The following is a 57,671-nucleotide window of genomic DNA, read 5'->3' on the forward strand; positions in this document are numbered from 1 at the left end:
AGCGCGATCTCCAGCGCGAACAACGCCGGCTGCGCCCACCCGGTCTGATCCAACGCCGCCGCTTCCGCCGTACCCGGCTCCGCGAACAGCACCTCACGCAGCGGCCCGTCCAGCAACGGGTCAAGCCCGGCGATCACCTCATCCAACGCCCGCGCGAACACCGGGAAACGGTCATACAGCTCCCGGCCCATCCCCGCCCGCTGACTGCCCTGACCCGTGAACAACACCGCCAGCTGCGGCTCCGCCCCGGCCACCCCGCGCACCACACCGGCAGCCGGACGGTCCTCGGCAACGGCCCGCAACCCGGCCAGCGCACCCTCACGGTCACCGGCTACCACCACCGCCCGGTGCTCGAAAACCGACCGCGTCGCAGCCAGCGAGAACGCCGTGTCGGCCAGCCCGGCCTCAGGCGCACCGCCCAGGTACGACACCAGCCGCCCGGCTTGCGCGCGCAACGCCTGATCGGTCCGGCCCGAGATCAGCAGCGGCACCGACGACCCACCGACCACCACGGGCGCCGGGTGCTCGTACGCGGTCTCCGCACTCTGCTCGATTGGACTCTGCTCGATGATCACGTGGGCGTTGGTGCCGCTGATCCCGAACGACGACACCGCGGCCCTGCGCGGGTGGCCGGTCCCCGGCCACCCAACCGGCTCGGTCACCAGCTCGACCGCGCCGGAGGCCCAGTCCACATGCGAAGACGGCGCATCCACATGCAACGTGCGCGGCACCACACCCTCGCGCATCGCCATAACCATCTTGATCACACCCGCCACGCCCGCCGCGGCCTGCGTGTGACCGATGTTCGACTTGATCGAACCCAGCAGCACGGGCCGATCCCGCGGCCGGTCCTGCCCGTAGGTGGCCAGCAGGGCCTGCGCCTCGATCGGGTCGCCCAGCGACGTCCCGGTACCGTGCGCCTCGACCACGTCGACATCCGCGTAGGACAACCCCGCCCCGGCCAGCGCCTGCCGGATCACCCGCTCCTGTGAAGGTCCGTTGGGCGCCGACAGGCCGTTGGAAGCGCCGTCCTGGTTGACCGCGCTGCCCCGCAGCACCGCGAGCACCCGGTGACCCAGCCGCCGCGCGTCCGACAGCCGCTCCACCACCAGGACGCCGGCGCCCTCCGCCCAGACGGTGCCGTCGGCCGCCGCCGCGAACGACTTGCACCGGCCGTCCGACGCCAGGCCCCGCTGCCTGCTGAACTCCACGAACATGCCGGGGTTGGCCATCACCGTGACGCCGCCGGCCAGGGCCAGGGAGCACTCCCCCGCCAGCAGGGCACGGGCCGCCTGGTGCAATGCGACCAGGGACGAGGAACAGGCGGTGTCCACGGTGACCGCGGGCCCCTCCAGGCCCAGCGCGTAAGCCACGCGCCCGGACACGACGCTGGCGGTGGTGCCGGTCAGCAGGTGCCCCTCGAATCCCTCGGGGGCGGCGTGCAGCGGCGCGGCGTAGTCCTGCGCGATCGCTCCGACGAACACACCGGTACGGCTGCCGCGCAGCGAGCGCGGGTCGATCCCGGCCCGCTCCACCGCCTCCCACGACGTCTCCAGCAGCAACCGCTGCTGCGGATCCATCGCCAGCGCCTCACGCGGCGAAATCCCGAAGAACTCCGCGTCGAACCCCGCCGCGTCCGCCAGGAACCCGCCCACCCGCAGGTAGCTCTTCCCGACCTGATCCGGGTCGGGGTCGTACAGGCTGTCCACGTTCCAGCCCCGATCGGCCGGGAAGTCGCCGATCGCGTCGCGCTCGCCAGCCACCAGTTCCCACAGGTCCTCCGGCGAGGTCACCCCGCCGGGGTACCGGCAGGCCATGCCGACGACGGCGATGGGCTCCCTGTCGCGTTCCTCCAGGTCGCGCAGGCGCTTGCGCGTCTCGTGCAGCTCGACGGTCACCCGCCTCAGGTATTCGACGAGCTGCTCGTTGTCCGTCATCCGCGCGTCCTCAGTCATCCGAGTTCCTCGTCGATAAAGCTGAGCAGTTCGGCCACCGAGGCCGTCTGGAGCCGTCCGGTGACCTCGCCGTCGCCGTTGGCCGGCGGTGGCGGCACGGTCCAGGCCGCCACCTGGTCGGACAGGAGCTTGAGGCGGGCGGTGACGTCGACGCGAAGTCCGTCGTCGGCGGGCGCGGCGGCCAGGGCGGCGGCGAGGCGGTCCAGGGCGGCCAGGACGCTCCCGCCGGGCTCGGGCGCGGCGGGCGCCAGTTCGGCGATCAGGTGCCGGGTCAGGGCCGCGGGCGTGGGGTGGTTGAACAGCAGGGCGGCGGGCAGGCGCAGGCCGGTGGCGGCGCAGAGCTGGTTGCGCAGCTCGACCGAGGTGAGCGAGTCGAAGCCCAGGTCCTTGAACGACGCGTCCACCTCGACGGCGCCCGCGGCGCCGTGCCCGAGCACGGCGGCCGACCGGGCGCTGATCAGTTCCAGCACCGTGCGGGTGCGGGCGCCGGGGTCGAGTGTGGCCAGCCGCTCGGCGAGCGGCATCCCGGCGGCGCGGCCGGGCGACGGCCGGGCGTGGACCTGGTGGATCGGGGGAACCAGGGCGCGCAGGACGGGCGCCGTGTCCGGCCCCGCGGCGCGTACGGCGGCGAGGTCGAGGCGGGCGGGCACGATCACCGGCTCATCCAGGGCCAGGATCCGGTCGAACAGGGCGAGCCCGTCGGGGACGGACAGCGGCGCCAGGCCCGCGCGGGCCATCCGGGAGCGGTCGGCGTCGCCGAGCGTGGTGGTCATGCCCTCGGTCCACGGTCCCCAGGCCAGGGCGGTCGTGGGGAGCCCGTGCGCGCGCCGGTGCCGGGCCAGGGCTTCCAGGAAGGCGTTGGCCGCCGCGTACGAGGCCTGGCCCGCGCCGCCGAGCGTGGCCATCACCGAGGAGTACAGCACGAGGGCGGGCGCGTCCGCGTCGCGCGTGGCGCGGTGCAGGTTGAGCGCGCCGTCCACCTTGGGGCGGAGCACGGCGTCCAGGCGCTCGGCGGTGAGCCCGGTGACGGTGGCGTCGTCCAGCACGGCGGCGGCGTGGACGACGACGGCGGGCCGGTGCTCGGCCAGGAGCGCCCCGACGGCGCCGGCGTCGGTGACGTCGCAGGCCGCGACGGTGATCCTCGGGCCGAGGCCGGGTATCTCCTGGCCGCCGCGCCCGGCCAGCACCACCCGGCCCACGTCGTGGCGGTCGATCAGGTGCCGGGCGAGCGCGCGGCCGAGCGCGCCGGTGCCGCCGGTGATCAGGACCGTGTCGCGGGGTCCTGGCCGGACGGGCATGGTGAGCGCGACCTTGCCCACGTGCCGGGCCTGGCTCAGGTGCCGGAACGCGTCGGGGGCGCGGCGCAGGTCCCAGGTGGCCACGGGCAGCGGGGCCAGCTCGCCACGCTCGAACAACGCCAGCACCTCGCGCAGCAGGCGGCCGAGGTGGCCGGGGTCCAGGTCCAGCAGGTCGAACGCCTGGTAGCGCAGGTGCGGGTACCGGTGGGGGTCGCGGATGTCGGTCTTGCCCATCTCCACGAACCGGCCGCCGGGGCGCAGCAGCCGCAGCGAGGCGTCCACCAGTTCACCGGCGAGGGAGTTGAGCACCACGTCCACGTCCCGGCCGCCGAAGTGGCGCTCGAACTCGGCGGTGCGCGAGGAGGCCAGGTTCGAGCCGGGCACGCCCAGGGCACGCACCTGGTCCCACTTGCCGGGGCTCGCGGTGGCGAGCACATTCGCGCCGAGGCGCCGGGCGATCTGGACCGCGGCCATGCCGACGCCGCCCGCCGCCGAGTGGATCAGCACGGTCTCCCCCGCGCGCAGCCCGGCCAGTTCCACCAGCGCGTGGTAGGCGGTGAGGAAGACGATGGGCGTGGTGGCGGCCAAGGCGTAGGACCATCCGTCCGGGATGGGGGCGAGCGCGCGCTCGTCAGCCACCGCGGTGGTGGCGAAGGCGTGGGAGAACACACCCATCACCCGGTCGCCGGGCGCGTACTCGGTCACCCCGGGACCGGTCTCGGCGACCACGCCCGCCGCTTCCAGGCCCAGGGCGCCTCCGCCACCGCCGGGGTAGAGGCCGAGCGTGATCATCACGTCGCGAAAGTTGACCCCGGCCGCGCGAACGTCCACGCGCACCTGGCCGGGGGCGAGCGGCGCGCCGGGATCCGCGACGAGGGACAGGCCGTCCAGGGTGCCGCCCCCGTCCTGGGAGAGCCGCCAGTGGGCGGCCCCGCCGGGCGGGAGCAGGTGGCGGGAGGCACGGGCGAGCCTGGGCACACGGGCCGTCCCCGCGCGCAGCGCGAGCTGGGGCTCCCCGGTCGCCACGGCGGCGGCGAGCGCGTGCTCGGACGCCTCGTGGCCGTCGCTGTCCACCAGGACGATCCTGCCAGGGTGCTCGGTCTGGGCCGAGCGCGCCAGGCCCCACACGGCCGCCGCCGCGGGATCGGCCGGGTGCTCGCGGTCATCCACGGCGACGGCGCCGCCGGTCACCAGCACCAGGGGCCGCTCATCAGCGCCCGCCACGGCGTCGCGGACGAGAGCCAGGCCCCGGTGCACGATCTCGCGCACGGAAGCGGCCGTCGGCTCGTCCTCGCCAGTGGAATCGCTGGTGGACAGACGCACGATCCGGGGCGCGGGCGCTTCGCCGGGGGTCAACGGCAGTTCAGGCCACTCCACGGTGAACATCGAGTCGGCGAACCTCGAGTCGGCGCGCACGCCGGACGGCGCGACGGGGCGCAGCACCAGCGAGCCGATCACCGCGACCGGGTGTCCCTGCCCGTCGGCCAGCGTGACCGAGAAGGATCCCGCTCCCGAGGACGTGACCTCGACGCGCGCTTCGCGCGCGTCGACGCGGTGCAGCGACACGTCCTCGAAGACGAAGGGCACCACGGGCTCCCCCGAATCGCCGGCGGCCAGGACCGCCGCGTGCAGCGCGGCGTCCAGCAGGGCCGGGTGCAGGCCGAACCCGGACCCGCCCAGACCGGAAGGCAGCGCCACCTCGGCGTGCGCGGTCCCGCCGTCGAGGGTGACGGCGCGCAGGCCGCGAAAGGCCGGGCCGTAGTCGTAGCCGCGCGCGGCGAGCCGGCGGTACGCCTCCGCCGCGTCGATCCCTGACACCCCCTCGGGCGGGACCCGCCGCTCCTGAGCGGAGGGCTCATCCGGGGCGAGCGTCCCGGTGGCGTGCCTGGTCCACGGGTCGTCCTGGCCGTGCCGGGCATACCAGGCGATGCGACGCCTGCCGTCGGCGTCGGCCGCGCCCACCGCGAGCTGGATCGCCGATTCGCCGTCGCCGGGCAGCGGAAGGGGCGCCTCCAGGGTGAGCTCGGCCACCCGGGGGCAGCCGAGCCTGGCGCCCGCGTACAGGGCCGACTCCAACATCGCGGCGCCCGGCAGCAGCGCCACGCCGCCCACCACGTGGTCGGCCAGCCAGGGGTGGGCCCGGCGCGAGAGCGTGCCGGTGAACAGGGTCTCGCCGGTGGCGGCGGACGGCACGGGATCGCCGAGGAAGGGGTGCGCGTCCGTCGCGCCGCCGGGCGCCAGCCAGTAGCGCCGCCGCTGGAACGCGTAGGTCGGCAGGTCCACGCGGCGAGCGGCCGGAAACAGACTCCGCCATCGCACCGGCGTGCCGTGCACGTAGAGCCGGGCGGCGGCGGTGAGCGCCGTGGCTTCCTCGCCGCGGTCCTTGCGCAGGATGGGGAAGGCGGCCGGACCCGGCGGCTCACCGGAATCCTGGTCAACCGAGAGGTTCTGGTGGACGAGTGCCGACAGCCCGCCGTCCGGGCCGAGTTCCAGGAACGTCCTGGCCCCCGCCGAGGCGGCGGCGCGCACCGCGGCGGCGAAACGCACCGGGCGCACGACGTGGTCCACCCAGTACTCAGGCGAGCACAGGTACGCGGCGTCCACCGGCTCGCCGGTCACGGTGGAGATGATCGGCAGGCTCGGCTCGTGGAAGGTCAGCCCCCCGACGACCTTCCAGAACTCCGCCAGCATCGGCTCCATCAGCGGCGAGTGGAACGCGTGGCTCACCCGCAGGCGGGTGGCCTTGCCGAAGTGCGCGGCGGTGCGCAGGACGGCGTCGCCGTCCCCGGCGATCACGACGGAGGACGGCCCGTTCACCGCGGCGATGACGGCTCCGTCCTCCAGCAGCGGCTCCACCTCCGCCTCACTGGCCAGGACCGACACCATGGCCCCGCCCTCGGGCAGGCGCTGCATCAGGCGGCCCCGGGCCGCGACCAGCGTGCAGGCGTCGTCCAGGGAGAGCACACCGGCCACGTGGGCGGCGGCGATCTCGCCGATCGAGTGCCCCACCAGCAGGTCCGGCGTCACGCCCCAGGACTCCAGCAGACGGAACAGAGCGACCTCAATGGCGAAGAGCGCCGGCTGGGCGAACTCGGTGCGGTCCAGCGGCACCGGATCCGTACCGAACATCACCTCGCGCGGCGGCCGCTCCAGCTCGCCGGCCAGCCGCGCGAGAACATCGTCGAGTGCGCGGGCGAACACCGGGAACCGGGCGGCGAGCTCGCGGCCCATCCCGATCCGCTGCGCGCCCTGTCCCGCGAACAGCACCGCCAGTGCCCCTGGCCGGCCGGCGACACCGCGTGCCGCCTCGGCCACACCGTCAGCGGTGGCCAGGAGCACCGCCCGGTGGGCGAATTCCGAGCGTGCCGTCACCAGCGAGTAGCCGACGTCCGCCGGATCGGCTCCGCTCTCGGCCAGGAACGACGTCAGCCGGTCGATCTGGGCGCCGAGCGCCGCCTCGCTCTTGCCGGTGACCACGCAGGGCACCACGGCGGGAGCCGAGGAAGGGGGCGGCCCGGACTCGGGGTCCTGAGCCTGCTCGATGATCACGTGCGCGTTGGTGCCGCTGATCCCGAACGACGACACCGCGGCCCTGCGCGGATGGCCGGTCCGCGGCCACTCCACCGGTTCCGTCACCGGCTCCACCGCGCCGGCCGACCAGTCGACCCGGGACGTGCGAGCATCGACGTGCAACGTACGCGGCACGATCCCCCGCCGCATGGCCTGCACCATCTTGATCACGCCCGCGACCCCCGCGGCCGCCTGGCTGTGACCGATGTTCGACTTGATGGACCCCAGCAGCAGCGGCCGTTCCCGGCCCTGCCCGTACGTCGCGAGCAGGGCCTGGGCCTCGATCGGGTCGCCGAGGGCGGTGCCGGTGCCGTGCGCCTCCACCACGTCCACATCCGCCGGGGCCAGGCCGGCGCCGCGCAGCGCCTGCCGGATCACCCGCTGCTGGGAGGCGCCGCTGGGGGCGGTCAGGCCGTTGGAGGCGCCGTCGGAGTTGACGGCGGAGCCGCGGAGCACGGCGAGCACGTGGTGACCGTTGCGGCGGGCATCCGACAGCCGTTCCAGGACCAGCACGCCGACGCCCTCGGCCCAGCCCGTGCCGTCGGCGGCGTCGGCGAAAGCCTTGCACCGGCCGTCCGGGGACAGACCGCCCTGCTTGGCGAACTCCAGGAAGATGCCCGGCGTCGACAGGACGGTGACACCGCCCGCCAGCGCCAGCGAGCACTCCCCCGACCGCAGCCCCTGCGCGGCCAGGTGCAGGCCGACCAGCGACGACGAGCACGCGGTGTCCACCGTGATCGCGGGACCTTCCAGGCCCAGGGTGTACGCGACCCGGCCGGACAGGACGCTGGGCGAGGTACCCGTCAGCGTGTACCCTTCGATGTCGCCGGACGCCTCGTACATCCGGGCGCCGTAGTCCTGCGCCATCGCGCCCAGATAGACGCCGGTCCTGGTGCCCTGCAGCGACGAGGGCGGCATCCCGGCCCGCTCCACCGCCTCCCAGGTCACCTCCAGCGCCAGCCGCTGCTGCGGCTCCATCGCCAGCGCCTCGCGCGGCGAGATTCCGAAGAAGGCGGCGTCGAAGTCGCCCGCGTCGTAGAGGAAGCCGCCGCGAAGGTTCCTGGGGGCGGTCCCCCAGCCACGGTCGGCGGGCATGGCCGACACGGCGTCCGCGCCGGCGTCGACCAGCCGCCACAGGCTTTCCGGTGAGTCGATCCCGCCCGGGTAGCGGCAGGCCATCCCGATGATCGCGATGGGCTCGTCGGCCGGGAGAGTGGAAGCCACCGGTTCCGGGAGCGGGGGGGACCCGGAACCGGTGGCGGCTGTGGACGTCAGGAAGGCGGCGAGCCTCGCCGGCGTGGGGTGGTCGAAAAGGGCGTTCGCGGTCAGCGGCAGCCCGGCGGCCGAACTGAGCTGGACCGTGAGCTCGACGAGCATCGCGGAGTCGAAACCGAGCTCCTTGAAGGGCAGACCGAGCTCGACCCGATCCGGATCGTCAGTTCCGAGGATCGCCGCGCACGCGTCACGGACCACGTCGAGCAGGTCGGCGGGCCGCTGAACATCGTCAGGACCGGCCCCGCGATCGACGGCGGGACCGGCCGAGACCGTTTCTTTCCGCCCGCCCCGCGGGCCGGATTCTCGTGGCTCGGCCTCTTCGAGCCAGTATCGGTCACGCTGGAACGCGTACGTCGGCAGCTCGACCCGGGACGCGACGGGGATGAACCTCTCCCAGCCGACCTCCACCCCGTTGGCGTGCAGGTCGGCGACCGAGGTGACCATACGGGAAACCCCGGCGTTGTTCCTCCTGATGGTGCAGACGGCCACCGCCGGGCGGCCGGCGGCCCGCGCGCCTTCGTGGATGCTCCCGATCAGCACCGGGTGCGAGCTCACCTCGATGAAGGCGCCGAGCCCGTCCGCCAGCATCCGCCCGACCGTGCCATGGAAGTCGACCGGCTGGCGCAGGTTGCGGTACCAGTAGTCAGCGTCGAGCTCCGCGGTGTCCATGGGGGCGCCGGTCACCGTCGAGTAGAAGGGGATCGCCGAGCTGCGGGGCCGGATCGACGCCAGCGTCGACACCAGCTGTTCCTCGATCAGCTCGACCATGGCGCCGTGCGAGGCGTAGTCGATACTGATCCGTCGCATCCGCGCCGTATCCGCCAGTTCGGCCATCATCTCGGCCAGCGCGTCGTTGTCCCCGGACACCGCCGCGGAGGACGGATCGTTGATGACGGCGACGGACAGGCGGCCTTCCCAGCGGGCCAGCCGCTCCTTCAGGACGTCCAGCGGCAGTCCCACGGAAACCATGCCGCCGTGGCCGGAGAGGACCTCGCCGACCAGCTTCGACCTGACGGTCACGATCCGGGCGCCGTCCTCTAACGACAGCGCGTCCGCGACGCACGCGGCGGCGACCTCGCCCAGCGAGTGGCCCACGACGGCGGCCGGTTCGACGCCGTACGACCGCCACAGCGCCGCCAGCGAGACCATGATCGCCCACAGCACCGGCTGGATCACGTCCGCGCGATCCCTGGGCGGGCTGCCGGGTTCCTCCCGGACGACGCCCATCAGCGACCAGTCGACGAAGGGCGCCAGCGCCGCCTCGCATTCCGCCATGGCGGCGGCGAACACCGGTGCGGAGTCGAGCAGCTCCACCCCCATCCCGGCCCACTGCGCCCCGTGGCCGGGGAAGACGAACACCTGATGGCCGGGGCGTTGCCAACCGAGCGCCGCCGGTGTCGTGTGCTGGCCGAGCCCGAAGACCAGCCGCATCTTGTCCAGGCGTTCCACCTGGTCGGCGAGGACGCGGTTGGAACCGGAATCGACGCCGCGCACCAGACCGGGCGCGGAGCGCCCTTCCGACAGCGCGTCCAGCCTGCGGAGCAGCTCCTCTTCCCCGTCACCGACGACGACCGCCCGATGGCGCAGGCCCGCCCGGGTCGTCACCAGCGAGTAGGCCACATCGGCGATCGACAGGTCCGCGTGTTCCCTGACGTGGCGGGCCAGCCGGGCCGCCTGGGCCCGCAGCGCGCCCTCGGTGTGGCCGGACAGCGTCCAGTACGCCGGTGACGGCGTCTCCGGCCGCTCCTGGACGCTCCCGGTGTCCGGGGAGACACGCGCCGGGGCGGAGGTCAGTACGACGTGGCAGTTGGTGCCGCCCAGTCCGAAGGACGAGACACCCGCGACGATCGGGGCGTCTTCCCCATCGCCGGCCGGCCACGGCATCGCCGACCGCACCACCCGCAGGTTCCACTCGTCGAATCGGATCGCGGGATTCGGGCTTTCGAAGTTGAGGCTCGGCGGCAGCAGCCGCCGCTCGACGGCCAGTGCGGTCTTGAGCAGGCCGACGATTCCGGCGGCACCTTCCAGGTGGCCGACATTGGTCTTCACCGATCCCACCCACAGGGGGGCGCCAGCACGCTCCGCGCCGTAGACGGCGCCGAGAGCGGTGGCTTCGGTGGGGTCGCCCACCCGGGTGCCGGTGCCGTGCAGCTCCACGTACCCGACGCTCGCCGGGTCCACGCCGGCCCGCCGGCAGGCGGACCTCAGCACGCGTTCCTGAGCCAGGGCGCTCGGTGTGGTGAGCGCGTCGCCGGGGCCGTCGTTGTTGACCGCGCTCCCCGCGATGACGCAGTACACGTGGTCGCCGTCCGCGAGGGCGCGCGACAGCGGCTTGAGCAGGACGATGGCGCCGCCCTCACCGCGGACGTAACCGTTCGCCCGCGCGTCGAAGGTGAAGCACCTGCCGTCCGGGGACAGCGCGCCGAGTTCCGCGGCCGCCATGGCGCTCTCCGCGGCCAGGTTGAGCTGGACCCCACCCGCGAGGGCCATGCTGGACTCGCCGCTGCGGATGCTCTCGCAGGCCAGGTGCACCGCCACCAGCGACGACGACTGGCCGGTGTCCACCGCCACGCTCGGTCCTGTCAGGGCGAGGAAGTGCGATACGCGGTTGGCGAGGATGCTGCGGTTGACGCCGGTAAGCGAGTGATGGCCGATTCCCGCCGCTCCGGCCTGACGGCTCAGCAGCGCGTAGTCGTCGGCCGTCGCACCGAGGAACACGCCGACGTCGGCCCCGCGGACCTGGGCGGACGCGATACGCGCGTTCTCCAGAGCCTCCCAGCTGAGTTCCAGAGTCAGCCGCTGCTGGGGGTCCATCGCGCGGGCCTCGCGGGGCGAGATCCCAAAGAACGCGGCGTCGAACCGGTCGATCCCGTCCAGGAACGCGCCGTACGCGCTGGGGCCGAGCTCCGGGCCCGCGTTCCAACGGCCGGGCGGCACCGTGGACACGGCGCTCACGCCGTCGCTCAGCAGCCGCCAGAACTCCGACGGGCCGGGCGCGGAGGGCAGCCGGCAGGACACTCCGACGATCGCGATCGCGTCGCCACTCGTGCCGGACCCACGCTCGGATCGATTCACGCGCCGCTCCCCTCGTCTTGCCGCCACGCGGAACCACGGATTCACCGCCCGGCAAGGGTGCGCTCGAATCGCCGCGTCCCGGCTTCCGGCCTCAGCCGCGACAAACTATGCCGATCACCCCGCTGTGCGTTTCACTAGTTGTGATGCCGCACGCCAAAGGGTGGTGACCGGATCGATGCGCTTCTTCGCGCAGTAGGCGGATCCTAGTGATTTCACGAGTGCCGTCCGGGTTCTTCTGTACGTGACCCGGCGTGTCTTCGGCGAGTCCCGTGTCGCGGGAGCGGCGGGGAAGACGGGACTTTCCGAGCGTCCTCTTGTCGCCCCGTGCCGACGAGCCGACCGGCTGATGAGTGAGGGAAATCAATGGCGTTCAAATATCAGGTGTCGAAGCCGTACCTCACCGGACGGGAACTGGAGTACCTCACCGAGGCCGTCAACTCCGGCTGGATATCCTCGCAAGGCCCCTTCGTCGGGCGCTTCGAGGAAGAATTCGCCCAGTACAACGGCTTCGCTCACGGCGTCGCGTGCTCCTCGGGCACGACCGCGCTCACCCTCGCGCTGCGCGCGCTGGGGGTCGGTCCCGGCGACGAGGTCCTGGTACCGGAGTTCACCATGGTCGCCACGGCGTGGGCGGTCAGCTACACGGGCGCGGTGCCGGTGTTCGTCGACTGCGCCGACGACCTCAACATCGACGTCTCGCTGATCGAGGAGAAGATCACTCCACGTACCAAGGTCATCATGCCGGTGCACGTCTACGGCCGGCGCTGCGACATGGACGCGATCATGAACGTGGCGTACGAGTACAACCTGCGGGTGGTCGAGGATTCGGCGGAGGCGATGGGGGTGCGCCCGGTGGGCGACGTGGCGTGCTTCTCCCTGTTCGCCAACAAGATCATCACGGCCGGCGAGGGGGGTGTCTGCGTCACCAACAGCGAGCATCTGGCCCGGCAGATGGCCCACCTGCGCGGCATGGCCTTCAGCAAGGAGCACAACTTCATCCACAAGAAGCTGGCCTACAACTTCCGCATGACCAACATGCAGGCCGCGGTCGCCCTGGCCCAGCTGGAGCGGGTCGAGGAGATACTCGCCATCCGCAAACGGATCGAAAGCCACTACGACAGCGGACTCGACGGCATCGCCGGGGTCACCCTCATGCCGCCCCGCGACGTGCTGTGGATGTACGACATCCGGGTCGAGCGGCGGGAGGAACTGCGGGAGTTCCTCGCGGACGCGGGGATCGAGACCCGGCTGTTCTTCCAGCCCATGAGCCGCCAGCCGATGTACTTCAACCCCGACTGGCCGTCGCTGAACGCCGCCCGCTTCGCGGCCGACGGTCTCTATCTGCCCACCGACCCCGGGCTGTCCGAGTCGGACCAGGACTTCGTGATCGGCAAGATCCGCGAGTTCTACCTGTAGGGGGCAGTCCTCTCTAGTGATTTCCGGGAACCGGTTGCAGCAGGATGTGCCGGACGAGCAAACAAGATCGCTGCTCGGACCCGCCACCTACACCACTTCGGCGGCCGATCCAGGGAGGCAATCGAGAGTGAAAGCAACTCCGACCGTCGCGGCTCCGGCCCTTGACCGTCCGGCTTGGATACGATGCGCGCTCTTGTAGTGACCGTCGGCTCGCAAGGGGATCTCCAGCCTTTCCTCGCCCTCGGACAGCGTCTGCTCGCGGAGGGCCACGACGTCATGTTCTCGGCCTCCGACAATTACGCGGCGCACGCCGAAGCCGTCGGCGTGCCTTTCTCCGGTCGGCCGACTGTGGACGAGGCGGAAGTCGAGGAGTACTACACCCGCCTGGCCGGCACGAAGGACAAGCTGCGGCAACTGACGATCACGGTTGAAGTGCTGGGGCGGGAACAGCGTGCCGCGGTGCCGGAGCTGATGGCGCTGGCAGGTGAGGCCGACGTCGTCATCCATCCGCCGCTGGCCGTCGCCGCGGTCGCCGCGGCGCGCGCGGTCGGCACGCCCCACGTGAGCGTGCACCACGCCTGGCCGCTGCGCCGAGCGCGCGGGTACGGCCCGACCAATATCGATTTCGGGCCCATCGGTAACGCCCTCGCCTGGTCGATCACCGGCTTGGCGGTCAGGCACGCGACCGACAGGTGCCTCAACCCCGTCGTCACCACGGCCGGCCTTCCGCCCTGGCGCGACATCATCTTCGACGCGAGCCATTCGCCCCTGCTCAACCTCGTCGCCACCAGCCCGCACACCCTCCCGCGCGATCCCCTCTTCGGCCCCACCTACCGCACCACGGGATACTGGTTCCTCGACGAACCGGAGTACGTGCCCCCAGACGACCTCGCGGCGTTCGTAGCCGACGAGCCACCGGTCGTGATCGGCTTCGGCTCCAACAACGGGTTCGACTCCGACGCGGTCACCGAGCAGCTACTCGAGGCGGTTCGCGGCCTGGGCCGTCGCGTCGTCCTGCAATCCGGCTGGGCGGGGCTCGGCGCCGAGGAGCTGCCGCCCAACATATTCCTGGCGGACTTCGTCCCACACGGGTGGCTCTACGCCCGCGCCGCGTGCGTCGTCCATCACGGCGGGCCCGGCACGGCCGCGGCGGCCTTCCGGGCTGGTATCCCGCAGGCGGCCGTGTGGCTTCAAGGTGATCAGCTCCACTGGGGAAGGCGGATCGCGCAGCTCGGAGTCGGACCTCCGTCTCGTAACCACCACGCTCTCAACGCCCGCTGGTTGCGAGGCACGATCGATCGCCTGCTCACCGACAGCGGTATGGCCGACCGCGCTCGGGCGCTCGGCGCCGCGGTCCGCGAAGAAGACGGGACGGGTGTGGCGGTTCGCGCGATCGAGGAGGTATTCGTGGCCAGGTAGAAGTGGCGCCGGCACGGAAAGCGGCCGGCGCCCTGGTCACAGCGGACGCGACGACTACACGTCAATGGATTCCCACCAGGATCGGTTCTCCCGGTACCAGGTGAAGACGCTCTCAAGGCCTTCCTTGAAATCGATCACGGGTTCGAACCCGATCTCCTCGGTGATCTTCCTGTGGTCGAGCGAGTACCGTGGGTCCTGAGCCGGCCGGTCTGGCACATTTCGGACGCAGTCCCAGCCGGCCCCGGCCAGTTCGAGCAGCAGGCCGGTCAGCTCACGGTTGGTGAGCTCCGTTCCGCCGCCGATGTTGTAGATCTCGCCGGCGCGGCCCTTGTCAAAGACAAGGGAAACGGCGCGGCAGTGGTCGTCGACATGCAGCCATTCGCGGATGGCGCTGCCATCGCCGTGCAATGGGAGGTCACGCCCCTGGAGCAGGCGGGTGACGAAGCCGGGGATGATCTTCTCAGGATGCTGCCGGGGTCCATAGTTGTTGGAGCATCGGGTGATCGACAAGTCCAGGCCGTGAAGGCGCCAGTGCGCTCGGGCGAGGCAATCGCTGGCCGCCTTCGACGCCGAGTAGATGTTGTTGGGCTCGACCGGAAACTGTTCCGTCCATGATCCGTGCTCGATCGACCCGTACACCTCGTCGGTGGACACGTGCACGACGCGCTGAACTCCACTCGTCCTGCACTGTTCGAGCAGGCGGTGGGTTCCCATCACGTTGGCCCACACGAACGGCTCCGCGTCGTCCCCCGCCCTGTCAACGTGCGACTCGGCGGCGAAATGCACGACTCCGTCGTGTCCGGGCAGGAGATCGGCCAGCAGCTGCCGGTCGCAGACGTCGCCGTGCACGAAGGTCAACTTCAGATGTGCCTCGGGCAGGTTGTCCCTCCGGCCGGCATAGGTCAATTTGTCCAGAACGGTGATCCGGGTGTCCTCGTGGCCGGGGTATCGACCGTCCAACATCGACCGTACGAAATGGGATCCGATGAACCCAGCTCCGCCAGTAACCAGGATTCGCATTTGATACTCCTTCATCCGCGTTACCTGCCTCGCCCCTGGCGGACAACTCAGGACGGAAACACGGTGTCGGCGAATGTGACTTCCCCAGATCGAGGGGGTTCGTTCCCGCGATTGTGCCTCAGCCGATCAGGTATTTCCCTTAGTGTTCGCGGACGTAAGCTCCGACCGCCGGTTACTCAAGGGCTTGTCGTGAGCTGCCGAAATGTCTTCCGCCAGATCGAGCGCGGTGGCCACGGCGGCCGGACAAGATGGCGGAGGGAGAGAACGCTGATGGACACCACCAGCCGGTGCTTGGTGTGCGGGACCGACAGTCTGGAAGGAGTGGTCTCGCTCACCCCGACTCCGCCCGCCAACGCCATCGCGTCCACACCCGAGGCGGCCCGAGCTCAGGAACGCTACCCGTTGGACCTCGTGCGCTGCGCCATGTGCGGCCTGGTCCAGCTGGTGGACGTGGTGCCCCGATCGGTCCTGTTCGCCGACTACCGGTACGCCACGGGCGCCGCTCCCGCCCTCGTCGAACACTGCCGTGCGCTGGCCGCCCGGGTCACGGATCGACTGGAGCTGGACGCCGGGGCGAAGGTGCTCGAAATCGGCTCGAACGACGGCACGCAACTGAGCTTCTTCGCCGAGCGCGGCATGACGGTGCTCGGTGTCGACCCGGCGGTCGAGCTGGGGACCTACGCGCAGGAGCGGGGAGTGCCGACGCTGACCACGCATTTCGGCGTGGAGACGGTCGAGAAGATATTGAGTGAAATCGGGCCCGTTGACGCGATACTGGGCAGCAATGTGCTCGCCCATGTCAACGACGTGAACGGAGTCCTCCGCGCGATCCGCCTGCTCCTCAAGCCGGGCGGCCGCGCCGTCATCGAGGTCGCGCACGTCCTGCCGATGGCCCAGCACGGTATCTTCGAGTTCGTCTACCACGAACACCTTTCGTACTTCTCCCTGCATGTGCTGGCACAGGCGGCCGCGGCGAACGGCCTCGCGGTGTTCGACGCTGAGCTCATCCCGGCCCAGGGAGGCTCATTGCGCTGCTGGCTGGGCCGCGATGACGAAGCCCGCCCCTCGACGGCCGAATTCGACCGGATCCTGCGGGCCGAGGTCGACGCGGGCGTGCCCGACGGCAGTTTTCTCGACGGCTTCGCGGACCGCGTCAACCGGGTCTGCACGACCCTCAACGACGTGCTGGCCGGTCTGTCGAAAGTCGGTGGGCGGATCTGCGGGTACGGCGCGTCGGCGCGGGCCGTCACCCTGCTCTCCCAGGCCGGAGTGGGCGGTCAGATCGCGTGGATCGTCGACGACAACCCGCGCAAGGTGGGCAAGTTCACGCCGGGCGACGGTATCCCCATCGTGAGCTCCGAGCGGTTGACCGCGGACGCGGCCGACTACTGTGTGCTGTTCGCCTGGAACTTCGAGTCCAGCATCCGCGCCCGGTCTGCGGCGTTCACGGCATCCGGCGGCGCGTTCGTCGTGCCGTTCCCGGAGCTGTCCATCAGGTGATGTGACGGACGTGGCGCGGCACGCCGACCTCGGCCTGGTGGCAGGCGATGTCCGTGACCGCGCCCGAATCCGGGAAACAGTCGCCGCCGGCGGCAGGACCGGTCGCTCGTTACGCCCCGAGTGCCTGAGCGATCTCTTCGTTCACCGCCTGCTGATGCCGGGTGAGGAAGAAGTGCCCGCCGGCGAACACCCTGATGCGGAAGCTCCCTTCGGTGTGCCGGCGCCAGACCTCCGCCTCCTCGACCGTCGTCTTCGGGTCGGCGTCTCCGGTCAGCACAGTGATCGAGCCACGCAGGCGTTGCTCCGGATCTCCGCGGTAGGTCTCGATCGCCCGATGGTCGCCCCGAAGCGCGGGCAGCGACATCCGGATGATCTCCTCGTCGCCGAGCACCCCGGCGTCGGTACCGTTCAGCACTTTGAGTTCGGCGATGATGCCGTCGTCGTCGCGCCGGTGGACCGACTCGTCCCGGTGGGTGGACGGCCCGCGGCGTCCCGAGGCGATCAACGTGTGTGGCGCGCCGACGCCCTTCCGCTCAAGCCGGGAGGCCACCTCGAAGCCGATCACCGACCCCATGCTGTGGCCGAAGAAGACCGTCGGCTTCTCCGACAGCGCGATCAGCTCGTCGACGATCCGATCCGCCAGCATGCCGATGTCCGTGATGCACGGCTCCCGCAGCCGATCCTGCCGCCCGGGGTACTGGATGGCCACCACATCGGTGTCCGGTGCGAACTTGGCCGAGGTCGGCAGGAAGAAGCTGGCTGATCCGCCCGCATGAGGGAAGCACACCAGACGCCTACCCGCCTGCGCCGCCGGGTGGTAGCGACGGATCCATGCGGTGCTGACGTCGTCTGCGGTACTCACGATCTGTTGGTCCCTTCATCGCGCCGAATTCCGCTCAGACCAGTGAACCCCGGCAATGACTCGCAAAATCACTACTTCTCCGTGCACTAGAAAACTCCGATGATTTCCCGGTTTTTCGACGTCTACTGTCCTGCTGACAATGTGCGGCAAGAGGGGTTTCCATGATCACGACTCATGGGCTGGCACGCAGTTTCCACGTGGACGGTCGGCGGATCGACGCGGTCAAGGGTGTCGACATCGACGTGTCCGCGGGTATGTGCGTCACTTTGCTGGGCCCTAACGGAGCGGGTAAGACCACGTCCTTTCGCATGCTCACGACGCTGCTCCGGCCGACCGCCGGCACCGGCACCGTCGCCGGCCACGATCTGCTGGCCGATCCGACGGGTGTACGCAGACTCATCGGTTACGTCGCGCAGGGCGGTGGCACCTGCGGCGAGCACACGGTTCGCGAGGAGCTCGAGACGCAAGGCCAGTTGTACGGCCTGTCGAGGGCCAAGGCGCGGCGCCGCGGCGGGGAGGTGGTGGAGCAGCTTGAGCTGAACGGTCTGGAGAATCGGCTGGTCAAAACACTGTCAGGTGGACAGCGCCGCCGTCTGGACGTCGCTCTCGGGCTTGTTCACTCGCCGCTTGTCGTGTTCCTCGACGAGCCGACAGCCGGGCTGGACCCACAGAGCAGGGCGGCCCTGTGGAAGCGCGTACACATGTTGCGCGCCGAGCTGGGCACCACCGTGTTCGTCACGACCCACTACCTCGAGGAGGCCGATGCCTTCTCCGACCAGGTGCTCATCATCGACCACGGGCAAATCATCGCGGAAGGTACTCCCGAGGCCCTCAAGGCGAAAGTGGCCGGGCACCGGGTCGAGATCACGGTGCCGATGGACATGGTCCAGACCGCGGCCGCCGTCGCGGAGCGTCTCCCCCATGCGAGCAAACCCTCGGTCATAGGAGACACCGTGCGGTTTCAGGTGCCGAGGGGAGACGCCGTGATTCCCGAGCTGATCCGCGCCATGGATTTCGCGAGCGTCCCCACTCTCTCGATCCAGGTCGTACAGCCGACCCTTGACGACATATTCCTCCTTCTGACCGGCCGGAGCATCCGTGAGGACCCCATCACCGAGACGTCAACCCCCGACAGGATGTGACCCATGTTTCGCGACGCAACGCTGATCTTCCGGGGCGAGCTGATCCTGACGCGTCGGTCCTGGGCACCCATGGCGCTTTCGATCGCCCAGCCCCTGACCTGGCTGCTGCTCTTCACCCCGCTGATGGTCGGACTCATGAAGGAGACGCCAGGCTCCCCTCCCGGGGGCGCCTGGATGGTCATGACACCCGCCCTCACGATCTATCTGGTGCTCATGAACAGCGCGTTCACCGGATACAAACTCCTGGGGGACCTGAGCAACGGAGTGCTCGAGCGCATGCGGGTCACTCCGGCCAGCCGCACGGCGCTCCTGCTCGGCTACGCCATGATGACCGTGCTCCAGACAGTGATCCAGAGCATTATGGTGTTCCTGCTGGCCTGGCTACTCTTCGATCTCCCCTTGACGCTCATCGGCACACTGCTGACTCTGGGCGTCGGGGCCCTGCTCACCTTCACGCTCACGGCATGCTCGATCACCCTGGCGCTGGTGACGAAGAGCGAACCGGTCTTCACCGCGGTCATCAGCACGAGCCTGCTGCCCCTGACACTCCTGTCGGGCATTCTGATGCCGATAACACGCGAACTGGCACCTCAATGGCTCTACATTCTGTCGCGGTGCAATCCGCTGACCTGGATCGCCGATCTCACCAGGGCGACCTTCACCAGTAACTTCGCGTTTGAGCCGGTAGTCATCGGCGGCGGCATGCTCGTGGCGATAACCGTGATGGCACTCTGGTGGGGCACCAGGACCTTCAACCGCGAGATCCTCTGACCTCGGGTCGGCCGATGCGACAGCACCGGCCGGCCGACTGGTCACCTCAGTGGGGAAGGGCGCCGATCACGACGGCTCCGGTCCGCGCACAGTGACGTTCATGTCGAGCGCGGTGCCCTCGATCCAAGGTTCGGGCTGGGTCAGGAACACCGAGTCGCCGTCGGTGCCCTCCTGCATCTGCACCCAGCGCCGCATAGCGGCCTGGGTGGTCGGTGACGACAGGTTCGTCAATGCGGCGACGGCCTCTTGGTTAAGACTGGCCCGAGCCGAGACGGAATAGGCGTCATTAAAGATCCGCTTTTGCCGGGCCACCATCTTCCGCGGCCGGCTGGCGTAGCGCTCCGCCATCCGCTGGACCGTGTCCAGCAGTTCCTCGGCCGGCACCACCCGGTTCACCAGACCCAATTCCAGGGCCTCCTGCGGTGAATAGAAACGCGCTTCGAGCATCATCTCCAAAGCTTGGGACGGCCCGACAAGGTGGGCGAGCCGCTGCCCGCCCAGGGCGGTGTTCAACCCCAGCGACAGTTCGGGCAGGCCGAAGCCGGCATCACGATCAGCCGACACGCGCATGTCGAAGAAGACCGACATCTCCAGGCCACCGCCGCCGCACAGCCCGTTCACCGCGGCGATCCACACCGCCGGGGAATACATCACCCGCAGCGCCATTTCATGGAACTGGGTTATCGAGAGCAGTCCGCTCAGCGAGGAACGGGCGATCAGACGTTCACCCGCCCAGCCCGTCATGGCCCGCACACTCCGGAACAGGTTCTGAGCGACCGTATGGGAGATCTCCGGCATGCCATCCGCGTGCGAAAAGATGGGGGCGATCTCGGCGTGCGTGATGAACCGGCCGGGCCGCGCACCGGTGACGACGACCGCGCCGACCGAATCGTCGTGCTCCACCGCCTCGACGAGCCGGACGAAGTCCCGCTGCATCGCCGAGGTCAGATAGTTGAAGGGCGGGGCGTCCACCCGCGCCGTCAGCACCCGGCCCGACTGCTCGAGCCGCAACGTGGACAGTTCGAGACCCGCCGCACCGCTGTCCACCGGCCGGCGATCCGCCTGTTCTCTGCTGGGCGTAGTTGCACGATCCATTGGTCTGAAAACTCCCTCAGTGTTCCGAACAGAACCAGCCGTCGATCAGGCGGGCCGTGTCCTCTGCCTTCTCGGCGAGCATCGAGAAGTGGTTCGCCTCGATCGTCCGTACGGCATGCGACGGGTCGAACGGCGTCGCCCGCCAGTAATCCGATTCAGGTTCGACGTCAGAGAACGGCTCCGTGCACTGCACGAACAGCACGGGCGCGTTCACGTCCGCCAGTTCGATGTCGTGCATAATGGCCGACCAGTGCGCCATGGCGGATAGTCGCGCGCTGTTGAACTCGCCGAAAACCGCCTCCATCTGCAAGAGGTACTGCAGCACCTGCTCGGACAGCAGCTGCGAATCGCCACCTGCCGGGGAATGGAAGGAGTCCAGCATCACCACCCCCTCCGGGGAGATCCCCGACTTCTCCAGGAGACTGGCCGCGCCGTAAGCGAGAACGCCGCCGGCCGAATGACCGACGAGCACGAACGGTTCCCCCTCACTGGCCTGCGCGATACTTTCCGCGATGCTCCCGAGGGCGATGTCCCTCGTGGCGGGCAGGCCCTCGCCGAGGGCGTAGCCCAGCAGGGGAAGCGCCGAGACGTGTCTTTCCCCCCGGAAGTGCGCGGCGAACCGCGCATACTGATGAACGCCGCCGGTCACCGTGGAAGAACTCACGCAGATCAAGCGAGGCCTGGCCGCGCCATTGGCCAGCGTCACCGGTCGAGGGATTTCCCGCAGGTCGACAGGTGCGTCGTACATGGGCCGGGTCCGCGCCACGGCATACAGCAGTCCCAACGCTTCCTGCGACTTGCCGGAACGGAAGGCGCCGCGGAACAACTCGGCCAGGGTGTCGTCCACCTGGGCCGCCGCAGTCGCCTGGCCGGCATTGATCCGGGTGACGAGCTCATGCCGCAGCCAACGGGCGAGATCAACGGAATTCTTGTTCTCGAACACCGCCACCAGCGGGAATTCCCAGCCAATCGCCTTGGCCAGGGAGTTACGCAACTCGGTCGCGGTGAGCGAGTCGAAGCCCAGCTCGAAAAAATCACGTTCGAGATCGACGGCCGAGGAGTCGCCGTGGCCGAGAACGGCAGCCGCATGACGCCGCACCAGTTCTTCCAGCATCTCCTGCTGCTGGACCTCTCCAAGCCCGCGCAACCGCTCCCACACCGGGTCGGCCTCGCGTATCGACGCGGACCGGCGAACACGCCGGGGCGGCCTGGCACCGCGGTCACTGCCGGCGGTGGCGGCGAACTGGTCGGCCGTGACCGGGCGTAGCACCAGCGAATCCGCCGTCAGCACCGGCTCCCCTGCCGGATCCACCGCCACCATCGAGACCTCGTCCGCGCCGGTCCGGGTCAACCGCACCCGCAGCATCGACGCCCCGGACGCGTGCAGGCACACCTTGCCCCACGACGACGCCCGGTTGTCCCGCCCCCCGTCCAGGCAGAACGCGGCGGCATGCACCACCGCCTCCAGCAACGACGGATGCACCCCGAACAAACCCGTATCGCCGGCCTCTTCCGGCAACGCGACCTCGGCGAACGCCTCACCATCCGCGCCCCGCCACGCCGCCCGCAACCCCTGGAACGCCGGACCGTAATCGAAACCGTCCTCCGCCAGCTGGTCGTACACCTCATCCAACTCGATCACAGCCACCCCCGCCGGCGGCCACGCCCCCACCTCCAGCCGCTCTGCGGCCCGGCCCTCGGGCGCCAGCACACCGGAGGCACACCGCGTCCACGACTCGTCGTCAGCCGCCTCGGCAGGCCGGGCGTAGATGGTCACCGCACGCCGACCCGCCTCATCCGGGCCACCCACCGCCACCTGCACCGCGACCGCGTCCGACTCACCCAGCACCAGCGGCGCGATGAGCGTCAGCTCCTCCACCCCATCGCAGCCGACCTGGTCACCCGCCCGGATCGCCAGCTCCACGAACCCGCTGCCAGGGAAGACCACTGTTCCAGCCACCCTGTGATCGGCCAGCCATGGATGCGACCTCACCGACAGGCGCCCGGTCAGCACCACCCCATCCGTACCGGCCAGACCCACCGCCGCACCGAGCAGCGGGTGGTACATCGCGGCCTGCCCCAGCACCGCCACGTCACCCATAGCGGAGTCGGCGTTCTCAGGCCAGTACCGCTGGTGCTGGAAGGCATAGGTCGGCAGGTCGACCTGGCGACCGCCCGGCAGCACGCTCTTCCAGTCCACCGCGATGCCGCGCACGAACAGCTCGGCCGCCGAGACCAGCACCCGGCCCAGCCCACCCTCGTCCCGCCGCAGCGTCCCGGCGATCACCGCGTCAACCGCGGCCTCGCCCACGCATTCGCCGATGCCGATCGTCAGCACCGGATGCGAGCTCACCTCGACAAATGCCCGGTATCGCTGCTCCAGCAGTTGCCCGATCGCCGGGGCGAAGGCCACCGTGTTGCGCAGGTTGTCACGCCAATACCCGCCATCGAGTTCCGGCCCCTCCAGCCACTGGCCGGTCACCGTTGACAGCATCGGCACCCGCACCGGCTGCGGCACCACCCCTGTCAGGGTCTGGACCAGTTCCTCACCGATCAGATCGACCTGAGCCGAATGCGAGGCATAGTCCACCGCGATCCGGCGAACCCGTACATCATCCTCGGTCAGACGCTCGACCAGCTCCTCGACGGCCTGCACCTCACCGGCCACCACCACCGAGCGAGGGCCGTTGACCGCCGCGACCGAGATCCGTCCGTCCCAGACGGCCAGCCGCTCACGGACCTGCTCGACCGGCAACGCCACCGAGGCCATCGCGCCGAGCCCGGCCAGCCGGTCGGCGATCAGACGGCTGCGCAACGCCACCACCTGGGCGCCGTCCTCCAGCGACAGACCACCCGCGACCACAGCGGCGGCGATCTCACCCTGAGAGTGGCCGACCACCGCGTGGGGCCGGACGCCCAGGGACTCCCAGACCGCCGCCAGCGACACCATCACCGCGAACGACACCGGCTGGACCACATCCACCCGATCCAGCCCGTCGGCCTGGCGGATCACATCCAGCAGCGACCAGTCCACGAACGGCTCAAGCGCCGCAGCGCACTCCGCCATCCGCCCGGCGAAGACCGGCGACTCCTCAAGCAGGGCAGCACCCATCCCCGCCCACTGCGCCCCCTGGCCCGGGAACACCCACACCGACTTCCCGACGACATCGGCCACACCCGCGACCACGCGAGCCGCCGGCTCACCGGCCTCGACCGCGGACAGGCCCGCCAGCAGTTCCTCACGGTCCCCGCCGACCACCACCGCACGGTGCTCGAACACCGCCCGCGACACCACCAGCGAGAACGCCGTATCGACCAGCGCCACCTCACGACGGCCATCCACATGCGAGGCCAGCCGCCCGGCCTGCGCCCGCAACGCCTGACCCGTCTTGGCCGACACCAGCACCGGCACCACACCACCAGCCGACGCCGGAATCTCCACCACCGGTCCGGCCGGAACCTCCGGCCCCTCCTCCAAGATCACATGCGCGTTGGTGCCGCTGATCCCGAAGGATGACACACCGGCCCGGCGCGGGTGACCGTTCCGCGGCCACTCGGCCGGCTCGGTCAGCAGCTCCACCGCACCCGCCGACCAGTCCACATGCGAAGACGGCGCATCCACATGCAACGTCTTGGGCAGCACCCCATGCCGCATCGCCAGCACCATCTTGATCACACCGGCGACCCCGGCGGCCGCCTGCGTGTGACCGATGTTCGACTTGATCGAACCCAGCAACAGCGGACGACCCTCCGGCCGATCCTTGCCATACGTGGCCAGCAGCGCCTGTGCCTCGATCGGATCACCCAGTGTGGTTCCAGTGCCGTGCGCCTCCATCGCGTCCACCTCGGATAGCGACAAACCGGCACCAGCCAGCGCTTGCCGGATCACCCGCTGCTGCGAAGGACCGTTCGGAGCGGTCAACCCGTTCGACGCGCCATCCTGGTTCACCGCCGAACCACGGACGATCGCCAGCACCTGATGCCCGTTACGGCGGGCGTCCGACAACCGCTCCAGCACCACCACACCCACACCCTCGGACCAGGTCGTGCCGTCGGCGGTGTCGGAGAACGCCTTGCACCGGCCGGTCGCCGACAGCCCACCCTGCGCGCTGAAGCCGATGAACACCCCCGGGGTGGCCATCACGGTCACACCACCGGCCAGCGCCAGGGAGCACTCACCCGAGCGCAGCGCCTGCGCCGCAAGGTGCATCGCCACCAGCGACGACGAACACGCCGTGTCCATCGTCACCGCCGGACCCTCCAACCCCAGCGCGTACGAAACCCGGCCGGTCACGACACTTCCCGCAGTACCGGTGCCGACGAAAGCCATCGCCTCCGGCTGGAGGCCGAGGCTCATCCCATAGTCGTGGTGGATCACCCCGGCGAACACACCGGTACGGCTGCCGCGCAACGAGACCGGGTCGATCCCCGCCCGCTCGATCGCCTCCCAGGACGTCTCCAGCAGCAACCGCTGCTGCGGATCCATCGCCAGCGCCTCACGTGGCGAAATGCCGAAGAACCCCGGATCGAAGTCGGGCGCGTCAAAGAGGAATCCGCCCTGGAAGTCCAGCTCGCCCTGCGCCTGCCAGCCCCGGTCCCGGGGCAGCGGAGAGATGGCGTCCCGGCCGTCGGCGACCAGCCGCCACAGATCCTCAGGAGAGCTCACTCCCCCCGGATAGCGGCAGGCCATCGACACGATCACGATCGGATCGTCCGCCACCTGCACCACCGCCGACGGCGCCGCCGCCTGCGCCTGCCCGCCCAGCAACTCCGCCAGCAGGTGGTCCGCCAGTACGGCCGGTGTCGGGTAGTCGAAAACCATGGTGGCCGGCAGGGTCAAACCGGTCGCGGCCTGGAGCGCGTTGCGGAGCTCGACCGCGGTCAGCGAGTCGAACCCGAGGTCCTTGAAGGCCCGTCCGGTCTCGATCGCTTCCGCGCCGGAATGCCGCAGCACCACGGCGACCTGCTCGCGGACCATGTCACGCAGGACCTGCGACCGCTCACCCTCCGCCAGCTCGCGCAGCCGTGCCCGCAGGGCGGAAGCCGCCGACTGCTCCTCTTCCCGGAGGGCACGACCCGCCTCGACCAGACTCCGTACCTCCGGCAGATCGCCGAGCAGAGCGCTCTCGCGTACGGCCGTGAACGTCGGGGCGAACCGCTCCCAGGCGATATCCGCGACCGCCACGCTCGCATCGCGGTGCGCGACCGCCCGCCACAACGCGGTGACGGCCACGCCAGGCGCCATCACCCGCACGCCACGCCGGGAAAGGTAGTCCTGTGCCGCGCCGGCGGCCATGCCGTCCCCGGCCCAAGGGCCCCAGGCCACCGAGGTCGCCACGGCCGCGCGCGCCCGCCGTTGTTCGGCGAGGGCGTCAAGACAGGCGTTGGCGGCAGCGTACGCGGCCTGGCCGCCGCTGCCCCACACCGCGGCGATCGAGGAGAACAGCACGAAGAAGTCGAGCTCGCGGTCGCCCAGCAGCGCGTCGAGGTTCAGCGCGCCGACGACCTTCGCCCGCATCACCTCGGCCAACTCGGCGGCGTCCAGCCCGTCCAGGCCGTTCGCCGGGCTGATGCCGGCGGCATGGACCACCCCGGTCAGCGGGCACTCGGCCGGGATGCCGGCCAGCACGGCCGCGAGGGCGTCCGCATCGGCCGCGTCACACGCCACGATGCTCACCCGGGCGCCCAGCGCGGTCAACTCGTCGCACAACTCGGCCGCGCCGTCGGCCGCCATACCCCGCCTGCTGGTCAGTACGAGATGTTCGGCACCCTGGGCGGCCAGCCACCGGGCCACGTGACCACCGAGCGCACCCGTGCCACCGGTGATCAAGACCGTGCCGCGCGGTCGCGGCATGGCGTCGGTGGCCCGGTAGGGGGCGTGGGCCAGTCTGCGGCCGTACGCGCCGGTCGAGCGGATCGCCACCTGATCCTCGGAATCGGGGACGGTGAGGATGCCGCCCAGCCAGGTCACCACCCGCTGGTCCAGCGTCTGGGGAAGGTCGATCAGGCCGCCCCACCGCTGCGCGTACTCCAGCGCGGCCACCCGGCCAAGGCCCCACACGCCCGCCTGAGCCGGGCTCGGCGCCTGGTCAGACCGGCCGATCGAGACCGCGCCCTTCGTGACACACCACAACGGCGCCTCGACACCGGCATCACCGAGCGCCTGCACCAAGGTCATCGTCAGCGCCGAACCCGCCGAGACCTCCGTGGTTTCCCGCAGCGCCAGCAGCGACGCCACCCCGGCCAGTTCCGCATCGAGGCTCTCGCGCAGCCGCTCGGCGAGCGAGGCCCGATCCTGACCGGACACATCCAGCCGTACGGCCGCCGCGCCGAACATCTGGACCACGGACTCCACCCAGACGTCGCCTGCCAGCTCCGCGGGCACCACGACGAGCCAAGTGCCTGGGACGACAGCGGCCGAGACGCCGGTCAGCGGCTTCCAGCTGACGCGGTAACGCCAGGAGTCCGCGACGGACGTCTCACGCTGGGCCCGGCGCCAGGACGTCAACGCCGGCAACACCGCACCAAGCGTCTCCTGCTCCACCTCCAGCCGCGCCGCCAGGGACTGAAGATCCTCACGCTCGATGGTGGACCAGAACTCCGCGTCCACCGGATCGGCCACGGCGGCGCTGTCGGCGGGGGCGACGGCCTCGGGCCAGAACCGCTGGCGCTGGAAGGCGTACGTGGGCAGACTGACCCGGCGGCCGCGCGGGAGCACCGTCTCCCAGTTCACCGGCACCCCGTAGACGTGCAGGCGAGCCAGCGCCTCGCTAACGGCCTCGTGCTCGTCCCGGTCCCGGCGCAGCAGCGGCACCAGCACAACGTCTGAGCCTGCCCCGAAGGCTGATAAGCCTGGGTCTGCCAGCGTGTCCTGGGCCATGGCGGTCAGGACGCCGTGGGGGCCCAGCTCCAGATAGGCTCGCACGCCCTGGGCGTGAAGGGTACGCATCCCGTCGGCGAAGCGGACCGCGCCACGGACCTGGTCCACCCAGTAATCCGGCGAGCAGAGTTGCTCGGTCGTGGCCGGGTTCCCGGTCAGGGTGGACACGATGGGGATCTGCGGCGGGTTGTAGGCCAACCTGCTCGCCAGCGTGCGGAAGTCTTCCAGCATCGGGTCCATCAGCGGCGAGTGGAACGCGTGCGAGACCCGCAACCGCCGCGTCCTGACCTCCTGGGATTCCAGCGCGGCGGCCACCTCAAGCACCGCCCGCTCGACACCAGAGATCACCACCGAGGCCGGGCCGTTCACCGCCGCGATCGACACCTCAGCTTCACGCCCCGCCAGCAGCCCGGCGACCTGGTCCTCGGACGCCCGCACCGCCACCATCGCCCCGCCCACGGGCAATGCCTGCATCAACCGCGCCCGAGCCGCGACCAGCGCACACGCGTCACTCAGCGACAGCACCCCGGCCACGTGCGCCGCCGTGATCTCCCCGATCGAATGCCCCGCCAGCACATCCGGCCGCACACCCCACGACTCGACCAGCCGGAACAACGCGGTCTCCACCGCGAACAAGGCCGGCTGCGCCCACCCCGTCTGATCCAGCAGCTCCGCCTCGGCGAACATAACGTCGCGCAATGGCCTGTCGAGCAGCGGATCCAACTCCGCGATCACCTCATCCAACGCCTTGGCGAACACCGGGAACCGCTCATACAGTTCGCGGCCCATCCCCGCCCGCTGACTGCCCTGACCGGTGAACAGGAACGCGAGCCAGGTCTCCGCACCGACCACCCCGCGCACCACACCCGCACCCGGCCGGTCCTCCGCCAGCGCCCCCAGCCCGGCCAGCAGACCATCACGGTCCCCGGCCAGCACCACCGCGCGGTGCTCGAACGCCGACCGCGTCGCAGCCAGTGCGAACGCCGTATCGGCAAGCGCCACCTCGCGGTGACCCTCCACATACGAGGCCAGCTGTCCGGCCTGCGCCCGCAACGCCTGACTCGTCCTGGCCGAAACCAGCACCGGCACCACACCAGCCGCCGGCGCCGGAACCTCCACACCCGCTCGGGCCGGAACCTCCGGCCCCTCCTCCAAGATCACATGCGCGTTGGTGCCGCTGATCCCGAAGGAGGACACACCCGCCCGGCGCGGGTGACCGTTCCGCGGCCACTCCACCGACTCGGTCAGCAACTCCACCGCACCCGCCGACCAGTCCACATGCGAAGACGGCGCATCCACATGCAACGTCTTGGGCAGCACCCCATGCCGCATCGCCAGCACCATCTTGATCACACCGGCGACCCCGGCGGCCGCCTGCGTGTGACCGAAGTTCGACTTGATCGCCCCCAGCAACAGCGGACGACCCTCCGGCCGATCCTTGCCATACGTGGCCAGCAGCGCCTGCGCCTCGATCGGATCACCCAGTGTCGTCCCGGTGCCATGCGCCTCCACCGCGTCCACCTCGGACGGCGACAAACCGGCGCTGACCAGCGCCTGCCGGATCACCCGCCGCTGCGAAGGACCATTCGGCGCGGTCAGCCCGTTCGACGCGCCGTCCTGGTTGACCGCAGCCCCACGGACGACCGCCAGTACCTGATGCCCGTTTCGGCGCGCGTCCGACAGACGCTCCAGCACCAACACGCCGACGCCTTCAGACCAAATGGTGCCGTCCGCCGAGTCGGAGAACGCCTTGCAGCGACCGTCCGGCGCCAGCCCGCCCTCGAAACCCACGAACGCCAACGGCGACGTCATCACCGTGACACCGCCGGCCAGCGCCAGCGAGCATTCACCCGACCGCAGCGCCTGCGCCGCAAGGTACAACGTCACCAGCGACGATGAGCAGGCGGTGTCCACCGTCACCGCCGGGCCCTCCAACCCCAGGGTGTACGAGAGACGGCCGGACAACACGCTGGCCGACAGACCGGTAAGGCCGTGGCCCTGTGTGTCCGCCTGAGTACTCATGAGCAGATTCGCGTAGTCCTGGCCGTTGGTGCCCACGAACACCCCGGTGGAGCTGCCCTTCAGCGAGATCGGGTCGATCCCGGCCCGCTCGACCGCCTCCCACGACACCTCCAGCAGCAACCGCTGCTGCGGATCCATCGCCAACGCCTCACGCGGCGAGATACCGAAGAACCCGGCGTCGAACTCCGCCACATCAGGCAGGAACCCGCCCTGGCACCCAACGCCCATCGCCGACAGCAGCTCCACATCCCAGCCCCGATCGGCCGGGAAAGGCGATATCGCGTCCTCACCCTCGGACAGCAACCGCCACAGATCTTCAGGAGAACCGACCCCGCCGGGATAGCGGCACGCCATCGACACGATGGCGATCGGCTCATGTCTACCGGACTCCACCTCTTCGAGCCGCCGACGAGTCTCGTGCAGATCGGCGGTGACCCACTTCAGGTACTCGACGAGCTTCCGGTCTTCAGACATGAGCGTGGTCCTTCGGTATTCAGACGCGGGCTCGGGTCACAGATCTCTCGAGCGGCCCAGTTCGTTGTCGATAAAACTGAGGATCTCCTCGGTACTCGCAGATTCGAGCATGCCGGCGACAGCGGTTTCACTAGTTTCCGTGCCGCTCTCGCTCACCTTCGCCAGCAGGTGCCGCAGCCGGGTCGCGATGCCGTTCCGGGCGCGATCGTCGAGCACGTTGCCGGAGAACGCGGTTTCGAACCGTTCGAGGTCGGCCAGCAATGACAGCTCCACCTCGGTATTCGCTCCGGGAGCGATTTCCGCCAAAATGTATTCGGCGAGGCTCGCGGGGGTGGGGCAATCGAAGATGAGGGTGGCGGGCAGCCGCAACCCGGTGACGGCATTGAGCCGGTTGCGCAGCTCCACGGCGGTGAGGGAGTCGAAACCCAGCTCGCGGAACTCCCGCCGGACCTGGACCGCCTCCGCAGACGCGTGCCCGAGCACCACCGCCGCCTGCGCGCGCACCAGCTCCGTCACCAGCCGCACCCGCTCGGCTTCCCCCAGTCCCGCCAGCCGCCGTACCAGGTCCGCGTCCCCGCCCAGCGAGGTGGAGACCGCCGACCGGCGGCCCACGCGCACCAGGCCCCGCAGCAGATGCGGCACCTCAGGGAACGTGCGCAGCACCGACAGATCCAGCCGCGCCGCCGCCACCGCCGCCCGACCCGAGGCGGTGGCCGCCTCGAAGGCCGCCAGGCCCTGCTCGGCCGACAGCGCCGGCATGCCCGCCCGCGCCATCCGCTGCAGATTGATCGCCCCGAGCCCTCCGGTCATCCCGGTCCCCTGCTCCCACAGGCCCCAGGCCAGCGACGACCCGGGCAGCCCCTGCGCCCGGCGCAGCTGGACCAGCGAGTCGAGGAACGCGTTCGCCGCCGCGTAGTTGCCCTGCCCGGCGTTGCCCATCACCCCGGCCAGCGAGGAGAACATCACGAACCCGGCCAGATCCAGGCCCTGGGTCAGCTCGTGCAGGTGCCAGGCCGCATCCGCCTTCGGCCGCAGCACACTGTCCAGCCGCTCGTGCGTCTGTGACGGGATCGTCCCGTCGGCCAGCACACCAGCGGTGTGAATCACCGCAGTCAGCGGATGCTCGGCGGGGATCCCCTTCAGCAGGGCCGCCACCGCGTCCCGGTCGGCCATGTCGCACGCCGCGATCGTCACCTCGACGCCGTGCGCGATCAGCTCGGCCCGCAGCTCCACCGCACCCGGGGCGTCCAGGCCCCGGCGACTGGTCAGCAGCAGATGCCGTACGCCACGCTCGGCCACGACGTACCGTGCGAACAACGCACCCAGACCACCGGTCCCACCAGTGATCAGCACTGTGCCCTCGGGGTTCCAGGCTCGGGCGTCGTGTTCGTCCGGTGACAGCCGGGCGAGGCGGGGAACCAGCACTTCCCCCGCGCGTACCGCCGCCTGCGGCTCAGTCGAGGCCAGCACCCTGGGCAGTACGTCGAGCGGCGAAGACTCCTGATCATCCACGTCGACCAGCAGGAACCGGCCCGGGTCCTCCGACTGAGCACTGCGGACAAGGCCCCACACCGCCGCAGCCGGCAGATCGGTGACCACTTCGCCGTCGCTCACCGCGACCGCGCCCCGGGTGAGGAACACCAGCCGCGAATCGGCGAACCGCTCATCGGCCAGCCACCGCTGCAGCAGATCCAGCACGCGGGCGGTCAGCGCATGCGCCGACTCCACCACCCCGGCCGCCGGATCCGAGACCAGCTCCGTCACCATCACTGCCGGGACCGGATCCGCCTCGGCCAACGACGACAGATCTACCGCCACCGGTATCGACGCCTGGTCGGCCTGCGGCAGGCCGCCGACCACGGACCATTCCACCTGGAACAGCGAGTCCCATCCGGCCCCGCGATGGTCGGCGCCCGTCACGTGCTCGACGGCCATCGGTCGCATCACCACCGACCGGGCCGACACCACCGGCTCTCCGGCCGCATCCACCGCGAACAGGGAGAACGCATCGCCCCCTGTCCGAGCCAGTCGTACCCGCAGCATCGACGCGCCGCCCGCGTGCAGGCACACCTCACCCCAGGACGACGGCGCCTGGACGCCCTCGGAATCGTCCAGCCCGGCGAACGGCGCCGCATGCGACACCGCGTCCAGCAGAGCAGGGTGCAACCCGAACGAAGCCGCGTCTCCTGCCTGCTCCGGCAGGCTCAGCTCGGCGAACACCTCGCCGTCAGCACCCCACCAAGCCGCCCGCAGACCCTGGAACGCCGGACCGCATGCGAAGCTCTCCTTCGCGAGTTCCTCGTACAGACCCTCCAGTTCGATCGCGGTCGCGCCGGCCGGAGGCCACACCGCCGCGTCAAACGGCACGGCTTCCTCAGTGCCGGTCGCGAGCGTGCCGGTGGCGCGCAGCACCCACTGGCCCTCATCGGTCGCGTCCACCGAACGTGTGTGAACGCTGAGGCTCCGGCGGCCCTCTTGTGGTGGGTCCACCGAGACCTGCACCACTACCGTCTCGTGTTCGACGAGGGCCAGCGGCGCGGCCAGCGTCAGCTCCTCCACCAAGTCGCAGGCGACCTGGTCACCCGCCCTGATCGCCAGTTCCACGAACGCGCTGGCCGGCACCACCACAGAACCCGCCACCATGTGATCGGCGAGCCACGGCTGGGCGCTCACCGACAACCTCCCGGTCAGCACCACCCCATCGGAGTTGGCCAGCGGGATCGCCGCGCCCAGCAGCGGGTGATCCGTCGCGGACAGTCCCAGCACGCGAGGATCACTGCTCTGCCTGGTGTTCGGCCAGAACCGGTGGTGCTGGAAGGCATAGGTCGGCAGGTCGACCGGGCGTCCACCGGTCAGTACGGCCTGCCAGTCCACCGTCACACCGCGCACGAACAGCTCAGCCGCCGAGACCAGCACCCGGTCCAGGCCGCCCTCATCCCGTCGCAACGTCCCGGCGATCACCGCATCCACCGCGGCCTCGTCCACGCATTCGCCGATGCCGATCGTCAGCACCGGATGCGGGCTCACCTCCACGAACGCCCGATACCGCTGCTCCAGCAGCTGCCCGATCGCCGGGGCGAAGTCGACCGTGTTGCGCAGGTTGTCACACCAATACGCCGCGTCGAGTTCCGGCCCCTCCAGCCACTGGCCGGTCACCGTCGACAACATCGGCACCCGCACCGACTGCGGCACCACCCCGGTCAGGACCTGGGCCAGCTCCGCACCGATCAGATCGACCTGAGCCGAATGCGAGGCATAGTCCACCGCGATACGACGAACCCGCACCCCATCCCCGGCCAGTCGCTCGACCAGCTCCTCAACGGCCGCGACCTCACCGGCCACCACCACCGAGCGAGGGCCGTTGACCGCCGCCACCGAAACCCGCCCGTCCCAGGACGACAGCCGCTCCCGCACCTGCTCGACCGGCAACGCCACCGACGCCATCGCCCCGAGCCCGGCCAGCCGGTCGGCGATCAGACGGCTGCGCAACGCCACCACCCGGGCGCCGTCTTGCAGAGACAGGCCACCCGCGACCACCGCGGCGGCTATCTCGCCCTGCGAGTGGCCGACCACCGATCCGGGGCGGACACCCAGCGACTCCCACACCGCCGCCAGCGACACCATCACCGCGAACGACACCGGCTGAACCACATCCACCCGATCCAGCCCATCGGCCTGCCGGATCACATCCAGCAGCGACCAATCCGCCAACGGCTCCAACGCCGCCGCGCACTCCGCCATCCGACCCGCGAAAACCGGCGACTCCTCAAGCAGGGCAGCACCCATCCCCGCCCACTGCGCCCCCTGGCCAGGGAACACCCACACCGACTTCCCAGCGACGTCGGCCACACCGGAGACCACGTGAGCCGCCGGCTCGCCTGCGCTCAGCGCACCCACACCCGCCAGCAGCTCGCCACGATCACGCCCGACCACCACCGCACGATGCTCGAACACCGACCGCGACACCACCAACGAGGACCCCACATCCACCGGGTCCAGATCGCCGGCCTCCACATGCGCCGCCAGACGACGCGCCTGACCACGCAACGCCTCCGGAGTCTTCGCCGAGACCACCCACGGCACGACACCCGGCGCCTGTTCCACCGGCTCCGTTACAGGAGCCTCCGGCCCCTGCTCCAAGATCACGTGCGCGTTGGTGCCGCTGATCCCGAACGACGACACACCCGCCCGACGCGGACGGCCGGTCTCCGGCCAGCCTGCCTGCTCGGTCAGCAACTCCACCGCACCGGCCGACCAGTCCACATGCGAGGACGGAGTATCGACATGCAGCGTCTTGGGCAGCAGACCGTGGCGCATCGCCAGCACCATCTTGATCACACCGGCCACACCGGCAGCCGCCTGGGTGTGACCGATGTTCGACTTGATCGACCCCAGCAACAGCGGACGATCCTCGTCCCGATCCCGGCCATAGGTCGCCAGCAGCGCCTGCGCCTCGATCGGGTCGCCCAGCGTCGTACCGGTGCCGTGCGCCTCCACCGCGTCCACCTCGGCAGGAGACAGCCCAGCGACGGCCAAGGCCTGGCGGATCACCCGCTGCTGCGAAGGACCGTTCGGCGCCGTCAACCCGTTGGACGCGCCGTCCTGGTTCACTGCGGAACCGCGGACGATCGCCAGGATCTGATGCCCGTTACGGCGCGCGTCCGACAGACGCTCCAGCACCAGCATGCCCACGCCCTCGGAATAGCTGGTGCCGTCCGCCGCGTCAGCGAAAGACTTGCTCCGGCCGTCAGGGGCCAGCCCGCCCTGCGCGCTGAAACCGATGAACACCGCCGGCGAGGCCATCACCGTCACACCACCGGCCAGCGCCAAGTCGCACTCCCCCGACCGCAGCGCCTGCACCCCCATGTGCATGGCCACCAGCGACGAAGAACACGCCGTGTCCACCGTCACCGCCGGACCTTCCAACCCCAGCGTGTACGAGATCCGACCGGTCGCCACACTTCCCGCGGCACCCGTGCTGATGAAGCCCATCGCCTCCAGCGGGAGTTCCGCGGTCATCGCGTAGTCGTGATACATCACACCGGCGAAAACACCCGTCCGGCTGCCCCGCAAGGAGAGCGGATCCATACCCGCCCGCTCGACCGCTTCCCAAGACGCCTCCAGCAGCAACCGCTGCTGCGGGTCCATGGCGAGCGCCTCACGCGGCGAGATGCCGAAGAACCCAGGATCGAACTGCTCGCTGCTCTCCAGGAAGCCACCGTCGCGCACGTAGCTGGTGCCCGGGTTGTCCGGATCCGGGCTGTACAACGCCCCGAGATCCCAGCCGCGCGTGGTCGGGAACTCACCGATCCCGTCTCCGCCTTCGGCCACCAGCCGCCACAGATCGTCCGGAGATTCGACCTCGCCCGGGAAGCGGCACGACATGCCCACGATCACGATCGGATCGTTGGTCACCGGCGCCATCGCCGTGGGCACCACCACATCGGCGCCCTCGCCGAACAACTCGTTCAGGAGAAACTCCGCCAGCACCACCGGAGTCGGATAGTCGAACACCAGCGTGGACGGCAGCCGCAACCCGGTCGCGGAGTTCAACCGGTTACGCAGCTCCACGGCTGTGAGCGAGTCGAAGCCCAGCTCACGGAACTCCCGCCGCACCTCCACCATGTCGATCGAGGCGTGTCCCAGCACCATGGCCACCTCGGTGCGTACCAGATCCAGCAGAACCTCGGCACGCTCGGCCGCCCCCAGGGGAGCCAGCCGATTCAGCAACGTCGCCGCGACCACCGAACCGGACGCCGCCGACCGCCGACCGCCCCGCACCAGCCCCCGGAACAACGGAGAGACCTCGCCGAAGGCGCGCAGCACCGCCAGTTCCAACCGGAGCGGGATGACCACCGGCCGCGTCACCCGGCCGGCCGCGTCGAACAGCGCCAGGCCCTGTTCCACCGACAGCGGCGGCATGCCCGTCCGGGCGATCCTCCTCATGTCGACATCGCTCAGCGTGCCGGTCAAGCCGGTGTCCTGAGTCCAGGGACCCCACACCAGCGACTGCGCGGGCAGCCCTTCGGCCCGGCGCGATTCGGCCAGCGCGTCCAAGAACGTGTTGGCGGCGGCATAGTTGGCCTGCCCAGCCGCGCCCATGACACCCGCGAGTGAGGAGAACAGCACGAACGCCGCGAGGTCCAGGCCCTGGGTCAGCTCGTGCAGGTGCCAGGCGGCGTCCACCTTGGGACGCAGCACCGCGTCCAGCCGCTCCGGCGTCAGTGCGGGAATCGTGCCGTCATCCAGCACACCGGCGGTGTGAATGACCGCGGTCAGCGGATGACCGGCATCGATCCCGGCCAGCAGCGCCGCCACCTGATCCCGATCCGCCATGTCACACGCCGCGACCGTGGCCTCGGCGCCGTGCGCGATCAGCTCGGCCTGCAACTCCACCGCACCCGGAGCCTCCAAACCCCGGCGACTGGTCAGCAGCAGATGCCGCACCCCGCGTTCGGCCACCAGATGCCGGGCCAGACCGCCTCCCAGACCACCGGTGCCACCGGTGATCAACACCGTCCCGTCGGGATCCCATGGCCGCTCGGCCTCTTCCGAAGGTGTCACCCGCGCCAGACGGGGAACCCGTACCCCACCCTCGCGCACCGCCACCTGCGGCTCACCCGAGACCAGCACCCCGGCCAGTACCGGTGAAGGCAACTCACCGTCGACATCGACCAGCACGAACCGGCCAGGGTTCTCCCACTGCGCCGACCGGACCAGACCGCACACCGCCGCAGCCGCCAGATCGGCGACCACCTCGCCCTCCCGCGCCGCCACCGCACCACGAGTGACGAACACCAAGCGGGAACTCTCGAACCGCTCATCGGCCTGCCAACGCTGCACCAGCCCCAGGACATGAGCGACCAGCTCGTGCGTCGACTCCACCGTGCCGGCGGTCTCCGACGAGCTGACGCTGAGAGTCAGCACATCCGGCACCACCTCCAGCAGCGCCAAGTCAGCGAGAACGTCTTCGGTGAGCTCGGCCACATCCAGCCCGGCATCGGACACCGGCGCCTGAGCCGGCACCCATTCCAGCCCGAACAACGCCTCCCGCCCCGCTCCCGGACCGCTGCCGGCGGCGGCGAGCTGGTCGGCCGAGACCGGCCGCGACACCAGCGACCGCGCGGAGAGCACCGGCTCTCCGGCGGCGTCCACCGCGCTCACCGACACGGCGTCGTCGCCCACCTTGGCCAGGCGGACGCGCAGCAGTGCCGCTCCGGTGGCGTACAGGCTCACCTCCTGCCAGGAGAACGGCAGCCTCGTACCCGCCGTGGTGTCCAGCCCGGCGAACGCGATCGCGTGCAGGGCGGCGTCCAGCAACGCAGGATGCACCCCGAACGCACCGGCATCCGACTGCGCCTGCTCCGGCAACGCGACCTCGGCGAAGACCTCACCACCGGTGCCACGCCAGGCCCCCCGCAGACCCTGGAACACCGGGCCGTACCCCAACCCTCCCTCTGCCAGCTCTTCGTACAGCCCGTCCAGCTCGATCGCGGTCGCGCCGGCCGGGGGCCACACCGCCGTATCGAAGTGCGCAGCGGCCTGAGCGTCCGTGGCGAGCGTCCCGGTGGCGTGCCGCACCCACTGCACCTCGTCACCGGCCTGCGCCGGCCGGGAGTAGACACTCAGGGTCCGGCGGCCGGTCTCCTCCGGGGCGCCTACCGCGACCTGGACCGCGACCGCGTCATCCTTACCCAGCACCAGCGGCGCGGCCAGGGTCAGCTCCTCGACCAGGCCACATCCGACCTGGTCACCCGCACGGACCGCCAGCTCCAAGAATCCGGTGCCCGGGAAGAACACCATCCCCGCCACCGTATGATCAGCCAGCCACGGCTGCGTTCGCAGCGAGATACGCCCGGTCAGCACCACTCCGTCGGAATCGGCCAACCCGACCGCGGCACCAAGCAACGGATGATCCGTCGCGGCCAGACCCGCCGCCGCCACATCCCCCGCACCGGCACCGGCGTTCTCAAGCCAGTACCGGCGGTGCTGAAAGGCGTAGGTCGGCAGGTCCACCCGGCGTCCACCGGTCAGCACGGCCTGCCAGTCCACCGCCACGCCGCGTACGAACAGCTCAGCGGCCGAGACCAGCACCCGGTCCAGCCCGCCCTCGTCCCGGCGCAAAGTTCCGGCGATCACCGCATCTGCTGCGGCCTCGTCCACGCATTCGCCGATGCCGATCGTCAGCACCGGATGCGGGCTCACCTCCACGAACGCCCGATACCGCTGCTCCAGCAGCTGCCCGATCGCCGGGGCGAAGTCGACCGTGTTGCGCAGGTTGTCACACCAATACCCCGCGTCGAGTTCCGGCCCTTCCACCCACTGGCCGGTCACCGTCGACAACATCGGCACCCGCACCGCACGCGGAGCCACCTCCGCCAGGACCTGGGCCAGTTCCGCACCGATCAGATCGACCTGAGCCGAATGCGAGGCATAGTCCACCGCGATACGCCGGACCCGCACCCCGTCCTCGGTCAGACGCTCCACCAGCTCCTCGACGGCTCGCAGTTCACCGGCCACCACCACCGAGCGAGGGCCGTTGATCGCCGCGACCGACACCCGTCCGCCCCAGACGGCCAGCCGCTCACGCACCTGCTCGACCGGCAACGCCACTGAGGCCATCGCCCCGAGCCCCGCCAGCCGGTCGGCTATCAGGCCGCTGCGCAGCGCCACTATCCGGGCGCCGTCTTGTAGAGACAGGCCACCCGCGACCACCGCAGCGGCGATCTCGCCCTGAGAGTGGCCGACCACGGCGTCGGGGCGGACCCCTAGCGATTCCCATACCGCCGCCAAGGAGACCATCACCGCGAACGACACCGGCTGGACCACATCCACCCGATCCAGCGACGGAGCGTCCTCGGCCTGGCGGATCACATCCAGCAGCGACCACTCCACGAACGGCTCCAGCACCGCCGCGCACTCCGCCATCCGACCCGCGAAAACCGGCGACTCCTCAAGCAGGGCAGCACCCATCCCCGCCCACTGCGCCCCCTGACCCGGGAACACCCACACCGACTTCCCGACGACATCGGCCACACCCGCGACCACCCGAGCCGCCGACCCCACTGCGATCACGCCACCACGCAGGGAGGCTCCGGCGTCGTCCGTACTCAGCGGACCGAGACCAGCCAGCAACTCCTCGCGATCACGCCCGACGACCACCGCGCGGCGCTCGAACATCGACCGCGTCGTGGCCAGCGAGAACGCCACATCGACCAGCCGCAGATCGTCCGCCGCCTCCACATACTCGGCCAGACGGCCGGCCTGCGCCCGCAACGCCTCATCGGATCTGCCCGAGATCATGCACGGCAGCACACCCGCCACCGGCGCCGGGTCCGCCACGTCCGGCTCGGCCTGCGGCGCCTGCTCCAAGATCATGTGCACATTCGTGCCGCTCATCCCGAACGACGACACACCCGCCCGGCGCGGACGGCCCGTCCGCGGCCACTCCACCGGCTCCGTCAGCAGTTCGACCGCGCCCGAGTCCCAGTCCACCCGCGAAGATCGCTCGTCCACATGCAACGTCTTGGGCAGCACCCCATGCCGGAGAGCCAAGATCGTCTTGATCACGCTGGCCACACCCGCCGCGGCCTGCGTGTGACCGATGTTCGACTTGACCGCCCCGAGCAGGAGCGGCTGCCCCGCCGGCCGGTCCTTGCCGTACGTGGCCAGCAACGCCTGGGCCTCGATCGGGTCACCCAGCGTCGTCCCGGTGCCATGCGCCTCGACCGCGTCCACGTCAGCGGGACTCAGTCCCGCGACGGCCAGCGCCTTGCGGATCACCCGCCGCTGCGAAGGACCGTTCGGCGCGGTCAACCCGTTGGACGCGCCATCCTGATTGACCGCGGAACCCCGGACGATCGCGAGGATCTCGTGCCCGTTGCGGCGGGCGTCCGACAACCGCTCCAGCACCAGCACGCCCACGCCCTCAGACCAGCCCGTGCCGTTCGCGGTGTCGGCGAACGCCTTGCACCGGCCGTCGGGCGCCATCGCGCCCTGCGCGTTGAACCCGAGGAACACCAGCGGCGACGCCATCACGGTCACCCCGCAGGCCAGCGCCAGCGAGCACTCACCCGACCGCAGCGCCTGCGCCGCGAGGTGAATCGCCACCAGCGACGAGGAACAGGCCGTGTCCACCGTCATCGCCGGGCCCTCCAGGCCCAGCGTGTAGGACAGGCGTCCGGACAGCACACTGGCCACCGTTCCGGTGACGCTGTCGCCCTGCCCGCCTTCCAGGACCAGGCTCATGTAGTCCTGGCCGTTGGTGCCCACGAACACACCGGTGGAGCTGCCCTTCAGCGAGACCCGGTCGATCCCGGCCCGCTCGATCGCCTCCCAGGACGTCTCCAGCAGCACCCGCTGCTGCGGATCCATCCCCACTGCCTCACGCGGCGAAATACCGAAGAACCCGGCGTCGAACTCCACCGCATCGGACAGGAACCCGCCCTGGCATCCGACCCCCATGGCCGAAATGCCCTCCACATCCCAGTCCCGATCGACCGGGAAGGAGGAGATCGCGTCCGCACCGTTGATCAGCAACCGCCAGAAGTCCTCAGGCGAGCCGACTCCGCCGGGAAAGCGGCATGCCATCGACACGATCGCGATCGGATCATGCCGGTGCGACTCCAACTCTTCAAGCCGTCGACGGGTCTCGTGGAGATCGGCGGTAACCCACTTCAGGTACTCAACGAGCTTCCGATCTTCGGACATCAGAGTGGCCCTCCAATTCAGACGCGGGGTCACAGATCTTTCGAGCGGCCCAGCTCGTTGTCGATGAAACTCAGGATTTCCTCGGTGCTCGCCGATTCGAGCATGTCGGCGACCGCGATTTCACTAGTGTCCGTGTCGCTCTCGCTCACCATCGCCAGCAGCTGACGCAGCCGGGTAGCGATGCCGTTGCGAGTGAGCTCATCGAGGGCGTCGCCGGAGAGAACGGCCTCGACCCTGTCGAGATCACCCAGCACCGTCGGCTCTTCCGCGGTGTCCGCCTCGGGCGCCATCTCCGTCACGATGTGCTCGGCGAGGCTGGCGGGGGTGGGGTAGTCGAAGATGAGCGTCACCGGCAACCGCAGCCCCGTCGCCGCGTTCAGCCGGTTACGCAGCTCGACCGTGGTGAGCGAGTCGAAGCCCAGCTCGCGGAACTCCCGCCCCTCCTCAATCGCGTCCGCCGACGCGTGCCCAAGCACCGCCGCCGCCTGCGACCGCACCAGCTCCACCACCAGCCAGATCTGCTCGGCCTTCGCCATACCGGCCAGCTGCCGAGACAGCGCCTCGCCCGCGTCGCCACCCGCCGACCCCGACGCCGCCGTGCGGCGGGTGCCGCGTACCAGCCCGCGGAACAGCGGCGGGACCAGCTGGGCGGGCATCGGCGGCAGGTTCATCGGGACCGGGAGCACCAGCGGCGAATCCGAGCCGATGGCCGTGTCGAACAGGGCCAGCCCCTGCTCGGTGGTGATGGGCGGCAGTCCGGCGGCGGTCATCCGCTGGACCTCGGCCCGCGACAAACTCCCGATCATGCCGCTGGTCTGCGCCCACAGTCCCCAGGCCAGGGACAGGCCCGGCAGTCCTTGAGCGCGGCGGGTGGCCATCAAAGCGTCCAGCCAGACGTTGGCCGCCGCGTAGTTGCCCTGACCGGCGTTGCCCGTCACTCCGGCCAGTGAGGAGAAGACCATGAAGTCGGCCAGGTCCAGGTCCTGGGTCAGCTCGTGCAGGTGCCAGGCGGCGTCCACCTTCGGCCGCAGCACCGACTCCAGGCCCTCCGGCGTCAGCGACGCGATGGTCCCGTCCGCGAGCACACCCGCGGTGTGGATCACCGCGGTCAGCGGATGCTCGGCGCCGATCCCCGCCAGCAGCGCCGCCACCTGGTCCCGGTCGGCCACATCGCAGGCGGCGATGGTCACGTGCGCGCCCAGTTCCTGCTCCAGCTCGCGTGCGCCGGTCGCTTCCAGACCTCTCCGGCTGACCAGCAGCAAGTGTCGTACGTCGTGCTCGGCCACCAGATGCCGGGCCACCTCCGCGCCCAGACCGCCGGTGCCACCGGTGATCAGCACGGTGCCTTCCGGGTTCCAGCGGCGCGGCATGGTCAGGACGATCTTGCCGGTGTGCCGGGCCTGGCTCATGAACCGGAACGCCTCACGACCCCGCCGCACATCCCACGCCGTGACGGGTAGCGGCCGCAGCTCGCCGGTTGCGAACAGCCCTGCCAGCTCGGTCAGGATCTCCCGCAACCGCTCAGGTCCGGCGTCCATCATGTCGAACCAGCGGTAGGTCAGCCCGGGGAACTGCTCCTGGTCACGGATGTCCAGTTTGCCCATCTCGATGAACCGGCCGCCCGGGCGCAGCAATCGTGCGGAAGCGTCGATGAAGTCGCCGGTCAGCGAGTTCAGGACCACATCGATCCCCCGGTCACGGAACCGCTCCTCGAACTCCAGGGTGCGTGAGGAGGCGATGTGATCGTCCGGGATGCCCAGCGAACGCAGCACATCCCACTTGGCCGGACTGGCCGTGACGAACACCTCCACCCCCAGCCGCTGGGCCAGCTGGATCGCCGCCATGCCCACACCGCCCGCCCCGGCGTGCACCAGCAGCGACTCACCGGGCCGCAACCCGGCCAGATCCATCAGCCCGTAATAGGACGTCAGGAACGCCACCGGGATCGTCGCCGCCTGCTCGAAGGAGACCCCGTCGGGCACCTTCGCCAAGGCCGTGGCCGAGGCGACGACCACGGGGCCGAAGGCGCCCTCGGCCAGACCCATCACGCGGTCTCCCGGGCTCAGGTCCTCCACTCCAGGGCCGACCTCCATGACCACGCCGGCGGCCTCGCTGCCCATCAGACTGGCCATGTCCTGGTACCAGCCCAGCGCGTTGAGCCCGTCCAGCAGGTCCCGGAAGTTGACTCCCGTCGCGTGCACCGCGACGCGCACCTGTCCGGCTCCCAGCGGTTCCGCCGCCCTCGGGAAGGGAAGCAGTTCCAGCGCGTCCAGGCTGCCCTTGGCCTGGCTGCCCAGCCGCCACGGCACCCCGGCCGGAGGCACCAACCCCGACCCCGACGCCAGCGGCGCCAACCGCGGCACCCGCACCCCACCGGCACGCACCGCCACCTGCGGCTCATCACAGGCCAGCACCCCGGCCAGCACCGGCCCGGACAGCTCGCCATCGACATCCACCAGGACAAACCGGCCCGGATTCTCCGACTGCGCACTACGGACAAGACCCCACACCGCCGCCGCAGCCAGATCGGCGACCGCCTCGCCCTCACCGGCCGCCACCGCGCCCCGCGTCACGAACACCAGCCGCGAGTCCTCCAGCCGCTCGTCGGCAAGCCACCCCTGCAAGAGTTCCAGCGCCGAAGCGGTCACCTCATGCGCGCAGGCCACCGCGTCCCCAGCCGGATCGGTCACGATCCCGGCCAGCACCACACCCGGCACCGGCCCCGCCTCGGCCAGCGCCGACAGATCCGGATAAACCTCGACCTGGTCCCTGGCAAGACCCAGCGTGTCCAGACCGACCACCACCACCGGCACCGGATCGGCCGTCGGAAGATCCGAAAGCGCGGTCCATTCCAGCCGGAACAGCCCGTCTCCCATCGTCGCCTGGCCACCGGCCGCGGTTGCGAGCTGATCCGCCGAGAACGGGCGCAGCGCCAGCGACCGCGCCGACACCACCGGCGCGCCCGCCGCGTCGACCGCCGCCAGCTCCACCGAGTCGGCGGCGGTGCGGGCCAGCCGGACCCGCAACACCGACGCTCCGCCGGCCTCCAGGGACACCCCGGTCCAGGAGAACGGCACCAGGCCACCCTCGGAATCGTCAAGCCCGGCGAAGGCCACCACGTGCAACGCCGCGTCCAGCAGCGCCGGATGCAAACCGAACGTCCCCGCCTCCGACTGCGCCTGCTCGGGCAACGCGACCTCGGCGAAGACCTCACCGTCAGATCCGCGCCAGGCCGCCCGCAGCCCCCGGAACACCGGGCCGTAGCCGAACCCGTCCGCGACCAGGTCCTCGTACAACCCGTCCAGGTCAATCGCGGTCGCGCCCCGTGGCGGCCAGATCCCGGCGTCGAACGACCCGGCTTCCGCAGAACCGGTCGCGAGCATGCCGGTGGCGTGCCGTACCCACGGGGCGTCGGCGGCGGCTTCCGCCGAGCGGGCGTAGACGTTCACGCTCCGGCGGCCCGACTCGTCGGGCGCGCTCACCGACACCTGCACCGCGACCGCGTCGTCCGCGCTCAGCACCAGCGGCGCGGTCAGGGTCAGCTCCTCCACCAGGTCACAGCCGACCTGGTCACCCGCCCGGATCGCCAGTTCCAGGAACCCGGTGCCCGGGAAGATCATCATCCCGGCCACCACGTGATCGGCCAGCCACGGATGCGACCGCACCGACAGGCGGCCGGTAAGCAGCACACCGTCGGAGTCGGCCAGGCCCACCGCCGCACCCAGCAGAGGATGACCGGCCACCGCCAGCCCCGCCGCCGCCACGTTCCCCACCTGAGACGCCAGCCCCTTGGGCCAGAACCACTGATGCCGGAAGGCGTACGTCGGCAGGTCCACCCGGCGCCCGCTCGGCAGCAGCGCCTGCCAGTCCACCGCCACCCCGTGCACGTGCAGCTCGGCCAGCGCCGTCAGCACAGCCGTGTGCTCGTCCCTGTCCTTACGCAGCGTCGGCACCAGCGCCACATCAGCGTCGTGTACGTCCACCGCGAGGGTGCCGGCGGCCATGGCGGCCAGCACCCCGTCAGGGCCCAGCTCCAGATAGGCCCGTACGCCCTGGGCGTGCAGCGTGCGGACGCCGGCGGCGAAGCGGACCGCGCCACGGACCTGGTCCACCCAGTAGCCCGGCGAGCACAGCTGCTCGGCCGTGGCCGCCTCCCCGGTCAATGTCGACACGATCGGGATACGCGGCGGGTTGTAGGTGAGCCTGCCGGCCAGCGTGCGGAAGTCCGCCAGCATCGGGTCCATCAACGGCGAGTGGAACGCGTGCGACACCCGCAACCGCCGCGTCTTAACCCCGCGCTCCCCCAGCGTGGCGGCGACCTCAAGGACCGGCTGCTCGGCCCCGGAGAGCACCAGCGAGGCAGGACCGTTCACCGCCGCGATCGACACCTCATCCGAACGACCGGCCAGCAGATCGGCGACCTGATCCTCCGACGCCTGGATCGCGACCATCGCCCCACCGGGCGGGAGCGCCTGCATCAACCGCGCCCGGGCCGCCACCAGCGCACACGCATCACCCAGCGACAGCACCCCGGCCACGTGAGCGGCCGTGATCTCCCCGATCGAGTGCCCCGCCAGCACATCCGGCCGGACCCCCCACGATTCGACCAGCCGGAACAGAGCGGTCTCCACCGCGAACAACGCCGGCTGCGCCCACCCCGTCTGGTCCAGCGACTCCGACTCGGTGAACATCACATCGCGCAACGATCCGCCGAGCAGTGGGTCCAGCTCGGCGATCACCTCGTCCAAAGCCTCGGCGAACACCGGGAAGCGGTCGTACAGCTCCCGGCCCATCCCCGCCCGCTGGCTCCCCTGACCGGTGAACAACACCGCGAGCTTCGGCTCCGTCGCGGCCACGCCGCGCACCACACCCGCACCCGGCCGGTCCTCCGCCAGCGCGCCCAGCCCGGCCAGCAGACCATCACGGTCCCCGGCCAGCACCACCGCACGATGCTCGAACACCGACCGCATCGTGGCCAGCGAGAACGCCACATCGGCCAAGGCCGGCTCGTCGTGGGCCGCCACATGCGCGGCCAGCCGGTCGGCCTGCGCCAGCAGCACCTCTGCCGTACGGGCCGACACCAGCACCGGAACCACCTCGGTGACCGGTTCCCGATCCACCGCACCCGGCTCGGCCTGCGGTCCTTCCTCCAAAATCACATGCGCGTTGGTGCCGCTGATCCCGAACGAGGAGACACCGGCCCGGCGCGGGTGACCGTTCCGTGGCCACTCAGCCGGCTCGGTCAGCAGTTCCACCGCGCCGGAGGTCCAGTCCACGTGCGAGGAAGGCTCGTCCACGTGCAGCGTCTTGGGCAGCATGCCGTGGCGCATCGCCAGCACCATCTTGATCACACCGGCGACGCCCGCGGCGGCCTGGGTGTGACCGAAGTTCGACTTGATCGCGCCCACCAGCAGCGGCCGATCCCTCGGCCGATCCTTGCCGTAGGTCGCCAGCAGAGCCTGCGCCTCGATCGGGTCACCCAGCTTCGTACCCGTGCCGTGCGCCTCCACCGCGTCCACCTCGGACGGCGACAGCCCCGAAACGGCCAGCGCCTGACGGATCACCCGCTGCTGCGACGGACCGTTCGGCGCGGTCAACCCGTTGGACGCACCGTCCTGGTTGATCGCCGAACCACGCAGCACCGCCAGCACCTCATGCCCGTTGCGGCGAGCGTCCGACAACCGCTCCAGCACCACCACACCCACGCCCTCAGACCAGGTCGTGCCGTCGGCGGCGTCGGAGAACGCCTTGCACCGCCCGTCAGGCGACAGGACGCCTTGCGCGCTGAACCCCATGAACCCGAACGGGGTGGTCATCACCGTGACACCGCCGGCCAGCGCCAGGCCGCACTCGCCCGACCGCAGCGCCTGCGCCGCCATGTGCATCGCCACCAGCGACGACGAACAGGCGGTGTCCACCGTCACCGCCGGACCCTCCAGACCCAGGGTGTACGAGAGACGGCCGGACAGCACGCTGGCCGACATTCCGGTCATGGCATGACCCTGCACATCGGGTGCGGCGTTCATCACCAAACTCGCATAGTCCTGGCCGTTGGTGCCGACGAAGACCCCGGTGGAGCTGCCCTTCAGCGAGACCGGGTCGATCCCGGCCCGCTCGACGGCCTCCCAGACCCCCTCCAGCAGCAACCGCTGCTGCGGATCCATCGCCAACGCCTCACGCGGCGAGATCCCGAAGAACCCGGCGTCGAACCCGGCCGCGTCCGCTAGGAATCCGCCCTGGATGTCCAGGTCCGTCCCGGAGAGCATGCTCAGGTCCCAGCCACGATCGGCCGGGGCCGGCGAGATCGCGTCCGCACCCTCGGACAGCAACCGCCACAGACCCTCCGGCGAATCCACCCCACCGGGGAATCGACAGCTCATCCCCACGATCACGATCGGATCGTTCGTCACCGGCGCCATCGCCGTGGGCACCACCACATCGGCGCCCTCTCCGAACAACTCGTTCAGCAGAAACTCCGCCAGCACGATCGGCGTCGGGTAGTCGAACACCAGCGTCGTCGGCAACCGCAGCCCGGTCGCGATGTTCAGCCGGTTACGCAGCTCGACCGCGGTGAGGGAGTCGAAGCCCAGCTCACGGAACTCCCGCCGCGCCTGGACCGCCTCCGCCGACGTGTACCCCAGCACCACCGCCGCCTGCGCGCGAACCAGCTCCGCCAGCACCCGGACCTGCTCGGCCTTCGCCAACCCGGCCAGCCGCCGCAGCAGCTCCCCGTCGCCGTCCACCGGTACGGAGACCGCCGACCGCCGACCCGTACGGACGAGGCCCCGCAGCAGATGCGGCACCTCGGGGAACCTGCGCAAAACCGCGAGTTGCAGCCGCGTCGCCACCACCGCCGCGTGAACTGTCGTGGCGGCCGTCTCAAAGGCCGCCAGGCCCTGCTCAGCCGACAACGCCGGCATGCCCGCCCGCGCCATCCGGCGCAGCTCGATCGCGCCAAGACCGCCGGTCAGCCCGGTCTCCTGCGCCCACAGGCCCCAGGCCAGCGACAGTCCCGCCAAGCCCCGTGCCCGGCGCGACTCGGCCAGCGCGTCCAGAAACGCGTTCGCCGCCGCGTAGTTGCCCTGACCGGCGTTGCCCAGCACCCCGGCGAAAGAGGAGAACAGCACGAACGCGGCCAGATCCAGGCCCTCGGTCAGCTCGTGCAGGTGCCAGGCGGCGTCCACCTTCGGCCGCAGGACCGTGTCCAGACCCTCCGCCGTCAACGACGGAATCGTCCCGTCGGCCAGCACACCAGCGGTGTGCACGACCGCCGTCAGGGGATGACCCGCGTCGATCCCGGCCAGCAACGCCGCGACGTGATCACGGTCGGCCACGTCACAGGCGACGATCTCGACCTCGGCGCCATGCGCGATCAGCTCCGCCCGCAGCTCCAGCGCGCCAGGAGCCGCCGGCCCCCGGCGGCTGGTCAGCAGCAGACGCCGTACGCCACGCTCGGCCACCACATGCCGCGCGAACAGCGCACCCAGACCACCGGTCCCACCGGTGATCAACACCGTGCCCGCTGGATCCCACGCGCGGACGCCGTCCTCGCCGAGGGCGGAACCGGGCACCACCCGCGCCAAGCGGGCAACCCGCACCTCGTCCCCGCGTACCGCCACCTGCGGCTCGCCGCAGGCCAGCACCCCGGCCAGCACCGAGTCAGACAGCTCATCATCGACATCGGCCAGCACGAACCGGCCCGGGTTCTCCGACTGCGCCGACCGCACCAGGCCCCACACCGCCGCGGCCGGCAGATCGGTGACGGTCTCACCGTCGCCCGTCGCCACCGCACCCCGAGTGACCACCACCAGACGCGAATCAGCGAACCGGTCGTCAGCCAGCCACCCCTGCAGCAAAGTGAGAACGCGCGAGGTCAGCGCGTGCGCCGCCTCCACCGTCTCACCGTCAGAGGCGACCTCCGTCAGCACCACACCCGACCCCACCAGGGGCGAGAGATCCAGCGAGTCCAAATCAAGCACCGTCATCGGCGCCGGGTCGGCTTCCGGCAGACCGCCGACCACGGACCAGTCCACCCGGAACAGGTCGTCCCGCCCGGCCCCACGGCCGTCGGACACGGCGAGCCGCTCATCGGACATCGGCCGCAGCACCACCGGCCGCGCCGACACCACCGGCGCGCCCGACCTGTCCACGGCCATCAGCGCCACCGAATCGCCATCGGCCCTGGCCAGCCGCACGCGGAGCACCGACGCCCCACTCGCGTGCAGGCGCACCGTCCCCCACGAGAACGGCAACCGGCCTCGCTCGGCCTCGTCCAGCCCGGCGAACGGCACCGTGTGCAAGGCCGCGTCCAGCAAGGCCGGGTGCAGCCCGAAGGAATCCGCTCCGCCGACGTGCTCCGGCAGGCTCAGCTCGGCGAAGATCTCACCGTCAGACCCCCGCCAGGCCGCCCGCAGACCCTGGAACGCCGGACCGTACGCCAGCCCCTCCTCCGCCAGTTCCTCGTAGAACCCGTCCAGTTCGATCGCGGTCGCGCCGGCCGGAGGCCACACCGCCGCATCGAACGACTCGGCATCCACAGCACCGGTGGCCAGCACACCGGTGGCGTGCCGCACCCACGGCACGTCCTCGGCCGCGTCCGCCGAACGCGCGTAGACGATCACCGGGCGACGGCCCGGCTGCTCCGCGGCCTCGACCCACACCTGCACCGCGACCGCGTCACCCCCGACCAGCACCAGGGGCGTGGTCAGCGTCAGCTCCTCGATCACGTCGCAGCCGACCTGGTCACCCGCCAGGACGGCGAACTCCACGAACACGCTGCCCGGCACCGTCACCGTCCCGGCCACCACGTGGTCGGCCAGCCACGGATGCGACGAGAGCGACAACCGCCCGGTCAGCACCACCCCATCGGAATCGGCCCGGGGCATCACCGCACCCAGCAGCGGATGCCTCGTCGCGTCCAGACCCAGAACACGGACATCACCGCTCTGCTGGGCGTTGGGCCAGTACCGCTGGTGCTGGAAGGCGTAGGTCGGCAGATCGACCCGGCGTCCACCCGGCAGCACGCTCTTCCAGTCCACCTCGATGCCGCGGACGAACAGCTCGGCAGCCGAGATCAGCACCCGGTCCAGCCCGCCCTCGTCACGCCGCGAGGTCCCAGTGATCACGGCGTCCACCGCGGCCTCGTCCACGCATTCGCCGATGCCAACCGTCAGCACCGGGTGCGGGCTCACCTCGACGAACGCCCGGTACCGCTGCTCCAGCAGTTCCCCGACGGCCGGGGCGAAGTTGACCGTGTTGCACAGGTTGTCACACCAGTAGGCCGCGTTGAGTTCCGGCCCTTCCAGCCACTGGCCGGTCACGGTCGACAGCATCGGCACCCGCACCGACTGTGGAGCCACCTCCGCCAGGACCTGGGCCAGTTCCGCACCGATCAGATCGACCTGAGCCGAGTGCGAGGCGTAGTCCACCGCGATACGCCGGACCCGCACCTCCTCAGCGGTCAGACGCTCCACCAGCTCCTCGACGGCGTGCACTTCACCGGCCACCACCACGGAGCGAGGGCCGTTGATGGCCGCGACCGACACCCGTCCGTCCCAGACGGCCAGCCGCTCACGGACCTGCTCGACCGGCAACGACACCGACGCCATCGCGCCAAGCCCGGCCAGCTGGTCGGCGATCAGGCGGCTGCGCAGGGCCACGACTCGTGCGCCGTCCTGCAACGACAGGCCACCCGCGACCACCGCAGCAGCGATCTCGCCCTGAGAGTGACCGACCACGGCGTGGGGCCGAACCCCCAGCGACTCCCAGAGTGCAGCCAGCGACACCATCACCGCGAACGACACCGGCTGGACCACATCCACCCGATCCAGCGAGGGAGCGTCCTCGGCCTGGCGGATCACGTCCAGCAGCGACCAGTCCACGAACGGCTCCAACGCCGCCGCGCACTCGGCCATCCGACCGGCGAAGACCGGCGACTCCTCAAGCAGGGCAGCACCCATACCTATCCACTGGGCTCCCTGGCCCGGGAACACCCACACCGACTTGCCGACGACGTCGGCCACGCCTCGGACCACATCCGTCGCCGACTCACCGGCGCCGACCGCCGACAGGCCCGACAGCAGGGCGCCACGATCACGCCCGACCGCCACCGCACGGTGCTCGAACGCCGACCGTGTCGTCGCCAGCGAGAACGCGGTGTCGGCCGGCCCCAGAGCGGGCTCACCGTTCAGGTAGGACGCGAGACGCCCGGCCTGTGCCCGCAACGCCTGACCTGTCTTCGCCGAGATCACCCACGGCACGACACCCGGCGCCTGCTCCTCCGGCTCCACCGCAGGAGTCTCCGGCCCCTGCTCCAAGATCACGTGGGCGTTGGTGCCGCTGATCCCGAACGACGACACACCCGCCCGGCGCGGATGACCGTTCCGCTGCCACTCCACCCGCTCGGTCAGCAGCTTCACCGCGCCAGAAGCCCAGTCCACATGCGAGGACGGCGTATCGACGTGCAGTGTCTTGGGCAGCACGCCATGCCGGAGGGCCATCACCATCTTGATCACACCGGCCACACCGGCGGCGGCCTGCGTGTGACCGATGTTCGACTTGATCGACCCAAGAAGCAGCGGCCGATCCTCCGGCCGATCCTGCCCATAGGTCGCCAAAAGCGCCTGCGCCTCGATCGGGTCACCCAAGGTCGTACCGGTGCCGTGCGCCTCGACCGCGTCCACCTCGGCAGGAGACAGCCCAGCGACGGCCAGCGCCTGACGGATCACCCGCTGCTGCGACGGACCATTCGGCGCCGTCAGACCGTTCGACGCGCCGTCCTGGTTGACCGCCGAACCACGCACGATCGCCAGCACCTGATGACCGTTACGGCGGGCATCCGACAGCCGCTCCAGGACCAGCATGCCCACGCCTTCGGAATAGCTGGTTCCGTCCGCCGCGTCGGCGAAAGACTTGCTCCGGCCGTCGAGGGCCAGCCCGCCCTGCGCGCTGAAACCGACGAACACCGCCGGCGTGGCCATCACCGTGACACCACCGGCCAGCGCCAGCGAGCACTCACCCGACCGCAGCGCCTGCGCGGCCATGTGCATCGCCACCAGCGACGACGAACACGCCGTGTCCACCGTCACCGCCGGGCCCTCCAACCCCAGCGTGTACGAGATTCGACCGGTCACGACGCTTCCCGCGGTACCGGTGCTGATGAAGCCCATCGCCTCCGGGGGGAGTTCCGCGGCCATCGCGTAGTCGTGATACATCACACCGGCGAACACACCCGTGCGACTGCCCCTCAGCGAGGTCGGGTCGATCCCGGCCCGCTCGACCGCCTCCCAGGACGCCTCCAGCAGAAGTCGTTGCTGCGGGTCCATCGCCAGCGCCTCATGGGGCGAGATCCCGAAGAACCCCGGATCGAACTGCGTGGCGCTCTCCAGGAAGCCGCCCTCAAGCACATAGCTGGTGCCCGGGTTATCCGGATCCGGGCTGTACAACGCCTGGAGATCCCAGCCGCGTGTGGTCGGGAACTCGCCGATCCCGTCCCCGCCCTCGGAAACCAGCCGCCACAGATCCTCCGGAGAGTCGACCTCGCCCGGGAAGCGGCACGACATGCCCACGATCACGATCGGATCGTTCGTCACCGGCACTATCGCCGTGGGCACCACCACATCGGCGCCCTCACCGGACAACTCATTCAGCAGAAACTCCGCCAGCACCACCGGAGTCGGATAGTCGAACACCAGCGTGGACGGCAGCCGCAACCCGGTCGCGGCGTTCAACCGGTTACGCAACTCCACCGCGGTGAGCGAGTCGAAGCCCAGCTCACGGAACTCCCGCCGCACCTCCACCGTCTCCGGCGAGGCGTGCCCGAGCACCATGGCCGCCTCGGCGCGCACCAGGTCCACCATGACCTCGGCACGCTCGGCCGCCCCCAGCGGAGCCAGCCGATTCAGCAACGTCGCCGCGACCACCGAACCGGACGCCGCCGACCGCCGGCCGGCCCGGACGAGACCTCGCAGCAACGCGGGGACCTCGCCGAAAGCGCGCATCGCGGGCAGATCCATCCGGACGGGAACCAGCACCGCGTGCCCAAGGGACCCGAGTGCGGTGGCGACATCGAACAGCGCCATGCCTTGCTCGACGGAGAGCGGCGGCATGCCCGTACGGGTGATCCTCCGCATGTCGACATCGCTCAGCGTGCCGGTCAGGCCGGTGTCCTGAGTCCAGGGACCCCACACCAGCGACAGCGCGGGCAGCCCCTCGGCCCTGCGTGACTGGGCGAGTGCGTCCAAGAACGTGTTCGAGGCCGCGTAGTTGGCCTGACCGGGCGAACCCAGGACACCCGACAGCGAGGAGTACAGGATGAACGCCGCGAGGTCCAGGTCCTTGGTGAGCTCGTGCAGGTGCCAGGCGGCGTCCACCTTGGGACGCAGCACCGCGTCCAGCCGCTCCGGTGTCAGCGAGGGAATCGTGCCGTCATCCAGCACACCGGCGGTGTGAATGACCGCGGTCAGCGGATGCTCCTCGTCCACACCGGCCAGCAGAGCCGCCACCTGATCCCGGTCGGCCATGTCACACGCCGCGACCGTGGCCTCGACACCGTGCGCGATCAGCTCCGCCTGCAACTCCACCGCACCCGGAGCCTCCAGGCCCCGGCGACTGGTCAGCAGCAGACGCCGCACCCCGCGCTCGGCCACCAGATGCCGGGCCAGATGACCGCCCAGGCCACCGGTGCCACCGGTGATCAGGACTGTTCCGTCCGGATTCCATGGCTGTTCCGCCGCCTCCTGCGCCGGTGCCATGCGGGTCAGGCGCGGGACCCGCACCGTACTCTCACGCACCGCCGCCTGCGGTTCACCGGAGGCCAGCACCGCGGCCAGCGACGCTGAGGACAGTTCCGCATCGGTGTCGACCAGCACGAACCGGGCCGGGTTCTCCCACTGCGCCGACCGCACCAGACCCCACACCGCAGCAGCCGCCAGATCGGCGACCACCTCGCCCTCCCCCGCCGCCACCGCACCACGAGTGACGAACACCAGCCGCGAAGCCTCGAACCGCTCATCGGCCAAGCACTGCTGGAGCAGACCGAGGACGTGAGCGACCAGCTCGTGCGTCGACTCCACCACGTTCTCGGCGTCGGCGTTCTCGGCGTCGGCGTTCTCGGCGTCGGCCGACCCGACGGTGACCATGACCACGTCCGGCGCCGGATCCAGCGAGGCGAGCTCCCCGGTCAGCTCGACCACACTCGCGTCGGCCGCCGGGACCGGCGCCTCCGAGAGCGAGATCCAGTCCAGCCCGAACATGGAGTCCCGCCCGGTCTCCGGGCCACTGCCGGCGGCGGCGAGCTGGTCGGCCGAGACCGGCCGCAGCACCAGTGACCGTGCCGACAGCACCGGCTGCCCATCGGCGTCCACCACGCTCACCGACACGGCGTCGTCGCCCACCTTGGCCAGGTGCACCCGCAGCAGCGCCGCTCCGGTGGCGTACAGGCTCACCTCCTGCCAGGAGAACGGCAGCCGCGTACCCGCCGTGGTGTCCAGCCCGGCGAAGGTGACCGCGTGCAGGGCGGCGTCCAGCAACGCAGGATGCACCCCGAACGCACCGGCGTCCAGCTGCGCCTGCTCCGGCAACGCGACCTCGGCGAAGACCTCACCGCCGGCGCCCTGCCAGGCCGCCCGCAGGCCCTGGAACACCTCGCCGTAGCCGAGCGGGCTGTCGGCCAGCAGGTCGTAGAAGCCGTCCAGCGCGATCGCGGTCGCGCCGACCGGCGGCCACACCGCCGCGTCGAACGGTGCGGCGGTCCGAGCCTGGGTGGCGAGCGTGCCGGTGGCATGCCGAACCCAGGGGACATCGTCACCGGCCTCCGCCGGACGGGAGAAGACGCTCACGCTCCGGCGGCCGGTCTCCTCCGGGGCGCCCACCGCGATCTGCACCGCGACCGCGTCGCCCTCATTGAGAACCAGTGGAGCCGCCAGCGTCAGTTCCTCCACCAGGTCGCAGCCGACCTGGTCGCCCGCCTGGATCGCCAGCTCAAGGAATCCGGTGCCCGGGAAGAACACCATCCCGGCCACCTTGTGGTCGGCCAGCCACGGATGCGACGACAGCGACAACCGCCCGGCCAGCACGACCCCGCCGGAATCGGCCAGGCCCATGGTGGCGCCCAGCAGCGGATGGCGCACCGCCGCCAGTCCCACCGCGGACACATTCCCCATGCTCATACCGACACCAGCGGACCAATACCGGTGGTGCTGGAAGGCGTAGGTGGGCAGGTCCACCTGGCGTCCACCTGGCAGTACGGCCTGCCAGTCCACCGCCACGCCGCGCACGAACAGCTCGGCCGCCGAGACCAGAACCCGGTCCAGCCCGCCCTCGTCACGACGCAACGTCCCGGCGATCACCGCATCTGCTGCGGCCTCATCCACGCATTCGCCGATGCCAATCGTCAGCACCGGATGCGGGCTCACCTCCACGAACGCCCGGTACCGCTGCTCCAGCAATTGGCCGATCGCCGGGGCGAAGGCCACCATGTCGCGCAGGTTGTCACACCAGTACGCCGCGTCGAGTTCCGGCCCCTCCAGCCACAGGCCGGTCACGGTCGACAACATCGGCACCCGCACCGCACGCCCAGCCACTCCCGCCAGGACCTGCGTGAGTTCGTCACGGATCAGATCGACCTGAGCCGAATGCGAGGCGTAATCCACCGCGATACGGCGAACCCGCACCCCCTCACCCGACCATCGCTCCACCAGTTCTTCGACGCCCTGCACCTCACCGGCCACCACGACTGAATTCGGGCCGTTGACCGCCGCCACCGACACTCGTCCGTCCCAGGCCGACAGCCGCTCCCACACCTGCTCGACGGGCAACGCCACCGACGCCATCGCCCCGAGCCCGGCCAGCCGGTCGGCGATCAGACGGCTGCGCAACGCCACCACCCGCGCGCCGTCCTGCAACGACAGACCACCCGCGACCACCGCAGCGGCGATCTCGCCCTGAGAGTGGCCGACCACGGCGTCCGGGCGCAGGCCGAGCGATTCCCACACCGCCGCCAGCGACACCATCACCGCGAACGACACCGGTTGGACCACATCGACCCGATCCAGCGAGGGAGCGTCCTCGGCCTGGCGGATCACATCCAGCAGCGACCAATCCACGAACGGCTCCAACGCCGCCGCACACTCCGCCATCCGACCAGCGAAGACCGGCGACTCCTCAAGCAGGGCAGCACCCATCCCCGCCCACTGGGCTCCCTGGCCCGGGAACACCCACACCATCCGGCCGTCCACATCGGACACGCCCCGGACCACACCCGTCGCCGACTCGCCGGCCTCGACCGCGGCAAGGCCCGCCAGCAACTCCGCATGGTCGGTCCCGACCACCACCGCACGGTGCTCGAACACCGACCGTGACGTCACCAGCGAGAACGCCGTGTCCACCGGACGCAGATCGCGGTGCGTCGCCACGTACGCACTCAGGCGACCCGCCTGATCGTGCAGCGCCTGGCCGGTCTTGCCCGAGACCACCCACGGCACCGCGCCCGCCATCGGCGTGGGGTCCGTCACGCCCGGCTCGGCCCGCGGTGCTTCCGGCCCCGCTTCCAAGATCATGTGTGCGTTGGTGCCGCTGACCCCGAACGACGACACGCCCACCCGCCGTGGACGACCCGTCTCCGGCCACTCCCGCTGCTCGGTCAGCACTTCCACCGCGCCGGAGTCCCAGTCCACGTGCGAGGACGGCGCGTCCACGTGCAGCGTCTTGGGCAGCACGCCGTGCCGCATGGCCATGACCATCTTGATCACACTGGCCACACCCGCCGCCGCCTGCGCGTGGCCGATGTTCGACTTGATCGAGCCCAGCAGCAACGGACGCTCGTCCGACCGGTCCTGGCCGTAGGTCGCCAGCAGGGCCTGCGCCTCGATCGGGTCGCCCAGCACCGTACCCGTGCCGTGTGCCTCGACCGCGTCCACCTCCGACGGCGACACTCCGGCGTTGGCCAGCGCCTGACGGATCACCCGGCGCTGGGAAGGACCGTTCGGCGCCGTCAGGCCGTTGGACGCCCCGTCCTGGTTGATCGCAGAACCACGCACGATCGCCAGCACCTGATGCCCGTTGCGCTGAGCGTCCGACAGCCGCTCCAGCATCACCAGGCCGACGCCTTCGGACCACCCGATGCCGTCCGCCGAGTCGGAGAACGCCTTGCACCGGGCGTCCGGCGCCAGCCCGCCCTGCTCGTCGAACTCCGCGAACGCCGCGAGGGTGGCCATCACCGTCACGCCTCCGGCGAGTGCGCGTGAGCACTCCCCGTTGCGCATGGCCTGCGCCGCCAGGTGGATGGTCACCAGCGACGACGAGCAGGCGGTGTCCACCGTCACCGCCGGGCCCTCAAGACCGAAGGTGTAGGAGATCCGACCGGAGGCCACACTGGCGAGCTGGCCGGTCATGATGTGACCGAGAGACTCCTCGCCGAGCATGTAGCTTGAGGCGACGGCACCGATGTAGACGCCGGTGTCGCTGCCCCGCAACGAGTGCGGATCGATGCCGGCCCGCTCGAAGACCTCCCAGGCGGTCTCCAGCAGCAGGCGCTGCTGCGGGTCCATCGCCAGCGCCTCACGCGGCGAGATCCGGAAGAACTCCGCGTCGAACTGGGGCGCGTCGAAGATGAACCCGCCCTTCAGGCCCAGATCGGTGAAGCTCTCCCAGCCGCGGTCGCCCGGGATCGCCGTGATGGCGTCCTGTCCTTCGAAGACCAGCCGCCACAGGTCCTCCGGAGAGTTCACCCCTCCGGGATAACGGCAGGCCATCGAGACGATGGCGATCGGGTCGTCCCCGGTCGAGACCGCGGCCACCGGCAGGATGACGTCGCCGTGCGCGCCGAGCACCTCGCTCAGGAGGTGCTCTCCCAGCGCGGCGGGGGTGGGGTAGTCGAAGACGAGAGTGGAAGGCAGGCGCAGGCCGGTGGCCAGGTTGAGCCGGTTGCGCAGCTCGATCGCGGTCAGCGAGTCGAAGCCCAGCTCGCGGAACTCACGACGGACGTCCACCGCAGCGGGATCGGAGTGTCCGAGGACGGCGGCGGCCTGCGCCCGGACCAGATCGACGACGAACCGGACGCGGTCGGCCTGCGCCAGACCGGCCAGCTGCCGCAGCAGCACCCCTTCTCCGGCGGCGGGCGCCGACGCCGCCGTACGGCGGGTGCTCCGCACGAGCCCGCGCAGCAGCGGCGGCACCAGCTGAGCGGGC

Annotated in this window: 13 protein-coding genes (1 of these 13 running past the window's edge); 5 read left to right on the forward strand and 8 right to left on the reverse strand. The window is 70.5% G+C overall.

From position 1 onward, the window contains the following. Both Aple_RS52825 and Aple_RS28830 read right to left on the reverse strand, forming a co-directional pair. Positions 1-1,955 (reverse strand): type I polyketide synthase (locus Aple_RS52825; protein WP_373869646.1); only part of this gene is annotated, 1,955 nt, incomplete at its 3' end. Next, positions 1,952-11,173 (reverse strand): type I polyketide synthase, encoded by a 9,222-nt coding sequence (locus tag Aple_RS28830; protein ID WP_155347876.1) that lies wholly within the window; start codon positions 11,171-11,173, stop codon positions 1,952-1,954. The genes Aple_RS28830 and Aple_RS52825, both read right to left, overlap by 4 nt. Before the next feature lie 363 nt (positions 11,174-11,536). On the opposite strand from Aple_RS28830, the gene Aple_RS28835 reads away from it, so the two are divergent. Further along, the gene (locus Aple_RS28835; RefSeq protein WP_155347877.1) at positions 11,537-12,589 is read left to right on the forward strand and encodes a DegT/DnrJ/EryC1/StrS family aminotransferase; all 1,053 of its coding nucleotides are present in this window, start codon (positions 11,537-11,539) and stop codon (positions 12,587-12,589) included. A gap of 183 nt (positions 12,590-12,772) precedes the next feature. Continuing rightward, entirely contained in the window at positions 12,773-14,008 is a 1,236-nt protein-coding gene (locus tag Aple_RS28840; RefSeq protein ID WP_155347878.1) for a glycosyltransferase, read from the forward strand. 54 nt (positions 14,009-14,062) lie between these two features. Here the strand turns inward: Aple_RS28840 and rfbB are convergent, their stop codons facing one another. Continuing rightward, the gene (rfbB, locus tag Aple_RS28845) at positions 14,063-15,043 is read right to left on the reverse strand and encodes a dTDP-glucose 4,6-dehydratase (protein WP_308805524.1); all 981 of its coding nucleotides are present in this window, start codon (positions 15,041-15,043) and stop codon (positions 14,063-14,065) included. A 255-nt stretch (positions 15,044-15,298) separates the two neighbouring features. Between rfbB and Aple_RS28850 the strand changes: the two genes are divergently transcribed. Continuing rightward, positions 15,299-16,528 carry a class I SAM-dependent methyltransferase gene (locus tag Aple_RS28850; RefSeq protein ID WP_170321707.1) on the forward strand — a complete coding sequence of 410 codons (1,230 nt, stop codon included), beginning with the start codon at positions 15,299-15,301 and terminating at the stop codon, positions 16,526-16,528. 109 nt (positions 16,529-16,637) lie between these two features. Here the strand turns inward: Aple_RS28850 and Aple_RS28855 are convergent, their stop codons facing one another. Next, positions 16,638-17,390 carry a thioesterase II family protein gene (locus Aple_RS28855; protein ID WP_155347881.1) on the reverse strand — a complete coding sequence of 251 codons (753 nt, stop codon included), beginning with the start codon at positions 17,388-17,390 and terminating at the stop codon, positions 16,638-16,640. Between the two features lie 161 nt (positions 17,391-17,551). Here Aple_RS28855 and Aple_RS28860 point away from each other — a divergent pair, with 161 nt between their 5' ends. Together Aple_RS28860 and Aple_RS28865 are read left to right on the forward strand one after the other, a co-directional pair. Continuing rightward, positions 17,552-18,532 carry an ATP-binding cassette domain-containing protein gene (locus Aple_RS28860; RefSeq protein WP_155347882.1) on the forward strand — a complete coding sequence of 327 codons (981 nt, stop codon included), beginning with the start codon at positions 17,552-17,554 and terminating at the stop codon, positions 18,530-18,532. Positions 18,533-18,535: 3 nt separating this feature from the next. Further along, positions 18,536-19,303 (forward strand): ABC transporter permease, encoded by a 768-nt coding sequence (locus Aple_RS28865; protein WP_155347883.1) that lies wholly within the window; start codon positions 18,536-18,538, stop codon positions 19,301-19,303. Between the two features lie 66 nt (positions 19,304-19,369). Here Aple_RS28865 and Aple_RS28870 read toward each other — a convergent pair whose 3' ends face one another. The 4 genes in view from Aple_RS28870 to Aple_RS54755 are tightly spaced (at most 36 nt apart) and all read right to left on the reverse strand, a layout consistent with a single transcriptional unit that may run on beyond the window. Further along, positions 19,370-20,398: an enoyl-CoA hydratase/isomerase family protein gene (locus tag Aple_RS28870; RefSeq protein ID WP_155347884.1), complete on the reverse strand. Its 1,029-nt coding sequence runs from the start codon at positions 20,396-20,398 to the stop codon at positions 19,370-19,372. Between the two features lie 16 nt (positions 20,399-20,414). Next, entirely contained in the window at positions 20,415-29,774 is a 9,360-nt protein-coding gene (locus Aple_RS53395) for a type I polyketide synthase (RefSeq protein ID WP_155347885.1), read from the reverse strand. 36 nt (positions 29,775-29,810) lie between these two features. Beyond that, positions 29,811-40,484: a type I polyketide synthase gene (locus Aple_RS53410; RefSeq protein ID WP_155347886.1), complete on the reverse strand. Its 10,674-nt coding sequence runs from the start codon at positions 40,482-40,484 to the stop codon at positions 29,811-29,813. A 29-nt stretch (positions 40,485-40,513) separates the two neighbouring features. Continuing rightward, positions 40,514-57,671, reverse strand: partial view of a type I polyketide synthase gene (locus Aple_RS54755; protein ID WP_246264853.1) — the 3' portion only. Its footprint extends 5,903 nt past the window's final position; the window shows 17,158 of its 23,061 coding nt (coding positions 5,904-23,061); the start codon falls outside the window, past its right edge; the stop codon is at positions 40,514-40,516.

Source organism: Acrocarpospora pleiomorpha (assembly GCF_009687885.1).
Lineage (GTDB): Bacteria > Actinomycetota > Actinomycetes > Streptosporangiales > Streptosporangiaceae > Acrocarpospora > Acrocarpospora pleiomorpha.

What these genes read in the sequence shown, in the direction of transcription:
- Aple_RS53395 (WP_155347885.1), bottom strand. Translation starts at nt 29,774, where the DNA reads ATGTCTGAAGACCGGAAGCTCGTCGAGTACCTGAAGTGGGTCACCGCC.
- Aple_RS28850 (WP_170321707.1), top strand. Translation starts at nt 15,299, where the DNA reads ATGGACACCACCAGCCGGTGCTTGGTGTGCGGGACCGACAGTCTGGAA.
- Aple_RS28840 (WP_155347878.1), top strand. Translation starts at nt 12,773, where the DNA reads ATGCGCGCTCTTGTAGTGACCGTCGGCTCGCAAGGGGATCTCCAGCCT.
- Aple_RS53410 (WP_155347886.1), bottom strand. Translation starts at nt 40,484, where the DNA reads ATGTCCGAAGATCGGAAGCTCGTTGAGTACCTGAAGTGGGTTACCGCC.
- Aple_RS28835 (WP_155347877.1), top strand. Translation starts at nt 11,537, where the DNA reads ATGGCGTTCAAATATCAGGTGTCGAAGCCGTACCTCACCGGACGGGAA.
- Aple_RS28870 (WP_155347884.1), bottom strand. Translation starts at nt 20,398, where the DNA reads ATGGATCGTGCAACTACGCCCAGCAGAGAACAGGCGGATCGCCGGCCG.
- rfbB (WP_308805524.1), bottom strand. Translation starts at nt 15,043, where the DNA reads ATGAAGGAGTATCAAATGCGAATCCTGGTTACTGGCGGAGCTGGGTTC.
- Aple_RS28865 (WP_155347883.1), top strand. Translation starts at nt 18,536, where the DNA reads ATGTTTCGCGACGCAACGCTGATCTTCCGGGGCGAGCTGATCCTGACG.
- Aple_RS28860 (WP_155347882.1), top strand. Translation starts at nt 17,552, where the DNA reads ATGATCACGACTCATGGGCTGGCACGCAGTTTCCACGTGGACGGTCGG.